60 protein-coding genes and 1 other RNA gene (1 of these 61 running past the window's edge) are annotated in these 56,795 nt (G+C 42.9%); 38 read left to right on the forward strand and 23 right to left on the reverse strand.

Annotated elements, in window-relative coordinates; genetic code table 11:
* On the forward strand, window positions 1-812 hold an 812-nt coding region (locus tag ABWP91_RS13180), incomplete at its 5' end, for a type VI secretion IcmF C-terminal domain-containing protein (RefSeq protein ID WP_353243625.1).
* A 149-nt stretch (window positions 813-961) separates the two neighbouring features.
* On the opposite strand, the gene ABWP91_RS13185 is transcribed toward ABWP91_RS13180, so the two are convergent.
* The gene (locus ABWP91_RS13185) at window positions 962-1,558 is read right to left on the reverse strand and encodes a GNAT family N-acetyltransferase (RefSeq protein WP_206083803.1); all 597 of its coding nucleotides are present in this window, start codon (window positions 1,556-1,558) and stop codon (window positions 962-964) included.
* Between the two features lie 224 nt (window positions 1,559-1,782).
* Between ABWP91_RS13185 and ABWP91_RS13190 the strand changes: the two genes are divergently transcribed.
* From ABWP91_RS13190 to ABWP91_RS13200, 3 genes are all read left to right on the forward strand, one after another.
* The gene (locus ABWP91_RS13190; protein ID WP_353243626.1) at window positions 1,783-3,804 is read left to right on the forward strand and encodes an FAD-dependent oxidoreductase; all 2,022 of its coding nucleotides are present in this window, start codon (window positions 1,783-1,785) and stop codon (window positions 3,802-3,804) included.
* Window positions 3,805-3,964: 160 nt separating this feature from the next.
* The gene (gene folE2, locus ABWP91_RS13195) at window positions 3,965-4,882 is read left to right on the forward strand and encodes a GTP cyclohydrolase FolE2 (RefSeq protein ID WP_353243627.1); all 918 of its coding nucleotides are present in this window, start codon (window positions 3,965-3,967) and stop codon (window positions 4,880-4,882) included.
* Complete coding sequence (locus tag ABWP91_RS13200) at window positions 4,872-5,432, forward strand: LbetaH domain-containing protein (protein ID WP_273803012.1); 561 nt, start codon at window positions 4,872-4,874, stop codon at window positions 5,430-5,432. Before folE2 ends, ABWP91_RS13200 begins: the two co-directional genes overlap by 11 nt.
* Window positions 5,433-5,655: 223 nt before the next feature.
* Here the strand turns inward: ABWP91_RS13200 and sstT are convergent, their stop codons facing one another.
* Together sstT and ABWP91_RS13210 are read right to left on the reverse strand one after the other, a co-directional pair.
* Window positions 5,656-6,909: a serine/threonine transporter SstT gene (sstT, locus tag ABWP91_RS13205; RefSeq protein WP_353243628.1), complete on the reverse strand. Its 1,254-nt coding sequence runs from the start codon at window positions 6,907-6,909 to the stop codon at window positions 5,656-5,658.
* A gap of 263 nt (window positions 6,910-7,172) precedes the next feature.
* A complete protein-coding gene (locus ABWP91_RS13210; protein WP_353243629.1) occupies window positions 7,173-8,135 on the reverse strand; it encodes a TerC family protein in 963 nt (320 codons plus the stop codon).
* 615 nt (window positions 8,136-8,750) lie between these two features.
* On the opposite strand from ABWP91_RS13210, the gene ABWP91_RS13215 reads away from it, so the two are divergent.
* From ABWP91_RS13215 to ABWP91_RS13235, 5 genes are all read left to right on the forward strand, one after another.
* Window positions 8,751-9,419, forward strand: a complete 669-nt coding sequence (locus tag ABWP91_RS13215; protein ID WP_353243630.1) for a DedA family protein — start codon at window positions 8,751-8,753, stop codon at window positions 9,417-9,419.
* Between the two features lie 239 nt (window positions 9,420-9,658).
* Complete coding sequence (locus ABWP91_RS13220; RefSeq protein WP_353243631.1) at window positions 9,659-9,964, forward strand: ElaB/YgaM/YqjD family protein; 306 nt, start codon at window positions 9,659-9,661, stop codon at window positions 9,962-9,964.
* 6 nt (window positions 9,965-9,970) lie between these two features.
* Window positions 9,971-10,378 (forward strand): phage holin family protein, encoded by a 408-nt coding sequence (locus tag ABWP91_RS13225; protein ID WP_353243632.1) that lies wholly within the window; start codon window positions 9,971-9,973, stop codon window positions 10,376-10,378.
* The gene (locus tag ABWP91_RS13230) at window positions 10,365-10,664 is read left to right on the forward strand and encodes a YqjK-like family protein (protein ID WP_353243633.1); all 300 of its coding nucleotides are present in this window, start codon (window positions 10,365-10,367) and stop codon (window positions 10,662-10,664) included. The genes ABWP91_RS13225 and ABWP91_RS13230 overlap by 14 nt, the downstream gene beginning before the upstream one ends.
* 260 nt (window positions 10,665-10,924) lie before the next feature.
* Entirely contained in the window at window positions 10,925-11,320 is a 396-nt protein-coding gene (locus ABWP91_RS13235; protein ID WP_225818498.1) for a DoxX family protein, read from the forward strand.
* Window positions 11,321-11,726: 406 nt separating this feature from the next.
* Here the strand turns inward: ABWP91_RS13235 and ABWP91_RS13240 are convergent, their stop codons facing one another.
* The gene (locus tag ABWP91_RS13240; RefSeq protein WP_353243634.1) at window positions 11,727-12,620 is read right to left on the reverse strand and encodes a LysR family transcriptional regulator; all 894 of its coding nucleotides are present in this window, start codon (window positions 12,618-12,620) and stop codon (window positions 11,727-11,729) included.
* Between the two features lie 121 nt (window positions 12,621-12,741).
* Here ABWP91_RS13240 and ABWP91_RS13245 point away from each other — a divergent pair, with 121 nt between their 5' ends.
* From ABWP91_RS13245 to dagF, 10 genes are all read left to right on the forward strand, one after another.
* Window positions 12,742-13,449, forward strand: a complete 708-nt coding sequence (locus ABWP91_RS13245; RefSeq protein WP_353243635.1) for a pirin family protein — start codon at window positions 12,742-12,744, stop codon at window positions 13,447-13,449.
* A 166-nt stretch (window positions 13,450-13,615) separates the two neighbouring features.
* Window positions 13,616-15,595 carry a BglG family transcription antiterminator gene (locus ABWP91_RS13250; protein WP_353243636.1) on the forward strand — a complete coding sequence of 660 codons (1,980 nt, stop codon included), beginning with the start codon at window positions 13,616-13,618 and terminating at the stop codon, window positions 15,593-15,595.
* A 483-nt stretch (window positions 15,596-16,078) separates the two neighbouring features.
* Window positions 16,079-16,417: a transcriptional antiterminator gene (locus ABWP91_RS13255; protein WP_353243637.1), complete on the forward strand. Its 339-nt coding sequence runs from the start codon at window positions 16,079-16,081 to the stop codon at window positions 16,415-16,417.
* A 31-nt stretch (window positions 16,418-16,448) separates the two neighbouring features.
* Window positions 16,449-16,814 (forward strand): SFCGS family glycine-rich protein, encoded by a 366-nt coding sequence (locus ABWP91_RS13260; RefSeq protein ID WP_353243638.1) that lies wholly within the window; start codon window positions 16,449-16,451, stop codon window positions 16,812-16,814.
* Window positions 16,814-17,110 carry a DUF4312 family protein gene (locus tag ABWP91_RS13265; protein ID WP_047756106.1) on the forward strand — a complete coding sequence of 99 codons (297 nt, stop codon included), beginning with the start codon at window positions 16,814-16,816 and terminating at the stop codon, window positions 17,108-17,110. The genes ABWP91_RS13260 and ABWP91_RS13265 overlap by 1 nt, the downstream gene beginning before the upstream one ends.
* 26 nt (window positions 17,111-17,136) lie before the next feature.
* Window positions 17,137-17,928 (forward strand): DUF4311 domain-containing protein, encoded by a 792-nt coding sequence (locus tag ABWP91_RS13270; protein ID WP_206083579.1) that lies wholly within the window; start codon window positions 17,137-17,139, stop codon window positions 17,926-17,928.
* Window positions 17,929-17,930: 2 nt separating this feature from the next.
* On the forward strand, window positions 17,931-18,581 hold the full coding sequence (locus ABWP91_RS13275; RefSeq protein ID WP_206083578.1) for a DUF4310 family protein: 651 nt from the start codon (window positions 17,931-17,933) through the stop codon (window positions 18,579-18,581).
* Window positions 18,582-19,203: 622 nt separating this feature from the next.
* On the forward strand, window positions 19,204-20,343 hold the full coding sequence (locus tag ABWP91_RS13280; RefSeq protein ID WP_353243639.1) for an amidohydrolase/deacetylase family metallohydrolase: 1,140 nt from the start codon (window positions 19,204-19,206) through the stop codon (window positions 20,341-20,343).
* Complete coding sequence (locus ABWP91_RS13285; protein WP_219244549.1) at window positions 20,327-21,439, forward strand: DgaE family pyridoxal phosphate-dependent ammonia lyase; 1,113 nt, start codon at window positions 20,327-20,329, stop codon at window positions 21,437-21,439. The genes ABWP91_RS13280 and ABWP91_RS13285 overlap by 17 nt, the downstream gene beginning before the upstream one ends.
* Window position 21,440: 1 nt before the next feature.
* Window positions 21,441-22,181, forward strand: a complete 741-nt coding sequence (gene dagF / locus ABWP91_RS13290) for a 2-dehydro-3-deoxy-phosphogluconate aldolase (RefSeq protein WP_353243640.1) — start codon at window positions 21,441-21,443, stop codon at window positions 22,179-22,181.
* Between the two features lie 145 nt (window positions 22,182-22,326).
* On the opposite strand, the gene ABWP91_RS13295 is transcribed toward dagF, so the two are convergent.
* The 3 genes from ABWP91_RS13295 to rsmI form a co-directional block, all read right to left on the reverse strand.
* On the reverse strand, window positions 22,327-23,397 hold the full coding sequence (locus ABWP91_RS13295) for a 4Fe-4S binding protein (protein WP_353243641.1): 1,071 nt from the start codon (window positions 23,395-23,397) through the stop codon (window positions 22,327-22,329).
* A 546-nt stretch (window positions 23,398-23,943) separates the two neighbouring features.
* An RNA gene (gene rnpB, locus ABWP91_RS13300) (RNase P RNA component class A) lies at window positions 23,944-24,317 on the reverse strand.
* Between the two features lie 93 nt (window positions 24,318-24,410).
* The gene (gene rsmI / locus ABWP91_RS13305) at window positions 24,411-25,283 is read right to left on the reverse strand and encodes a 16S rRNA (cytidine(1402)-2'-O)-methyltransferase (protein ID WP_353243642.1); all 873 of its coding nucleotides are present in this window, start codon (window positions 25,281-25,283) and stop codon (window positions 24,411-24,413) included.
* 61 nt (window positions 25,284-25,344) lie between these two features.
* Here rsmI and ABWP91_RS13310 point away from each other — a divergent pair, with 61 nt between their 5' ends.
* From ABWP91_RS13310 to dolP, 4 genes are all read left to right on the forward strand, one after another.
* Window positions 25,345-27,021, forward strand: coding sequence for a penicillin-binding protein activator (locus tag ABWP91_RS13310; protein ID WP_353243643.1), 1,677 nt, complete (start codon window positions 25,345-25,347; stop codon window positions 27,019-27,021).
* A 49-nt stretch (window positions 27,022-27,070) separates the two neighbouring features.
* Window positions 27,071-27,445, forward strand: a complete 375-nt coding sequence (locus tag ABWP91_RS13315) for a YraN family protein (RefSeq protein ID WP_353243644.1) — start codon at window positions 27,071-27,073, stop codon at window positions 27,443-27,445.
* Between the two features lie 464 nt (window positions 27,446-27,909).
* Window positions 27,910-28,500, forward strand: a complete 591-nt coding sequence (diaA, locus tag ABWP91_RS13320) for a DnaA initiator-associating protein DiaA (protein ID WP_353243645.1) — start codon at window positions 27,910-27,912, stop codon at window positions 28,498-28,500.
* A gap of 9 nt (window positions 28,501-28,509) precedes the next feature.
* Complete coding sequence (gene dolP, locus ABWP91_RS13325; protein WP_353243646.1) at window positions 28,510-29,085, forward strand: division/outer membrane stress-associated lipid-binding lipoprotein; 576 nt, start codon at window positions 28,510-28,512, stop codon at window positions 29,083-29,085.
* 63 nt (window positions 29,086-29,148) lie between these two features.
* Here the strand turns inward: dolP and mtgA are convergent, their stop codons facing one another.
* The 3 genes from mtgA to arcB all read right to left on the reverse strand — a co-directional run bounded on the left by mtgA (window position 29,149) and on the right by arcB (window position 33,111).
* Window positions 29,149-29,871: a monofunctional biosynthetic peptidoglycan transglycosylase gene (gene mtgA / locus ABWP91_RS13330; protein WP_353243647.1), complete on the reverse strand. Its 723-nt coding sequence runs from the start codon at window positions 29,869-29,871 to the stop codon at window positions 29,149-29,151.
* Window positions 29,872-29,879: 8 nt separating this feature from the next.
* The gene (elbB, locus tag ABWP91_RS13335) at window positions 29,880-30,530 is read right to left on the reverse strand and encodes an isoprenoid biosynthesis glyoxalase ElbB (protein WP_353243648.1); all 651 of its coding nucleotides are present in this window, start codon (window positions 30,528-30,530) and stop codon (window positions 29,880-29,882) included.
* Between the two features lie 232 nt (window positions 30,531-30,762).
* On the reverse strand, window positions 30,763-33,111 hold the full coding sequence (gene arcB / locus ABWP91_RS13340; RefSeq protein WP_353243649.1) for an aerobic respiration two-component sensor histidine kinase ArcB: 2,349 nt from the start codon (window positions 33,109-33,111) through the stop codon (window positions 30,763-30,765).
* A gap of 301 nt (window positions 33,112-33,412) precedes the next feature.
* Here arcB and ABWP91_RS13345 point away from each other — a divergent pair, with 301 nt between their 5' ends.
* Window positions 33,413-34,819, forward strand: coding sequence for a glutamate synthase small subunit GltD family protein (locus ABWP91_RS13345; protein ID WP_353243650.1), 1,407 nt, complete (start codon window positions 33,413-33,415; stop codon window positions 34,817-34,819).
* Between the two features lie 62 nt (window positions 34,820-34,881).
* On the opposite strand, the gene sspB is transcribed toward ABWP91_RS13345, so the two are convergent.
* The 5 genes from sspB to zapE all read right to left on the reverse strand — a co-directional run bounded on the left by sspB (window position 34,882) and on the right by zapE (window position 38,815).
* Entirely contained in the window at window positions 34,882-35,379 is a 498-nt protein-coding gene (gene sspB / locus ABWP91_RS13350; RefSeq protein WP_502935812.1) for a ClpXP protease specificity-enhancing factor, read from the reverse strand.
* Between the two features lie 4 nt (window positions 35,380-35,383).
* Entirely contained in the window at window positions 35,384-36,025 is a 642-nt protein-coding gene (sspA, locus tag ABWP91_RS13355; protein WP_206083565.1) for a stringent starvation protein SspA, read from the reverse strand.
* A 523-nt stretch (window positions 36,026-36,548) separates the two neighbouring features.
* Entirely contained in the window at window positions 36,549-36,941 is a 393-nt protein-coding gene (gene rpsI, locus ABWP91_RS13360; RefSeq protein WP_004258235.1) for a 30S ribosomal protein S9, read from the reverse strand.
* A gap of 14 nt (window positions 36,942-36,955) precedes the next feature.
* A complete protein-coding gene (rplM, locus tag ABWP91_RS13365) occupies window positions 36,956-37,384 on the reverse strand; it encodes a 50S ribosomal protein L13 (RefSeq protein ID WP_006814213.1) in 429 nt (142 codons plus the stop codon).
* Window positions 37,385-37,690: 306 nt separating this feature from the next.
* Window positions 37,691-38,815 (reverse strand): cell division protein ZapE, encoded by a 1,125-nt coding sequence (gene zapE / locus ABWP91_RS13370; RefSeq protein WP_353243651.1) that lies wholly within the window; start codon window positions 38,813-38,815, stop codon window positions 37,691-37,693.
* 330 nt (window positions 38,816-39,145) lie between these two features.
* Between zapE and zapG the strand changes: the two genes are divergently transcribed.
* From zapG to degS, 3 genes are all read left to right on the forward strand, one after another.
* Window positions 39,146-39,550: a Z-ring associated protein ZapG gene (zapG, locus tag ABWP91_RS13375; protein WP_004908297.1), complete on the forward strand. Its 405-nt coding sequence runs from the start codon at window positions 39,146-39,148 to the stop codon at window positions 39,548-39,550.
* A gap of 373 nt (window positions 39,551-39,923) precedes the next feature.
* Window positions 39,924-41,318, forward strand: coding sequence for a Do family serine endopeptidase (locus ABWP91_RS13380; RefSeq protein ID WP_353243652.1), 1,395 nt, complete (start codon window positions 39,924-39,926; stop codon window positions 41,316-41,318).
* A gap of 115 nt (window positions 41,319-41,433) precedes the next feature.
* On the forward strand, window positions 41,434-42,498 hold the full coding sequence (degS, locus tag ABWP91_RS13385) for an outer membrane-stress sensor serine endopeptidase DegS (RefSeq protein WP_353243653.1): 1,065 nt from the start codon (window positions 41,434-41,436) through the stop codon (window positions 42,496-42,498).
* 79 nt (window positions 42,499-42,577) lie between these two features.
* Here the strand turns inward: degS and murA are convergent, their stop codons facing one another.
* The 7 genes from murA to mlaF form a co-directional block, all read right to left on the reverse strand.
* Entirely contained in the window at window positions 42,578-43,840 is a 1,263-nt protein-coding gene (murA, locus tag ABWP91_RS13390) for a UDP-N-acetylglucosamine 1-carboxyvinyltransferase (protein WP_353243654.1), read from the reverse strand.
* Between the two features lie 52 nt (window positions 43,841-43,892).
* Window positions 43,893-44,147, reverse strand: a complete 255-nt coding sequence (ibaG, locus tag ABWP91_RS13395) for a BolA family protein (RefSeq protein ID WP_206083559.1) — start codon at window positions 44,145-44,147, stop codon at window positions 43,893-43,895.
* 216 nt (window positions 44,148-44,363) lie between these two features.
* On the reverse strand, window positions 44,364-44,654 hold the full coding sequence (mlaB, locus tag ABWP91_RS13400) for a lipid asymmetry maintenance protein MlaB (RefSeq protein WP_353243655.1): 291 nt from the start codon (window positions 44,652-44,654) through the stop codon (window positions 44,364-44,366).
* Window position 44,655: 1 nt separating this feature from the next.
* Window positions 44,656-45,285, reverse strand: a complete 630-nt coding sequence (gene mlaC, locus ABWP91_RS13405; protein ID WP_219244565.1) for a phospholipid-binding protein MlaC — start codon at window positions 45,283-45,285, stop codon at window positions 44,656-44,658.
* 36 nt (window positions 45,286-45,321) lie between these two features.
* Window positions 45,322-45,819 carry an outer membrane lipid asymmetry maintenance protein MlaD gene (mlaD, locus tag ABWP91_RS13410; RefSeq protein WP_047756207.1) on the reverse strand — a complete coding sequence of 166 codons (498 nt, stop codon included), beginning with the start codon at window positions 45,817-45,819 and terminating at the stop codon, window positions 45,322-45,324.
* A gap of 3 nt (window positions 45,820-45,822) precedes the next feature.
* Window positions 45,823-46,605 carry a lipid asymmetry maintenance ABC transporter permease subunit MlaE gene (gene mlaE, locus ABWP91_RS13415; protein ID WP_353243656.1) on the reverse strand — a complete coding sequence of 261 codons (783 nt, stop codon included), beginning with the start codon at window positions 46,603-46,605 and terminating at the stop codon, window positions 45,823-45,825.
* 6 nt (window positions 46,606-46,611) lie between these two features.
* On the reverse strand, window positions 46,612-47,415 hold the full coding sequence (mlaF, locus tag ABWP91_RS13420; protein ID WP_353243657.1) for a phospholipid ABC transporter ATP-binding protein MlaF: 804 nt from the start codon (window positions 47,413-47,415) through the stop codon (window positions 46,612-46,614).
* A 484-nt stretch (window positions 47,416-47,899) separates the two neighbouring features.
* Between mlaF and kdsD the strand changes: the two genes are divergently transcribed.
* From kdsD to rnk, 11 genes are all read left to right on the forward strand, one after another.
* On the forward strand, window positions 47,900-48,868 hold the full coding sequence (kdsD, locus tag ABWP91_RS13425) for an arabinose-5-phosphate isomerase KdsD (RefSeq protein ID WP_353243658.1): 969 nt from the start codon (window positions 47,900-47,902) through the stop codon (window positions 48,866-48,868).
* Window positions 48,869-48,882: 14 nt separating this feature from the next.
* On the forward strand, window positions 48,883-49,443 hold the full coding sequence (gene kdsC, locus ABWP91_RS13430) for a 3-deoxy-manno-octulosonate-8-phosphatase KdsC (protein ID WP_353243659.1): 561 nt from the start codon (window positions 48,883-48,885) through the stop codon (window positions 49,441-49,443).
* A gap of 16 nt (window positions 49,444-49,459) precedes the next feature.
* Window positions 49,460-50,053 carry an LPS export ABC transporter periplasmic protein LptC gene (gene lptC, locus ABWP91_RS13435; RefSeq protein WP_353243660.1) on the forward strand — a complete coding sequence of 198 codons (594 nt, stop codon included), beginning with the start codon at window positions 49,460-49,462 and terminating at the stop codon, window positions 50,051-50,053.
* Window positions 50,037-50,600, forward strand: a complete 564-nt coding sequence (gene lptA, locus ABWP91_RS13440) for a lipopolysaccharide ABC transporter substrate-binding protein LptA (protein WP_353243661.1) — start codon at window positions 50,037-50,039, stop codon at window positions 50,598-50,600. Before lptC ends, lptA begins: the two co-directional genes overlap by 17 nt.
* 5 nt (window positions 50,601-50,605) lie before the next feature.
* Window positions 50,606-51,331 carry an LPS export ABC transporter ATP-binding protein gene (gene lptB / locus ABWP91_RS13445; RefSeq protein WP_206083550.1) on the forward strand — a complete coding sequence of 242 codons (726 nt, stop codon included), beginning with the start codon at window positions 50,606-50,608 and terminating at the stop codon, window positions 51,329-51,331.
* Between the two features lie 36 nt (window positions 51,332-51,367).
* A complete protein-coding gene (gene rpoN / locus ABWP91_RS13450) occupies window positions 51,368-52,810 on the forward strand; it encodes an RNA polymerase factor sigma-54 (protein WP_353243662.1) in 1,443 nt (480 codons plus the stop codon).
* 22 nt (window positions 52,811-52,832) lie between these two features.
* The gene (hpf, locus tag ABWP91_RS13455; protein WP_219244574.1) at window positions 52,833-53,120 is read left to right on the forward strand and encodes a ribosome hibernation promoting factor; all 288 of its coding nucleotides are present in this window, start codon (window positions 52,833-52,835) and stop codon (window positions 53,118-53,120) included.
* A gap of 94 nt (window positions 53,121-53,214) precedes the next feature.
* A complete protein-coding gene (gene ptsN / locus ABWP91_RS13460; protein WP_353243663.1) occupies window positions 53,215-53,682 on the forward strand; it encodes a PTS IIA-like nitrogen regulatory protein PtsN in 468 nt (155 codons plus the stop codon).
* A gap of 114 nt (window positions 53,683-53,796) precedes the next feature.
* The gene (gene rapZ, locus ABWP91_RS13465) at window positions 53,797-54,648 is read left to right on the forward strand and encodes an RNase adapter RapZ (RefSeq protein ID WP_206083546.1); all 852 of its coding nucleotides are present in this window, start codon (window positions 53,797-53,799) and stop codon (window positions 54,646-54,648) included.
* 5 nt (window positions 54,649-54,653) lie between these two features.
* Entirely contained in the window at window positions 54,654-54,941 is a 288-nt protein-coding gene (gene npr / locus ABWP91_RS13470; RefSeq protein WP_353243664.1) for a PTS phosphocarrier protein NPr, read from the forward strand.
* A gap of 227 nt (window positions 54,942-55,168) precedes the next feature.
* A complete protein-coding gene (gene rnk / locus ABWP91_RS13475) occupies window positions 55,169-55,579 on the forward strand; it encodes a nucleoside diphosphate kinase regulator (RefSeq protein ID WP_219244577.1) in 411 nt (136 codons plus the stop codon).
* Between the two features lie 131 nt (window positions 55,580-55,710).
* Here rnk and pmbA read toward each other — a convergent pair whose 3' ends face one another.
* Window positions 55,711-56,795: the 3' portion of a metalloprotease PmbA gene (gene pmbA / locus ABWP91_RS13480; RefSeq protein WP_353243665.1), read on the reverse strand. The gene runs 256 nt beyond the window's last position; 1,085 of the gene's 1,341 nt are visible here — the last part of the coding sequence; its start codon lies off the right edge, out of view — the gene reads right to left on this strand; its stop codon occupies window positions 55,711-55,713.

Raw genomic sequence — 56,795 nt, forward strand, 5'->3', positions numbered from 1 at the left:
TCGCCGCCAGCCTTGGGCAAGAGTGGAGCGGCTTTGGCGAAACCCTGTTGGTGCAGCCGATGAACCAAGCGTGGGAGCAACTGCTTACCCCGACCGCCGAGGGTATCAATGCCGAATGGCAAAATGCCATCGTCAATGAGTGGAACACCGCGTTTGGCGGGCGCTACCCGCTAAAAAATACTCAGAGCGAGATATCATTGCCGTTGATGGCGCAATATTTACGCCCCGATAATGGCCGCATTCAGCGCTTTTTAGAAACCCGCCTTAACGGGGTGTTACGTAAAGAGGGCAACCGCTGGGTACCTAACAACACCACCGCCCAAGGGCTGCGCTTTAACCCTGAGTTCCTCAAGGCGTTAGATACCTTAAGCCATTTGGGGGATGTGGCGTTCGCCAACGGGGAAGCGCGCCTGTACTTTGAAATTCGCCCCTCCACCAGCCGTGATGTGATGCAAACCATTTTGGTGATTGATAAACAGACGCTGACCTACGACAACCAATTCCCCGAGTGGCAACGCTTTGTGTGGCCAGGGGATACCATCGCCTCCGGTGCGTCACTGCGCTGGATGAGCACCACCTCAGGCACCCGTTTACTGGCAGACCACCGCGGCGTGTGGGGGGTGATCCGTTTATTGGAAAGCGCCCAAGTCGCTCCGTATGCAGGCACCACCAGCAGTTATACCGTGTCGTGGCAAACTAAGAACGGCAATACCCTGCCCTTTATGCTGCGCACCGAAATGGGGGAAGGCCCCCTTGCGCTGTTAACTCTGCGTAATTTTGTGCTGCCTAGAAAAATCTTTTTGCCTCGTTAAGCACAGGTTGCCCCGTGTTATTACTATCATGCACCCCTGAAAAATAAAAAATCCGCCCCCTCAGTGTGTGGCGGATTTTCACAGAACAAAGAACATTTCATGGGTCGACATTCGCTCTTAAAGTAGGCTCTGAATATCACCCCCACATCTTAACGTGGTTTTACCATCTGCCATTCTAAATGGTGCTTAATCGCTGGCCATTCAGACGCAATAATGCTGTAAACGCAGCTATCACGTAGCTCGCCTGTTTTAGTTCTCATATGACTACGTAAAATACCATCCAGTTTTGCGCCTAGACGCTCAATGGCTTTACGGCTCTGATGGTTTAAAAAGTGCGTGCGAAACTCCACGGCCACGCACCCTAACTCTTCAAAGGCATGCTTTAACAATAAGTATTTAGCCTCTGTATTAATCGCGGTGCGCTGAACCTCAACACCGTACCACGTTGCGCCCAGTTCAACCCGTTGCACGGCATTATCCACTTTATTATATGACGTGATGCCAACAGGTTTCCCCGTGCGTTTGTCGATAACCACAAATGGCAAACACTCTTTTTGTGCAAAACGTACAAGGCGGCTTTCGACATCTTGGGGGAAATTATCAGGATCGGGCACTAAGGCATACCATAAATTATGCAACCCATCACGCCGGATAATCGCCGCAAGTTCTGCATCATATTGGTGAGATAAAGGCTCAAGGCGAACACATTCACCTTCTAAGGTAATAGCTTGGCAAATCTCTTTCATCATGGTTTCCCTATGTGGCTCTTTTTGCGATGTGTCTCTACTTTTTTAATCTTTTTATATGACATAAAAATAAAATGGCGTCACTTAACTGCGTTGACTTAGCAATTTAACCTAAAACATATGATAAAAATCACAAAATTTTAACATCTTTACCAATTTGCAGACTCATTACGCTACAGTTAACTCATCTGACCTGTTAAATAAATCCCGAATGGGAGCATCATATGAGCAATTTTCCACACCTTTTTACCCCCCTTGATTTGGGGCATACGGTACTTAAAAACCGGATACTAATGGGCTCAATGCATACCGGGCTCGAAGAACACCCTGAAGGGAGCGAACGGCTTGCCCATTTTTACCGTTTACGCGCTGAAAATGGCGTCAGTTTAATTATTACAGGGGGTATCGCGCCTAATCCTGAAGGTGCGTTAACCGCCCACGGAGCGGTATTGAATAACTTAAATCAGCTGCCATTTCACCGTACAATTACCGATGCTGTGCACCAAGCAGATGGCAAAATCGCCCTGCAAATATTACATGCAGGCCGATATGGATTACACCCATTATTAGTGGCTCCAAGTGCTATTCAGGCTGAAATTATTCCATTTGCACCTAAAGCACTATCCTCGGATGAAGTACAAAAAACCATTGATGATTTCGTGAATACCGCAAAATTAGCGCAACAAGCTGGTTATGATGGCGTCGAAGTCATGGGCTCTGAAGGGTATTTAATTAACCAATTTATTGCTAAGCGAACGAACCATAGAACTGACGAGTGGGGAGGCAGTTACACAAATCGTATTCGCTTCCCTATTGAAATTGTACGGCGTATTCGTGAAGCCGTTGGCGTTAACTTTATTATTGTGTATCGGCTTTCAATGCTGGATTTGGTCGAAAACGGTTCAACGTGGGAAGAAATCGAATACCTTGCTAACGAAATTGAAAAAGCAGGCGCGTGTATGATCAACACAGGTATTGGTTGGCATGAAGCCCGCATACCGACCATCGCAACCCAAGTCCCTCGCCACGCATTTAGTTGGGTCACCCAAAAATTAATGGGCAAGGTGAATATTCCATTAATTACCACAAACCGTATCAATGACCCTTTTGTTGCTGAGCAAATTCTTGCCAATGGGCAAGCGGATATGGTGTCGATGGCTCGTCCATTCCTTGCGGATGAAGCTTTTGTACGTAAAGCCGCCGAAAACCGTGCGGACGAAATCAACACCTGCATTGGCTGCAATCAAGCTTGCCTTGATTTAATTTTTAGCGGGAAGCTCGCCAGTTGCCTTGTTAACCCACAAGCGGTTAGGGAAATGGATTACCCCAATGAAAAAGCCGCTAAAAGTAAATCCGTCGCCATTGTGGGCGCGGGCCCTGCGGGGCTTTCATGCGCTATTTATGCAGCTAAGCGCGGCCATAAAGTCACGTTATTCGAAAAGTCGAACCAAATTGGCGGGCAATTTAATTTAGCGAAACAAATTCCCGGAAAAGAAGAATTCCATGAAACCATTCGCTACTTTTGCCGCCAATTACAGCTGTTGAACGTGGATGTTCGCCTTGAACAACAAGCAGATGCCCAAAGTCTTTCAGGGTTTGATGAAGTGATTATTGCCACTGGCGTCACCCCACGCAAAATTCAGCTGGAAGGTGCCGATCACCATAAAGTGGTTTCTTATATTGATGTGATCACCCACCAGCAAGCGGTTGGTAAAAATGTCGCCATTATTGGCGCAGGGGGCATTGGTTTTGACGTGGCAGAGTTGCTAACGCAAGAAGGCAAAAGTAGCAGTTTGGACACATCGCTGTTTAATCAAGAGTGGAATATTGACCCCACAATTCATTCAAAAGGGGGAATTTACCCAGAGCATAAAAATACCGTGGGGTCGGCTCGTCAGCTCTATTTATTGCAGCGAAAAAACAGCAAGGTCGGTGCAGGACTTGGGAAAACAACCGGTTGGGTTCACCGTTTATCATTAATGAAACGCGGCGTGAAGATGCTCAATGGCGTGGAATACATGCGTGTTGACGATGAAGGTTTGCATATTCGTTATCAAGATAAAATGCAGTGTTTGCCTGTCGATAATGTGGTGTTATGCGCAGGGCAAGAGCCTTATCGCCCATTAAAGATTCAGCTCGCTGAACATGGAATTGATGCCCATGTCATTGGTGGCGCCGACGTAGCCGCTGAATTGGATGCACGTAGGGCTATCGAGCAAGGCATGAAAATCGCTTATCAGCTTTAATTCCCCCCCTTTTTTTCCCTCTTGCTTGAATGTATTGAGCAAGAGGGAAAATTGAATACCTATCCCGATGATCCATTACTATTTATTTATTTGCCTCACTTTAACGACATTAATTGTTATGTTATAACATAACTTTTGCATTCTATATTACTGAGGCTCTATGTCATTGACTACCGAAATACTCACCACCCCACTCGCAGATGCACAACTACAAAGTGATACTCACAGCCAAATAGGGCTCGATTGGGTGGGCATGACAGGGATTGCTTTACCCATCGAATTAGCTGGTCGCCCTGTTAATGCAAATGTCGATATTGGGATTAATTTCCAAGGGCAAAAAGGCATTCATATGTCTCGCCTTTATCAGTCTCTAGATGCACTTACCCAAAGTGAATTAACCTGTGATTTGCTAAAGCAAACGTTAAAGCATGCGTTGTCTTCTCATATTCAAACATCCTCTAAAGCTCACCTTCGTATTTATGGTGATATCTTGCTATCCCGCCGCTCTTTAGTCTCTAATCAGTTTGGTTGGAAGTCTTACCCTATTGAAATAGATGTTAATTTTAAAAATTCATTCACTATTATGTTAAAGGTTGGCGTGCCTTATTCTTCAACCTGCCCCAGTTCGACCTCGCTTTGTGCCCAAGTGATGCAGCAGCAGTTTGCACTGGATTTTGATAACCAAGCGCCCCTATTACCGCAAGCTCAAGTTCTTGATTGGTTGGTAAAGCAAGGCTTACCTGCAACACCTCATAGCCAAAGAAGCTGGGCCTGGGTTACTGTAACCTTAAACGCCGAGGAGAAAGAACTGCCCGTTATTGAATTGATAAATCGCATCGAAAACATCCTTCTCACCCCTGTTCAAACCGTGGTGAAACGCAGTGATGAACAAGCATTTGCCATCACTAATGGGCAAAATTTAATGTTCTGTGAAGATGCGGCAAGAAGATTAATCAATGCGTTTAGTCACCAATGCCAATTTGACGAAGTTACCGTTGAAATAGACCACCAAGAAAGTTTGCATGCACACAATGCCGCTGCACGCACCAACTGGAAACGAGGTGACCATGCTGCGTAAAAACCCATCAGGCCATGTGCCTGTTGTTTCTGAAAAAGCGTACATAGACCCAACTGCGATTATTTGTGGCAAAGTCATTATTGAAGATTACGTGTATGTGGGGCCTTATGCGGTGATCCGCGCAGATGAACTAAATGAGGACGGAGATATGTCCCCCATAGTGATAGGTTCTCACTCAAATATTCAAGATGGTGTTGTGATCCACTCCAAAAGTGGTGCAGGTGTTCATATCGGGTCACACACGTCTATCGCTCATCGTGCCATTGTCCATGGGCCTTGTGAGATTGCCCAGCGAGTTTTCATTGGATTTAATAGCGTTTTATTTAATTGTGTAATTGGCGAAAATTGTGTGATCCGCTACAACGCCGTGGTTGATGGCCTAACGCTTCCTCCTGCACGCTATATCCCCTCTTGCGTGCATGTTAACGGGCACAGCGATTTATCGGATTTTAAACAAGTTGATCGCGCTTCATTGCAATTTTCGGAGGAAGTCGCAGCAACCAATATTCAGTTGGTTGAAGGCTATCGCCGCTTACGTAATGAATTTTAATTCAAAAACAAAAAAGGCAGAATATCTATTCTGCCTTGAGGTTGTTGACAAAGCAGGATAAAAGCGTGGTTTTTCCTGCTTTGTGTTATCAGCCGAAAATCAATAAATTGATTTTCCTTAGTCTTTTTCAAAACCAATCCAACCTGCAGTCAAACCTAATCGGTTTGTCAGCAGTCTGAAGGCAGAATATCTATTCTGCCTTCTCGTTTATCGTATAAAACTATTAATCATTATGGGAGAGTTGAGTCTCTGAATTTGCGAGCTTTTCATCTTCAGCCAAGCAAACTGCGGCAGTAAATAAGACGTCAGTAGAGGAGTTCACTGCGGTTTCCGCTGAATCTTGCAGTACACCAATCATCACGCCGACCGCAACCACTTGCATCGCCACATCATTCGGAATACCAAACATATTACAGGCTAATGGAATTAATAATAATGAACCACCGGCCACACCAGATGCACCGCACGCACACACTGAAGCCACCACGCTTAACAGTAATGCGGTCGGGATATCCACTGGGATCCCTTTAGTGTGAACAGCTGCTAACGTCAGAACAGTAATGGTGACTGCCGCCCCTGCCATGTTAATGGCTGCACCTAACGGGATAGAAACAGAGTAAGTGTCTTCATGCAAGTTCATACGGCGGCACATTGCCATGTTTACAGGGATATTCGCCGCAGAACTACGGGTAAAGAACGCCGTCACGCCACTTTCACGTAAACACGCAAACACTAATGGGTATGGGTTACGCTTTAATTTTGAATAAACGATTAATGGGTTAACAACCAATGCCACAATAACCATACAGCCTAATAAAACGGCTAATACATGGAAGTAGCCTTGTAGCGCTTCAAAGCCTGTTGTGGCAATCGTTGAGGCAACTAAACCAAAAATACCCAACGGCGCTAAACGAATAATGACTCTAACTAATTGAGTCACACCATTAGAAAAATCCAGTAACAATGTTTTTGTCGTGTCCGTTGCATGACGAAATGCAATACCTAACCCAATAGCCCACGCTAAAATACCGATATAGTTACCGTTAATTAGCGCATCAACGGGGTTAGTGAATACATTATTTAATAAGCCACTGAGAACTTCGGCGATATTGCCTGGAGGGTTCATTTCTGTCTCGCTACCTGCCAAAGCAAGTGTCGATGGAAACATAAATGACGCAATAACCGCCACTAATGCCGCGAAGAATGTGCCTAAGATATAGAGAACTAAAATTGGTTTAATACTGGTTTTTTGCCCTTGACGATGGTTAGCAATGGACGACATCACCAATACCCATACCAAGACTGGTGCAACTGCTTTTAACGCGCTCACGAATAAGTGACCTAACAGCCCCACGTTTTTTGCGGCCGATGGCCATAACCATGCCAATAAAATACCTGCAACTAAGCCAACCAGTATCTGCTTGACCAAGCTACCGTGAGTGATCACTCGCCATAACCCTGTTTTATTTGTATCCATAGTAGACCTATATTATTTATCTTTATTAGGAATTAAATGTGTTTGCAGAGCCAGTATAAGGAATAAATACCTTGTGGAAAGGCTATTATTCAAAATATACACAATGATTGATTTTACTTAACAATTATTTTACATAACTGTGATCGCAATAGAGTTTTGTTTCTTATAGTAGAATGGCATAAGGGAGAATGATTGTGATTTTTCAGAGAGTTAAAACAAAAACCCCCTACCTTATCGGTAAGGGATTTAAATTTTGAAGGACGTTATTTACTTTTTGCTTCGTTGCGTTTGTTAACAATTGTATTAATGATTAATGTCACCACTAATATTGCGGCAATCGTTCCCAACGAAATCGGCGTTGGAATGTGGTAGATATCAATAAGCAGCATTTTTATACCAATGAAGCTTAAAATGACCGCTAAGCCGTATTTTAACATTGAGAACTTTTCTGCGACGCCTGATAGCAAGAAATACATCGCACGTAACCCTAAAATAGCAAACAAGTTAGACGTTAAAACAATAAACGGGTCAGTCGTCACGGCGAAAATAGCAGGAATACTATCCACCGCAAATATCACATCACTGATTTCAACTAAGATCAGCACTAAAATAAGCGGCGTTGCAAACAGCACACCATTGCGTTTAATAAAGAATTTTTCACCGTGTAGCTCATCGGTCATGCGAAGATGTGAACGCACCCACTTCACTAACGGTTTATCATTAATTGGTGAATCATCTTCTTTGGCAAAAGCCATTTTAAGCCCCGTAAACAGTAAAAATAGGCCGAAGACATACAAAATCCAACTAAACTGCGTGACCAACCAGCTGCCCGCGAAAATCATGATAGTTCTTAATACGATAGCGCCTAGCACACCATAGACTAGAACACGACGCTGCAAACTTGCTGGGATCGCAAAATAGCTAAATAGCATTAACCATACGAAGACGTTATCCACTGCCAAGGCTTTTTCTAACAGGTAACCCGTTAAAAATGCCATTGTTTGGCTATCAGCAAACTCGCGACCGACGTTGTCGTTAAGGTACCACCAAAAACCTGCGGCAAAAATAAGCGAAAGCGTGACCCACACAATACTCCAAGCCGCGGCTTGCTTCATCGACATGGCTTGGCCTTTGTGTTTACCCTGCCAAAACAAATCGATAAGTAACATAATTAAAATAATAACTGCAAAACTGCCCCATAAAGCAGGGTTACCGACTGAGTGCATTTTCCTATCCCTTAAAAAACAAAAAACGGCTGATATCCAGAAGACATCAGCCGCTTAAAATTTTTTAACCTCAAGGAATTATCTATTGGTTGTAAATTATGAGCAAACCTCGCCTTCTGGCAAGGTCTCACTTACAACACAATTAACCCGAGGACAGGTAATGTGGTGCTCGGCTACCGGGTGTAATGTGTACACCGTAATGACGATAAACCGACAAGAAGAAGTTACTCCCCTTTGCTATGCGCAAAATATACGGTAAAAAATCTTAAAATGCAATAATTAGCTATATTAGATTTAACCCGCTTTTTTTGTGTGAAAAGATACATTAACGGCAAACTTTTGCAGTTTATAGTTAAAATCCTCTACTAAAGTGAGTTTTTAGCCATTTTGCTTTGTTACAATTAGGGTAATTAATTGTAACAATAGCGCTCAACTTAAATGAATTCTAAAAATATGCTTAAAATTTGCTGTTTAGTTATTTTCGGTTTTGTTAAAGTGAGCGTGATTTACACTAACAGTCTGAGGAAACAACGCTTTCACTCAGGCATTCACTTAATCCATTTCTCCCTGCCCAACAACAAGTTTGTTGCTGTTATTGCCGTTTAGGAAACATTAATGGAATTAGTTAAAGAACTTTTTTTTGCCCTTTGGCACCAAGATTATGCCACACTCTCTAACCCATCATTGATGTGGGCTATCTACCTTATGCTGTTTGCTATCCTGTTTCTTGAAAATGGGGTTTTACCCGCAGCGTTTCTACCAGGTGATAGCTTATTGATTCTAGTGGGCGTCCTGATTGCGAAAGGTACCTTGAGCTACCCTCTCACCATCGTGATTCTCACGGCTGGCGCAAGCTTAGGCTGCTGGGTAGGTTATATACAAGGCCGCTGGTTAGGTAACACAAAAATGGTCAAAGGCTGGCTAGCACACTTACCTGAACATTATCACCAACGGGCTCATGGTTTGTTCCACCGCCATGGTCTTGCTGCACTGTTAATTGGCCGTTTTCTCGCTTTTGTGAGAACCCTGCTACCAACTATTGCAGGTTTAGCAGGTTTAAAAAATGGCCGTTTTCAGGTCTTTAACTGGTTAAGTGGCTTTTTGTGGGTACTTATTCTAACCGCAATTGGTTACGGTTTTGGCAAAAGTCCTATTTTCCAGCAATATGAACATCATATAATGAATGTATTGATGTTAATCCCTGTTTGTCTGTTAGTTATCGGTTTAGTCGGCAGTATCGCTGTCGTTGTGAAGAAAAAACTATCAAGCAAAAAAGTAAACTAATTCAATTTGTGGGGACTTTCTTGTCCCCGCATTTTCGCTTTTACTCATTTTTACTTATCTATTTATTCCACGAAAAAAACGGCATTAATTCGCTGATTAAACGACGATTTTTTAGCACACTCTGTTTGTCATTTTTTGTTTACAAGTCATAATTACACTGAATATTTGATTGCACTTAGTGCAAAAATCGCTATTGTTAATACAACGAATGCGCTTTTTCTATTGATAGGAGGTTGTATATGTCATCGAATCATTCATCAGACGAACTACGTGCGGAACTACGCGCTTTAGCTGACTCTCTGGAAACGATGCTTAGTGATACCGGCGAAAAATCGAAAGAAGAGATTGAAAGCTTAAAATCAAAAGCACAAGAAGCATTGCGCTCATCTCGTGCAAAACTCGGCCAAACCACCGAAAGGATCACCGAGCAAACTAAGGAAATGGCGGGACGCGCAGATAACTACGTAAAAGAAAACCCATGGACAGGCGTCGGTATTGGCGCAGCAGTGGGCGTTGTTCTTGGCGTGTTACTCGCTAAACGTTAATTGCTTATGGAACCAAATCAGCAACGTCAGGGCCCCGGTAAAGGGGTCCTTGAAACCTTACGACGCATCGCTAACATTTCAGTTGGCATGGTGCAAACTCGCTTAGAGTTAATTGCCGTTGAGTTAGAAGAAGAAAAACTCAACCTTATCCAACTTCTTTTATTGGTTGGCTTAGCGTTACTGTTTACGGCATTTGGTTTGATGTGCTTAATTGGCCTGATCTTTTGGTCTGTTGATCCTATTTACCGCTACCAAGCACTGGCGATGACGACAGGTGCATTAACCCTGCTTGCCATTATTTTTGCTGTTTGGGCATTAAAAAAGGCAAAACAATCAACCTTACTGGGAGCAACACGAGAGCAACTGGCTCAAGATGCCAACGCGTTAGCGAGAAAGGATGATGAACAAAAATAAGCAGCAATTATTGGCAGCTAAAAAACAGCGCTTAGTCAGAAGGATTGAGCGTCAGCGACAAGAGCTGACGGAAACGTCCTCTGACTGGCTACAAACTACCGCACCTTATGACCGTGCTTGGCAAACGATCATGATATTTCGCCCTTTAGTGATTGCCGCCACAGGTTTGCTCTCGGTTTACTCCCTTCGCAAACCACAAAAAATTCTGCTGTTAGGCCGAAAAGCCATCACCATTTGGGGCTTAGTTCGTTCAATTCAAAGCGCAATTCAAACCAGCAAAAAATAACCGACACCCTCCAATTAAAAATAACTCTTTATTATTTAATAAGATAAACAATATATCTTTCTAATTCTTATTCTCCCAATAAGTTCATTCAATTTTTTTGTCCTTCTTTGTGAATAACCTTAGCTTTTTATTGAATGAGTAAATGACTATTATAAGCCCATCAAATGATTTCTAGCCAATTAGTGCTAAAAACAATATTATAAAGCGACATATATCGCAATTATTTAATATTTAATGACTTATTAATCTGGAGAATTTTAATGAAAAATTTAGAAAGTGGTGCGATATTATTGGCCCGAATTATGATGCCAATCCTATTTATTGTCGCTGGATATGGAAAACTCGGTGATGCCTACGCAGGCACACAACAATATATGCAAGCCATGGGTGTTCCCGGCTTCTTATTGCCTTTAACGATTTTATTAGAATTAGGCGGCGGATTAGCGGTTCTGTTTGGTTTCTTAACGCGTACCGTTGCCTTGTTCACTGCGGGTTTCACTGTATTAACCGCATTGCTGTTCCACATTGATTTTAGTGTGGCACCAAACAGCTTGATGTTTATGAAGAACTTTACTATCGCAGGCGGTTTCTTACTGTTAGCGGTTACGGGCCCGGGTAAATTCAGTATCGATCATTTACTCGGCAAAAAATGGTAATACGCGTTTCATATCACCCTTATTGATTTAATTACATTTGTTTGTCCAATTTACCTCCTTCGGGAGGTATTTTTTTGCCTAAAATAAAGGTTTTGAACCAGTTGAAGGGGAAATATAGGTAAAAATTATGTAGGAAAGCCTTATTTATTCTTTTAGTTTATGGGCCAAGTCTAAATATCAGGCTGAGATTGTTTTACTTTTTTGAATCATAGCTAGTTAACCGCACTCGTAAACTCTAAATAGTTTGAGTTGTAAGCAATAATGGCGCTCCAAAACTTATATTAACTTCTAAATAATTCGTGCTGTAGCAAGGCGGCAAGCTTGCTAATCCCTGGGAGCATACATAAGTATGTGACTAGGGTTAGGAAGCGATGCCAACAAAGCTACAGTGCGAAGTATGACGAAGTTATGAACGAAATAATTTGGGGATCTCACGCAAACACCACGACTTCGCCTCCCCCATACTATCCCTCCGCCACGCCATAATAATCGTCGTCTCATGGCTAAACTCAGCCCCAACGACTTTCAAGCGCCCTTCGCGAATATCCTGTTCCACCAGCGGATACGGCATTGTCGCCACGCCAAGCCCTGCCAATAATGCATTACGCTTATCTTCGATACTCGATACTGTTAAGCGCTGCTGTTTATCCAGCAACTGTACAGTGATAACAGGGCGCTCACGGGCTGTATCTGCTACCGCTATCCCACGGTACTTCACCCGTGTTGCATCAGAGAGTGGCTCTGGCTCTTGGTGAATCGGATGATCAGGGCTTGCTACATAAATATGGTTAATTGTGTATAACGGTTTCGAGTTAATTTCTGACGAGGAACGAAAGTGCATATCGGGCGCTATCACAATATCAGCCTTACCACTTTCGAGACGCTCCCATGCACCAGCTAGCACTTCGGTGATCAACGATAATTGCGTTTCTGATTTTTCAGCCAGACGTTCCACCAGCGGAAAAAACGACTGTGCAGGCACCAATGCCTCACAAACAATCGTTAAATGTGTTTCCCAACCTTTTGCAAGCGCTTCCGCGTCTGACGTCAGTTTATCTGCCGCTTCAAGTAAAATGCGGCCTCTATCTAGCAGCATTCTGCCGACATTGGTAAATTTGGTTCTATGTCCTGAACGGTCAAATAAAATTACATCGAGCTCTTCTTCTAGTTTTTGCATGGTATAGCTTAGCGCGGATGGCACTCGACCCAGTTCCTCTGCTGCCGCTGCAAAGCTGCCACGTCGGTCGATTGCATCCATCACCCTTAATGATTCAAGCGTTAATGCTCTCTCTTTACTCATGATGTATCTCTTTCAGGAAATTTGAATAAGGGAAACAGATTAACTGGCTAACAATTCAACGTCCAGCTATTTATTATAACAATAGATTATTAACTTATTATTTGGATGAGGGTTAACCATTATGATGACATTGAGGCCCGTTAACCATTGCGGAAAAGCAGACTATGGTTGGCTACAAGCTCGCTATGCTTTTTCTTTTGGCCACTATTTTGACCCTGACTTTATGGGGTTCAAAACATTAAGAGTGCTGAATCAAGAGGTTATAGCACCGCAAAACTCATTACAACCAAGAATGTATCCCCATGTCGATATCTTAAATATCGTCCTAAATGGGCATGCACAATACCGCGATAGTTTAGGGAATACGGTTGATGCAAATGCAGGTGACTGCGTACGTTTTTCGCCTCGCCCAGACTTAAGTTACAGCGAGCAAAATGTCTGCCCACAGACGCCATTAACACGATTACAGCTCTGGCTAAATGCATGCCCACAGCAAGAGTCATTACCGTTGCAAAAAGTGACAATTTCTGAAGATGAAAATTGCCTTGTGGCATCGCCAGATGGCGAAAAAAACAGCATTCAGTTACGTCAACAAATTTGGATAAACCAGATTCACCTAGCGCCAAAATCATCATCTATGATATCAATAAAAGGCCAAAATGCCTTTTTGCAGTCAATACATGGTGGTGCGACTTTACGTAATAAACACGGCGAAACGTTAACCATGAGCTGTAATGATGGGGTCTTTTTACAAGACGAAGATGAGTTTGAAATTACCGCTGATAAAGATTTTCGCGGTTTATTGATTGACCTCGGTGAACAAAACTAAGTTTACCGCCAATTTTCTATCATTTAAAAGCAAAATCCCTCGTATTTTATCGAGTACGAGGGAAAATTTGCGAACCGATTCGCAAATTTAATCATTTACATATCCTATATATTGACAACCCTGTGATAGAGTCCAGCCATTAGCGAGTGAGAAATTTAACCATTTTTTGCTCAATGGCTTTTTTCGTTTTGATTTTAAAGGTGTTTTCGTGGCGCTATTCACTCAACAACGACACAATCAAATTTTTGCTCAAATTCTCAATGAGGTCGTTCCTCAAGATGAACTTGCCAAGCGTTTTTCCGTTTCAACGCGGACAATTCGTTCCGATATCAATGAAATCAATGAGTTGATTGAAGAATATCACGCACATATCGTGTATGAGCGAGGGCGAGGTTATCGTTTAAAAATTGAAGATGAAACCCTGTTTGCCACTTTTACACAACGCAGTGAAGAAGATAGCGCCATCCCCCGCACCAGCAAAGAGCGTATTGATGCGTTACTACTAAAATTATTAATGTTATCCCTTCCCGTCAAACTTGATGATATCGCGGAAGAGTGGTTCGTAAGTCGCGGTACTTTGCAACAAGATATGGGCGCAGTCAGGGAACAACTGCAAAAATACCAAATCACACTGGAAAGTATTCCCCACCAAGGTATTCGCCTCAGCGGCAGTGAATGGGCTATTCGCGCTTGTATGACGGAAACCTTATGGCGTCGTTATTCAGAGCAAATCACCCCTGATTTAACCACCTTCCGCCCAGATAGCTTGGATAATTTGGATTTGACCTATATTGATAAAGTGCTTCATAACAGCATGAATCGCTTTGATATTCGTATTAGTAATGAGGGGCATCTCTACCTCGTTTTTAACTGTGCTGTGACCATTTTACGCATCACCCGAGGCCATGAACTCACCACTTCCGTCAAAAATGATGAAGCGGAAGAGGTGATCCGTAAAGCCTGTGATGAAATCTCAAAAGGGCTAATTTACTTTTTAGGTAATGACCTATCCAACGCAGAGCTCAGCTACTTACATGATCAAATTATTGCCCAGCGCATTAGCCACCAAGACTCTTCCACACAAAAAAGTGGCAGCCACAATGAGCTTTCTGAATATATATTGAATTATATTAATGAGTTATATAACTATGACTTACGAAATGATGAAAAGCTCAAAAAAGATCTTAATACGCATCTTGCTGCGTTGATCACCCGTTTGCAGTACCATATTTCCACACCAAACCCGCTATTATCGGATATAAAACAATATTATCCGTTCGCCTATGATGTCACGCTCAGTGCATTAACCAGTGCGAGTAAGCAATTACTTCCTCACCCCATCAGTGAGGATGAACTGGGCTACCTTGCCGTTCACATCGGTGTGAGCCTTGAGCGCAACTATGGAGCTGGATCTATACGCCAAACCGAGGTGCTGGTTGTTACAGATGCGGGTAACTCAACGTTCCGTGTGGTTGAATCCAAAATTATGCGCGAATTTCCACAATTGAAATTTAGCCGCGGGCTCACCTTGCAAGAATATGAATCGCTGAGTGAGGTGAGTGAGGATTTTGTGATCACGACGGTGAGAATTTCTGAGAAAAATAAACCTGTTATCAAAATTGCGCCCTTCCCAACGCCTTACCAACTAGAGCAGGTTGGGCGACTCGCGATGGTGGACCAAACACGCCCTTACATTATCGAGCGCTTTTTTGACGAGCGATTTTTTATGGTGATCAACGAAAAAATCAGCCAAGAAGAGTTATTCCAAGCCGTTTGCCATAAATTACAGCAAGAGGGCTACGTCACACCTGAATTTTACCCATCTTTGCAAGAGCGCGAATCCATTGTTTCCACCCTTTTGGGTGAGGGTATTGCCCTCCCCCACTCGTTAGGTTTGTTAGCAAACAAAACCGTTGTTGCCACGGTTGTTGCCCCCAAAGGCATTGAATGGAATAAAGAAACCAAAGAAAATGCCTATGTTATTTTCTTGCTCGCCATCAGTAAAACTGACTATGAAGAAGCGATGGCAATTTACGATTTATTCGTCACCTTTGTGAAAGAAAAAACCACCCGCCGCCTGATTAGCGTAAAAAACTTTAATGAATTCCAAGTGATCGCCAAAGACAGCTTGGCAAGGGTGCTATAGTCCTTATGCAACTTCCACTTCAAGGTGGAAAAGTGGGAGTTGCTGTCTTTTACGTGATCCTAACCACAACTCTACGAAATCCTTTTCCCTTTATACTCGCTTGTTTTACGCGCTAAATGGCTAAGTGGAAGCCATAGCTAACAGAAATGACCTGCCCTAATTTTCCATTTCCACTTGCCCTTCCAATTATATTTTTCATTTCCAGTTATAGCTAAAAGAATGTATTCGATTGAATTTATTAATATTAATACTCTTCGACTCCCTAACCAATCATTTTCTGATGATTGATACACGTCAATTTTTCCACTTAACTTCCAAATAGGTTAAATAACGAACCAAATTTACCTGATTTCATTTCCAAGTTATTTCCACTTCTAAGTGGAAATTCACTGCCTGCAAAAAGTGCCAATAAGCGTCTAATGTATAAGACATGAAGGAACAGAGTAGTCTAACTAGCAATATTACTTTGGATTTTAAATAGTTATGAGTAAATCAGTTGTCGTTTTTCAAATGTTAGAGCACGACCTTGATGTCGATGAGGTCACACAAAAACTGCTGGCAGTGATTACTGACTGGCTCAAGCAAGAGGACTGCTACACCACCGATGTACAACAACAAATGTTGGAGTCTCATCTGCGTGCCATGGTAGCGAGAGCAAAAACTGGCGAAGCATTACCAGAGGTTGATATCAGTCTATTTGATGAAATTTCTCAACACTCGATCGCATTAGCTCAGCGGGTTGTCGATACGCTCCCTGGCTTAGCACCAGAAGAGACATATTTGCTTTCTGTTCACTTTGAAGTCGTTCGTTCAAATGATTAATTTTTAAGTTGTAGGATTGGAGAATATTTATATGAAACAGATCGTTATTGTGATCGGAGACCGTTTAGGTAAAGGGCAAAAAGTTGCCGCAGGCGTTGAAGTAGCAGGCGGTAAAGCGATTGTCGTACCCGGTGTGGCTGCTGATATGAAACTTGGCGATGTAATGAACGCAGAGCAAGCCGACCTTGGAATTTCATTTTGTGGCAGTGGCGGCGCAGGCGCTATCACCGCTCAAACCAAATATGGCTATAAAGCTCGTTATGGGATGCGCTCTATCGAAGAGGGAGAAACCGCTATTGCAGAGGGTTGCAATGTATTAGGTTTCGGTTTTATGGACAAGGAAGAGTTAGGCGAGCGCTTAGTTAAAGCATTTAATAAAAAATACGGCAACGCTTAATGAAAAAATCGATCGAAACGACAGTACGGGTGACAGGGCAAGGCGACACCAAGCAAAAAGCCATTGCGGACGCCTTAAATTCGATTCAAAAAACCGTACTGAAAAACAGCACAGACATCATCCTGCGGATAGAACCGAAGGATGTTGAGGTTGTTAGTGCTCACTCGCACTCGCGGACAGAAAAATTTCTATTCATCTTTTTGCCACGCAAACGTGAACATTTCCGTGTTGTACTCGACGTTTCGCTGGATGTTACCTTACTTTCTGTCAACGAAATACCATTTACAGAACAATAATAGCAATCAGGTCTGGAGTTAATTCCATGAGTGAAACTGCATCTTTTTTAGAAATATTGGGCATGTCCCTCATTATCGGTGGGCTCTGCGGCTTCGGTTTAGGCGCAGGCGCGGCACGTATGTTCCACGCACCGACCGTACAAGGGATGGGGGCATTTCGTACATTGGGCGAACTTAACGCCTGTGAAGGCGACCCAGCATCTCACTTCTCTTTCGGCTTAGGATTCTTCTTTAACGCATGGGCATCGTCCGTTGCGGCAGGTGCGTTCACGCAAGACGTTGACCACCGTATCATTCCAAACTGGGGTGCAGCGGCACTGCTAACCAAAAACCGTAATGTGGCAGAAACCCTGCATAACCCGAAAAAAATGGCCATTGCCTGTGCCATCATCGGGGCATTTGTGGTGGCGTTCTTAAATACCACGGCATCTGCGGTTCCTGCGGCACTGCAAACCACGGCAATTAACGTTCTTGTTCCCGCGGCAAACCTGCTGGTAAATACTGTGATGCCAGTTATTTTCTGGTTAGCGGCTATGGATGCAGGTCGTCGTTCTGGTTTCTGGGCAACGCTGTTCGGTGGTTGCGCTCAGTTAATCATGGGTAACGCTATCCCAGGTTTAGTATTAGGTATCTTGATTGGTAAAGGCGTTGATGACAACGGCTGGAACCGCATCACACGCACCATGATGATCACTGTCGTTCTGTTGTTCGTTCTGAGTGGCTTCTTCCGTGAATTTGACCTGAAGATGATCACCTCTTTCAACCTAGACAAACCATTGTGGCTTGAATACGTCCACGGACTGCTGAGCGGGAAATAATCATGACAACTGAAATTAATAAAGACGATTTTTGGTACGCAGAATGGTCATTCCCCATCTTTGTTGGGCTGCTATCAGCAGGGATCTTTGCGGGTACCCATATGTACGTGGTTTACGGGTTCGGCGCATTTAACGAAGTGGCGTTTGTCGCCATGTTACGTGCAGGGCTCGACACTGGGGTTTATGGTGCCGTCGCGGCATTCGGTGCGAGTTTCTTATTCGCTCGAATTATCGAAGGCTCACTGGTGGGGATTTTGGATATCGGTGGCGCACTACAAACTGGTATTGGCCTAGGTGTCCCTGCGCTATTCCTCGCAGCAGGTTGGGATATCTTAGTCACTAACTTCTGGATTTCATTACTGACAGGGTTATTCCTTGGCGTGCTAATCGGCTTACTGATTGTGTTTGCGCGTAAGTTCACCATTGCTCAAGCCAACTCAACCTTTGGTGCTGACGTCATGATGGGTGCGGGTAATACTTCAGGTCGATTCTTAGGCCCGTTAATTATCTTAGCCGCAATGGCCGCTTCCATTCCAATCGGGATAGGTTCACTGATTGGCGCCCTGATCTTTTACGTCTGGCAAAAACCTGTTGCCGGTGGGGCAATTTTAGGCGCGATGTTATTCGGTTATTTCTTCCCTATCGTTGCTTAACACTTATTTTCCCGGGGCATATGCCCCGGGTCACGAAATAGCATGAAGTAAAAACGGGTTCAGATACAGCAGCACTGCGGTTTGCATCATTTAGAACACACTTTTAAGCATGGTCTAAATAATTCAAATTGCGGCTAGGTAGCAAATGAACACATACATCAGTATGTGATTAGGGCTCTTATTTAGAACAAGCATTTAAGCATACTCTAAATAATTCAAATTGCGGCTAGGCGGCAAACGACGATATCCCTAGGAGCATACAAAAGTATGTGACTCGGGTAGCGGAAGAGCAGCCAACAACGCTACGGTTTGCATCATTTAGAACTAGAACACGTATTTAAGCATACTCTAAATAATTCAAATTGCGGCTAGGCGGCAAACGACGATATCCCTAGGAGCATACAAAAGTATGTGACTAGGGTAGCGAAAGCGCTGACATTGACATTATTTAGAACACGCATTTGAGCATACTCTAAATAATTCAAATTGCAGCTAGGCGGCAAACGACGATATCCCTAGGAGCATACAAAAGTATGTGACTAGGGTAGCGGAAGAGCAGCCAACAACGCTGCGGTTTGAAGTATGACGAGTATGACGAGCATGAAGAAGGTAACTATCTATTATGTACACACTCATCATCAAACACGGTAAACGTATCGACGGCACGATTATCGATATTCTGATTAAAGACGGGAAAATCGAGGCGGCAGGCCCTGAGTTAGCCCGTAATCAACAAGCTGACAAAATCATTGACCTGAAAGGGAAAACATATGTCAGTGCGGGATGGATTGATTCTCATGCACACTGTTTTGCCGAGTCACCCATCTACTTTGATGACCCCGATTTAGCAGGCGCTGCGGGCGGCGTGACCTCACTAGTTGATGCAGGGAGTGTAGGTGCTGACGATATTGATAAATTTTATCAATTAACCAAAAAGTCCAAAACCAACGTCTTTTCTTTGTTAAATATTTCACGCATTGGCATCATTGCACAAAATGAATTGTCCGATATGAACAACATCAACAAAGCGTGTTTCCAAGAAGCTATCGAACGCCACCAAGGCTTTGTGGTAGGAATGAAAGCACGTATGAGTAAAAGCGTTGTGGGTGAAAATGGCATCACACCACTAATTAAAGCCAAAGAGATGCAGAAAAAACACCATCTTCCATTGATGGTGCATATCGGCAATAACCCGCCAGATATTGATGAAGTGGCTAATTTACTAACGCGTGGCGACATTATCACACACTGCTTTAATGGCAAACCGAACAAAATTTTAGGCGATGATGGCTACCTTAAACCCTCAATTGCTCGAGCACTGGCACGTGGCGTCATCTTAGATGTCGGTCATGGCGGTGAAAGCTTTAGCTTTAAAGTGGCTGAGCAGGCCATGCGTATCGGTACATACCCTGACATTATCAGCTCCGATATTTACCATCGTAACCGCGTGAATGGCCCCGTTTACAGCCTTGCATTTGTGATGACCAAATTCCTGTGCATGGGCTTTAGCGCCGAGCAAATTTTACGTTGTGTGACTGAAAAAGCCGCCAATTTTTTATCGCTTCCAGCCAAAGGGTATTTAAGACCCGGTTTCGATGCAGACATTACGTTGTTTGATCTGAAAGAAGAACAAACTGAACTCACTGATGCAGAAGGCGAGCAGCGCATAGGCACACACCGCTTTGTGCCTCTTGCCGCTATCGTTGGTGGTAAACATATTATTCATGCACAAGGCGAATCTGAACATGCAATCGATTTATGAGAAGTATCAGTTAAAACACGTTATCAACGCATCTGGCCGCATGACCATACTCGGCGTATCCACACCGACGCCTGAAGTTGTTGAACGTGTTGCTTACGGACTTAACAATTACTTTGAAATTAAAGATTTAGTTAATAAAACAGGTGAATACATAGCCAATTTGCTGAACGTCGAAGCTGCTGTCGTGGTGTCTTGCGCCTCAGCAGGTATTGCCCAAGCTGTTGCGGGTGTGATTGTTCAGGACGATGATGATTTATTGCTGAACCTGCATTCATCGGAAAAAGTTGTTCCGCGTGAAATTATTTTACCAAAAGGGCATAACGTCAACTTTGGTGCACCTGTAGACACCATGGTGTCTTTAGGGGGCGGAAAAGTGATTGAAGCTGGCTTTGCAAACGAATGCAGCGCGGCGCAATTAGCCGCGAAAATCACCCCAAATACGGCAGCAATTTTATACATCAAGTCACACCATACTGTGCAAAAAAGTATGTTAACCGTCGAACAAGCGGCCAAAGTGGCACATGACCACCAGCTGCCATTGATTGTTGATGCAGCCGCAGAAGAAGAGTTAACCGCGTATTACCAAGCGGGTGGCGATATTGTGATTTACAGTGGTGCAAAGGCTATTGAAGGGCCGACCAGTGGCTTAGTTGTTGGTAAAAAACAGTATGTTGAGTGGGTAAAACGCCAAAGCCAAGGCATTGGTCGTGCGATGAAAGTTGGTAAAGAAGGCATTTTGGGCTTAACCCTTGCTATCGAACAATACCTAACTGCACAAAAAGAAACAGGTGCAGAAATGGTCACGCGAATGACGAAGTTTATCAGTGATCTCAATGCCATTAAGGGTATTTCAGCCCAAGTCGTCTGGGATGCCGCAGGGCGCGACATCGCCCGTACCGAAATCAGCTTTGATGAAAAAGTGATTGGCAAAACAACCTATCAAATTATGGCTGACTTAAAACAAGGCGATACCGCCATTTACTTCCGTGAATATAAAGCCAACGAAGGGAAAGTTGAAGCGGATATCCGCAGTGTCAGTACTGAACAACTTGATGTTATTTCAAAGAATATTCGTTTGTTAGTAGAAGGAATTTAAGATGAAATTGTCACCGAATTTTTACCGTGACCGCGTTTGTTTAAATGTGTTGGCAGGTAGCCACCAAAATGCCAAAGATATCTATACCGCCGCAGAAACCTTTGTTGTTGTTGGTGTGTTATCGAAAAACTACCCTGACTTAGATAGCGCTATCGCCGATATGCGCATTTATGCCAAAGAAACCGACAATGCATTATCTGTGGGTTTGGGGGCGGGTGACCCAAATCAATCCACAATGGTTTCTTTGATTTCAAAAGAAATTCAGCCACAGCATGTCAACCAAGTGTTTACTGGAGCACCAGTCAGCCGTGCTTTACTCGGTCAAAATGAAACGTTTGTGAATGCGCTGATTTCCCCAACAGGCACAATTGGTATGGTAAAAATATCTACGGGCCCGCTAAGCTCCCAAGCACCTGACGGTATCGTTCCTATCGAAACCGCAATTATGATGCTAAAAGACATGGGGGCTGACTCAGTTAAATTCTTCAATATGAAAGGGTTAACCTATATTGAAGAATATAAAGCTATCGCTGAAGCTTGTGCAAAATTTGATTTTTCTTTAGAGCCGACTGGCGGTATTGATTTAGACAATTTTGCCGAAATTTTGCAAATCGGCCTCGATGCTGGCGTGAAGAAAATCATTCCTCATATTTATAGTTCAATTATTGATAAAGATACGGGCAATACACGCCCAGAAGATGTGCGTCAATTATTGCAGATGGTTAAGCAAGCGGTTAATTGATGCGTTAAAAGTAGTAAAAAGCAGTAAATAGAAGTTAGAAAATAAATATAAGCGAGACATTACAAACCGAGTCATTGAGACAAAATGACCAAAACAACAAATGCCCCACTCATTTAGTCTGTGTGGGGCTTTTTTTCATTCTCGATTAATGACCTATGCTTCGTGCATTCGGTATAATATGAAACCAATAATTATCAGGCACAGGGCTATCCCATACCCCGAAGAAAGCAGCAATGCCAATCATGATAAATAAGATTGCCAAGGTCAAAATCGCCATGGCAATCCCCGACAACGGAAATTGACGTTTTTGCGTGGGCATTTGCAGTGAAAAATCCAGCGTTGACGCAACTGGGCAGGACTCCACACAGGTCATACAACCCGTGCACTCTACCGTCCTTACCTTGATAAGCTTATCCACTGGAATGCGCGATGGGCAGTTTTTCGCACATTTTCCACAATCAATGCAGCTTTCTACATTACGGCGAATTTTAACGGGTGAAAGTAGTGAAAATAGCCCCAACAGCGCGCCATAAGGACAGAGATAACGGCACCAAACATTGCGAATAAACACACTCAGCACCACCAAAACTACCACGCTAATTAATGCAAAGTCGCTAATATGGCGGAAGAAATCCAACATTTTGACGTCAATAATGATCCCATAAGGTGACATCATAAAGTATTGGATCATCTGCGCTGACATAGAAAATGCAATATAAAGAAAGAAGCTTAACAGCACATACTTTAAGCCTCGCAGTGGAATATCTAGCCATTTAGGGAGATTGATTTGATAACGAAACAATTTTTCCCCTAGTTTCCCTGTATATTCCGATATTGTGCCTATCGGGCACATCCATGAACAAAAGGATTTTTTCAACAGTAAACTAATAAGAATAAACGCCACTAAAAGAAACATCGACGCCCCATGAATCGGCGGAAAGTTTCCTGTTTCTAATGTGTATTTTACATTCATTAACCCTGCAATAGGCAGCCAGCCTTCAATCCCACCCGGACGCGGTAGGTATAGCGTTTCCCCTGCAGTTTCGAAGTAACGTACCCAGTAATAGAAGGTAATACCGATATAAAGGTTTATCGCCAGCAGTATAATTTGGACGACTTTTCGCCATGTTGAGGCATTTCGTCTGTCATTCCAAGGAAGCCTACCACCCACCGTACCGGGACGTCGCATGTAGCGAATATGGGGTTTCTTTGCCATTTAGCCTATCTCTTTAACATGCATTTTAAATACCATTATTGTATTTACATATTCAAAGAGCGTATTGATTTGCATCAGAGCGTGGTGATGTTGATGCTTTGATACAACAAAATGATGAAGGCAGACCAAAAAAGAAAAAGAAAAAGAAAAAGAAAAAGAAAAATATTACAGTTTTTTCTAAATAATTCGAGTTGTGCCAAGGCGGCAAAATGAGGAAATCCCTAGGAGCATACAAAGGTATGTGACTAGGGTTGACGAATGATGCCAACACAGGCACAGCTTGAAGTATGACGAAAAAAGGAGCATACAAAAGTATGTGACTAGTGTTGCTGAACGAAGCTAACGCCGTAACAGCACTAAATATGACGAAAAATTAAAAACGCACTTTTCTTTTAAGCTCGGATTTTTTCTAAATAGTTAGTGCTGTAACAAGGCAGCAAAATGAAGACATCACGGGGAGCATACAAAAGTATGTGACCCGTGTGGCTGAATGAAGCTAACGCTGTGACAGCGCTAAATATGACGAAAAAAGAAGTATGACGAAAAAATGGGAGTTGGCCGATAAGCCGGGTTCTGTCGTGGACAACCATTCATCTAGGCCAGCACTTGCGCACTGGCTCCAGCAACCTACCCGAGTTCAATGCGGGCCGCACCATATGAACCCCTATTTGGTCTTGCTCCGGGTGGAGTTTACCGTGCCACGAACTGTTGCCAGTCGCGCGGTGCGCTCTTACCGCACCCTTTCACCCTTACCTGATCCTGTAAACAGGCCATCGGCGGTTTGCTCTCTGTTGCACTAGTCGTAGGCTTGCACCTCCCAGACGTTATCTGGCACCCTGCCCTATGGAGCCCGGACTTTCCTCCCCTCTACCCGTCTCCCGAAGGGACTACGATAAAGCAGCGGTTGTCTGGCCAACTCCGCGGCGAATTATAGGCACTTTGCTACGGCTTGTACAGACTTTCGGGCAGGCAATTGACGACTTAAGCCTTTGATAGCGCTATTTGCTTAAAAATTATTCATCACCTTGATTATCTAACATCAATTTATACAGCATATTTTTCTTTAAGCCGTAAATTTCTGCGGTGATCGCCGCTGCTTTTTTCGGTGGTAGCTCTTTTTGCAATAAATTAAGCGTGCGGATAACATCTGGTGAAATGGCAGAATCATCTTCAGGCTTCTTATAGCCTTCAACAATTAATACCATTTCCCCACGATGACGGTTTTCATCTTCTTTCACCCAAGCCAATAACTCCCCCACAGGGCGCCCTTCAATAGACTCCCATGTTTTGGTGATTTCGCGGGCTAAAACAACATGACGATCCGGCCCCCAGACTTCCACCATATCTGCTAAACTGTCTAGTAGGCGATGGGTTGATTCATAAAAAATCAGCGTGCGTGTTTCTTGTTCGAGTGATTGCAAGACATCTTTCCGGCCTTTTGTTTTTGCAGGTAAAAAACCTTCATAGCAAAAGCGGTCTGAAGGCAAGCCTGCAGCTGACAGCGCAGTAATCGCCGCGCAAGCACCCGGTAAAGGCACCACTCGAATACCCGCTGCACGGCAGCGATTGACTAAATGATAACCCGGATCATTAATTAAAGGTGTACCTGCATCTGAGACTAATGCGATACTATCACCTTGATGAAGTCTGCTAATTAATTGATCTGCCTTTTGCTGTTCATTATGATCATGCAGAGCAAACAGTCGTGCATTTATCGCGAAATTTTGTAATAAAATGCCTGAATGCCGAGTGTCCTCTGCCGCAATAAGGTCAACATGTTTAAGAACATCCAGCGCGCGTTGCGTGATGTCGCCCATATTCCCAATCGGTGTTGGGACGATATACAGCGTGGATGCCATAACCACAGCTTGATTAGGTTGGTTCATTGTTTCATCCGAATAGCCGGTTTAAAATTAAGCAATTGAAAAATACACCATTGGATACAGTATGCGTCCTTCAATTTTTTTGCATTTGAAAAAAGGGTTAATCTGCACAGCAATGCTGTCTACATTTGCACTCTCAGGGTGCCAAATTGTCTCAGATTATTTTCCTTCCACCCAAAAAACACCTGAGCAAAGTGCGTCCGATGCCAGCAGCTACCAAGCTGTCATTGATGCGGCTCAAGGCAAACCTTCGCTGGAAGCGCTTCGTGCCTACATTAGCCAAGAGCCTTTATTAAAGACAGCGGCTGAACGCCAAGCTAACATCGATGGATTATGGAAGATGTTAACACAGTTGACGCCAGATCAGATTCACGGAATTGGCACAGAGGAAAATATTCTCCAAGGCTGGGTTGATCTACTCGATATTTATCAAAATAACCAAGATGACCCTGACGCCCTCCGCACTGGCTTTAACGACTGGAAAATGCGCTATTCTAACAACCCTGGCGCTGCATTAGCCCCAACTCAGCTTATCCAAGCGATGTTGCCTCGTGTCGGCAGCAGCCCAAAAATTGCCTTATTCCTCCCGATGAGTGGCCAAGGCAAAGTGTTTGGTCAGGCCATTATGCAAGGGTTTATGGATGCGCAAAAAGGTATTCCACAAGGTGCTGTAGCTCCTGTAAGAACGACACCGCCGCCAAGTAGTGGCAACGATGTGCTAGACCAGATTTATGCAGAAGTTGCGAATACGACAGGTGATGCACCAGCAGATACCGATATCCTCACCTCTAGCCTACGTATTGATGCCACACCAGTTAACACACAAACTATCAAAGTGTTTGATACAACAGGCAAGCCAATGCCCCAGTTATTGGAGCAAGCGAAGAACGAAGGTTTCAACCTTGTTGTTGGCCCATTATTAAAAAATGACGTGCAAGCTATCGCACAAATGGGTGCACCCGTTAGCGTATTAGCATTGAACGAATTGGATACCGATCAATTACAGCCACGCCCAAATCTTTGCTACTTTTCGCTTTCTCCTGAGGATGAAGCACAAAATGCCGCTGCGTATATGCGAGCACAAGGTAAGCAAATGCCATTAGTTTTAGTGCCTGCGAATGCGTTTGGGGATAGGATAGCCAAAGCCTTCGCACAAGGGTGGCAGTCAAAAGGTGGCGGAGCGGTATTAATGCAAACCTTCGGTTCAGTACCTTCATTAAAAGAATCTATTAACCGTGGTGCAGGAATTCGAATGACAGGAACACCAGTTAACACTGGCAACCAGTTAGGCGATGCAAGTGGCGTAATCGACTCTGTTTATATCGTTGCGACGCGCGATGAACTCACACTGATTAAACCGATGATTGAAATGGCAATCAGCTCTCGCTCTCGCCCTGCACTTTATACCAGCTCTCGCAGCAACCAAGCAGGTTCAGGCGCAGACTACCGTTTTGAAATGGATGGCGTAAAATTTAGCGAGATCCCACTGCTTGCAGGTGCAAATAATAACCTACGCAAGCAAGCGCAACAAAAACTCAGCAATGATTATTCATTATTCCGTTTATATGCGATGGGGATTGATGCATGGTCATTAGCGAATAATTACGACAAACTGCAACAAGCAGGCCAAGTGAGAATCAATGGTGCCTCTGGAACATTGAGTACACAGGCTAACTGCGTGGTATTTCGTGAATTGCCATGGCTACAGTTTAAACAAGGGCAGGTTGTCCCTGCTCAGTAAAATAAAAGATAAGCCATCAGGATGATGGCTTTTTTCAGACAAGGACGTCATGAAAGCAATTCAAAAATCCTTAAGATGGTTAACTGGCCGATATTACGAAAATCAAGCTCTCACTTTCCTGAAAAAACAGGGGCTAGCTTTTATTGAACGCAATGCCAGAAATCGAGGTGGGGAAATTGACCTCATTATGCGTGATAAAACAGGTTGGGTGTTTGTTGAAGTGCGATTTCGCAAAAATTGTGATTACGGTGACGCACTTTTATCAGTAAACTGGCATAAACGTAGAAAGTTATTAGCCGCAGCCAAGATTTGGCTCGCACAACGGCAAGAGAGTTTCGAAACCAGTGCCTGTCGATTTGATATTTGCGCGATTACGGGCAACCAATTCGAATGGATACAAAACGCCTTTAATGAAGAAGGTTAATATTCGTCAGCAAGCTATTATGTCCTTTACTAATAGCAATTGCAGTCAACACAGCGACGGTCGAACATGACGGATTTACCCTAAATAATTCGTACTGTCGCAAGGCGACAAATGAGCTAATCCCTATGAGCATACAAAAGTATGTGATTAGGGTTAGCGATTGCAGTCAACACAGCGACAGTGTGAACATGACGGGTTTACCCTAAATAATTCGTACTGTCGCAAGGCGACAAATGAGCTAATCCCTATGAGCATACAAAAGTATGTGATTAGGGTTAGCGATTGCAGTCAACACAGCGACAGTGTGAACATGACGGGTTTACCCTAAATAATTCGTACTGTCGCAAGGCGACAAATGAGCTAATCCCTATGAGCATACAAAAGTATGTGATTAGGGTTAGCGATTGCAGTCAACACAGCGACAGTGCGAAGAATAACGGGTAAATTTTTACAGGAAAAAACCAGTGCTAGATAGAATAAAAGTTTGTTTCACCGAAAGCATTCAAACTCAAATTGCAGCTGCCGAAGCGCTGCCCGATGCGATTTCTAGAGCCGCTATGATGATGGTTCAGTCTTTGCTTAATGGCAACAAAATTTTATGTTGTGGCAATGGTGCATCCGCCGCTACTGCACAACGTTTTGCTGCTAGCATGATCCACCAGTTTGAAACTGAACGCCCGAGTCTTCCTGCTCTTGCGCTGAATACCGACAATGCAGTACTTACTGCGATTTCTGGAAGTAAACAGCCCACCGAAATTTATGCGAAACAAGTGAGAGCTTTAGGGCAGCATGGTGATGTTTTAATGGCTATCTCCACCCATGGAAATAGTAGCGATATTATTAAAGCTGTTGAAGCCGCTGTGACACGAGATATGACCATTGTTGCCCTTACAGGCTACGATGGTGGAGAACTAGCGGGGTTACTTGGCCCACAAGATGTTGAAATCCGAATTCCTTCTCAGCGCAGCGTTCGAATTCAAGAAGTTCATCTTCTGACTGTAAATTGTCTATGCGATCTTATAGATAATACCCTTTTCCCCCATCAGGATGATTAAGGAGACAAAATGCGATTAATACCCATTTTTGCCGTAGTAATCAGTACGATTCTTTTACAGGGCTGTATTGGTGCCGCTGTTGTTGGCTCTGCAGCTGTTGCCACAAAAAGTGCTTCTGACCCACGAACCGTCGGCCAGCAGGTGGATGATGGTACGCTAGAAGCTCGTGTAAGTGGGCAATTAAATAAAGATAAAGAAATTACAGGTAAGGCACGTATTATTGCCACTGCCTATAAAGGTAATGTGCTATTAACTGGGCAAACACCTGATATGTCATGGGCTGAACGCGCTAAGCAAATCGCCTCTAATGTTGATGGCACAGTATCAGTTTATAATGAAGTACGTAGCGGTGAGCCTGTCGATTTAGGCACTGCCTCCAAAGATACATGGTTGACAACTAAAGTTAAATCGAAAATCTTAGCGAGTGATAGTGTTAAATCAGGCAGCGTAAAAGTGATTACTGAAAATGGTGAAGTTTTTTTACTTGGCGTATTAACAAGGCAAGAAGGTGATGCTGCGGCTAAAATCGCCAGTGAAACTGACGGAGTCCGTCGAGTTACGACCGCTTTCACTTATCTCAATTAATCATAAACAATAATATATCCGAATAAGAATAAGAGCCATTAGTGAAAAACTATGGCTTTTTTCTTATTCAGACAAAATATCGTTTACTTTCAGAAAATTCTTACCGCCCAAAAGGTGCATTTGGTTCAGTATCCACGCCTGTCTCTTCAAGACATAAGAAGATGGTGATTTCACACTATAGCGATGTGGATTAGGAAGAACCGCCGCTAAAAGTGCAGCCTCACTCATAGAAAGCTTACTAGCAGGCTTGTTAAAGAATTTTTTTGAAGCCTCTTCGACACCAAAAACCCCCTCTCCAAACTCAGCAATGTTAAGATAAACAGTCAGTACTCTCTGTTTTGACCACATAAGCTCCATTACTGGCGTCATTAATGTTTCCAGACCCTTTCTAATCCAGCTTCTGCCATCCCACAACCATAGATTTTTAACGGTCTGCTGGGAGATTGTTGAAGCACCTCTAATTGATTGTTTATTGATCGCATTATGTTTATAAGCACGTTCAATTGCATTAAGATCAAAACCCCAGTGATGTGGAAAATTTTGATCTTCAGATGCGATAACCGCTAAATAAATATACGGAGAGATCTGTTTTTCACTTGCCCAAGCAGAGTTTGAAACATAAGAAAAATTTAAGTTTAACCATGCGCCTATTTGGCGTTCAACCATAACCGCGGAGAATGGCACAGGGACATATTTAAAGATGATAACAGTACAAAACCACACCACAAGTAATGAAAATGTGATCTTCTTTAACCAGTGCCATAATCTAGAAACAATAGTTAGCATTCAAATAATCACGCCATTTCCAATACTTTCTGAACGAGTTTATTAATCCCTATATTTGCTTCAGAAATTGATTGTGCCAGCATATAAGCAGGGGTTGTGACAACTCGGTTAACTTCATCAACAACAATGTCATCAACAGAACATTTGATATGTTTACCGCCCATATTTTCTATTTGTACAATCGTTTCGCTATCATCACCAATAGTTAATTCTACTGATGTATTTAACATTTTCGGTAGCATAACAGGCGCAATACACATCAGCCCTAGCGGCTTTTTCTGCTGGTGCATTTGGCGAACTAAACTTAATAGTTCTTTATTAATTTCGCAGTCACTCCCTTTGACTGCAAAATTACATAAATTTTTTGCCGCGCCAAACCCACCAGGAATGATGAGCGCATCTAGCTTAGAGGCATCAGCAGAGGATAAAGGGGATATTTTACCACGAGTAATACGTGCAGATTCCTCTAATTGATTCCGCTTATCTGTTTTTTCCATTCCATTTAGATGATTTATAACAGCAGGTTGTAAATCATCAGGCGCAAAAAAATGAACTTCAGCATTATTTTCACTCAAAGCCAATATAGTTAATACTGACTCATGAACCTCGCTTCCATCAAATACACCACAGCCACTTAAAATAACCGCAATTGATTTCATATCTTGCTCCATTTGTAGTAAATTATCTCTCAAGCGATAAGATAGACAAACATCAATCTTCATCACAGATTTTAATGAATCTTGTAACAGATTCGCTAAATTTTGGTATCTTGATGTTATTGCTTACCGCGATTAGCCTAATTTAATGATTTGCCTAGAATGAAAACCACATGCAAATCAATGATTTCCCTGGTGTTGGCGCAGTATTCGCGCACCCCAACTTCGGTTGGGGTTATTTTTTTGTACGCTCATCAACCCAGTTTCTTAAAGTTTCTATATCGCCTTTCCAATCCTGTTTTAATTCATCAACCCATTCTTGAACATTATCCCACCAAGCGGGTAAATCAGGAGATTGAATTTGCTGAGCAATTTTCTGTAAATTCCTTAAGCCAACAGAACCCGCTGCACCTTTAATCTTATGAGCTTCTTCTACAATGCCCTTTTGATCCTTTGCAACCATATTCGAATCGAGAATTGCTAAGTAACCCGGAAGCATTTTTTCAAATACCTCTAAACCGTCATAAATTAATTTAGGGCCGACCAATTCGATATATTGCTCCAGCATTTCACAATCTAACCTTGACTCATCAACTGATGATTTTGATATTTCACTAGGTGCTTCATCTTCAGCGTGAGAAGCCTGTTCTCCCCAAAATTGCTCAATAATCTGGGTTAGTGCCGGAACGGATAATGGTTTACTTAAAACGCCGTCCATACCCGCAGAAAAGTACTCTTTTTTATCTTTAAGTACATTTGCTGTCAGCGCAATGAGGGGGGGTAAATCCTCTTTGTCATACTGTTGTTTCAACTGTCTTGAAATATCCAACCCTGTCATATCGGGTAGCTGAATATCTAATAGCACTAAATCGTATTCGCCAGGTGCAAACATGGATAGTGCATCTTTACCCGTCATTGCGACATCAACTGTATTCCCTAGATTTTCTAACACAGAGCATGCCACAACCACGTTTAGTTCAATATCTTCCACTAATAAAATATGTAAAGCGGGTAATGGGTAGTCGTCATCACTTTCTTCAAACTCCACAACCTCATCTTCAACAACGGGGGCAGAAATAAATAACGTAAATGTAGAACCTTCACCTATTTGGCTTTCAACTTGGATATCCCCCCCCATATTTTGTGCTAGTCGTCGGGATACAGAAAGCCCAATCCCCGTTCCTGTTGCAGGTTTCCCCCCTGCAGAATCTGTTACTTGGTAGTACATTGCAAAAATTTTATCTAGCTCATCTTGAGGGATACCAATTCCGCTGTCTTGCACCCTAAAAAACAATTTATTTTCAGACTCTTGCCAGATACTTAGTTTCACTTCACCTTTTTGTGTGAATTTGACCGCATTACCAATCAAATTCCACAATATTTGGCGCAGACGCGTCCCATCCGTGAGTACTTTTTTCGGTAACGCTGGGGCAACATCCAGAACAAATTTAAGCCCTTTAGGCTGGACTAATAGACCACTTAAATTTTCAAGATCATTCACAAACTCAGATAATGTGATTGGTTGGTTATCTAACTGAACCTTACGACGTTCAATTTTGTCCATCTCAATGACATCGTTGAAGATATTTCCTAATGTCACTGCGCTAACATGAATAGTTTTTAAATAGCTAGATTGTTCCGAAGTGAGATCGGTGTCTAACAGAATTCGGCTCAAACCCACAATGCCATTAAGAGGGGTACGAAGCTCGTGGCTGATTGTTGAAATAAATGTGGTCTTCTCCCTACTCGCGTTCTCTAACGCCTCCTGATAGCGTTTACGCTCTGTTATATCGCGACCAAAGCCCATGAGGCCGTGACGTTTACCAACGCGGTCATAAAATGGCACTTTTCGTAGCTCAAAACAGGCTTTTCTACCATCGGGATAAACCAACCATTGTTCATAGGTCAGGGAAACATTATGGCGGAACACTTTTTCATCGGTTTCCATCACTTTGGAGGCAATTTCCACATCATAAATATCTAGTGGGGTCAGCCCAACTAAGTGCTTTTCACTTTTCCCCGTCAGGAGTTCCATTGCCCTATTGCAACCCGAAAATTCGTTATTTTCATTGCGGTAATAAACTAAATCAGGGGAAGCATCAAGAAATGAACGCAGTAATACAGATTGCTGCTCAAGTTCAATTTGGGTTAGCTCACGGTATTTCATTTCTTGCTTAAGTTGCTCAAGCAATTCTAAATGTGCGCGCTCCGCTTTTTCGCGCTCAAGTATTTCAAGATTGAGCTGCTCAATATTCCCTTGTAATTGCGTGTTTAATTCAGCATCACGCTTACGCATGACTTCGAGTTTGTCCACCATACGCGATAGCCGTTGGCGTGACTCCTCCAGTTGTTCGACCACAACAGAAAGAAAATAAACGGCAAGCGGGGTGATGATAAGTCCAAAGAAAATAGACCCGACCATATCCAAACTATCTACGTGCCCACGCAAAAAAATAGTGACAGCCATTTGCATAATCATGGCCAGCACAACAAGTGCGGATGCCAGTAACAGTGAAAACCGTACCAACCCGAGTTTCATCATCAAATCGACATAGTATTGCGCAAGGCCGCGAAGTACTTTCATAACCACCCCTTAGTAAAATTCTCTCTGAATCATATATCAAACAGGGCAGATTCGGATGTTTATTAATACAAAATGTCGATCCTGCTCATTCAATAGCCATTTTTTATCATTAATGGTAAATAACAATCAGATATTTTCTTTGTTTTAGCTTGGGTAAAAATGTTTCTTGAGTGAGTTTTTATCATAATCGATTGAAAAATAAATCAATCATGTGGCTTATACTTACTTTAGCCATGCTAAACTTCCTGTTTGAAAGCCTACTGTATAATGTAAATTCAGACTAAGTTCAGCAAGGAACACCATGAGCTCAAAAATTATCGGTCTCCCACGAAATGAACCACTAAAAAAAAAGGTCGATATTCGAAAAATAAATTTCATCGAAATTTATGAGCCTGATGATGTCGAGAAGATGCAGCAGCAAGCAAGCCGTTGCCTTTCATGTGGCAGTCCGTTTTGTGAATGGAAATGCCCCTTGCATAATGCCATTCCAAAATGGTTAAAGTTAGCGGAAGAAGGCCGTATTATTGAAGCCGCTGAATTATCTCATCATACCAATAGCTTACCCGAGGTCTGTGGCCGTATTTGCCCACAGGATAAACTGTGCGAAGTGGCCTGTGTCCTGAACGACACCTTTGGCGCCGTTACCATTGGTCATATAGAACGTTACATCAATGACACTGCGTTTTCCCTCGGTTGGCGGCCAGACCTTTCCCATGTCTCACCAGTAAATTACCGTGTTGCCATCATAGGTGCAGGCCCAGCAGGCCTTGCTTGTGCTGATGTTTTAGCTCGCAACGGCGTGCAGGTAACTGTATTTGATAAACACCCAGAAATCGGCGGTTTATTAACCTTTGGAATACCTGCATTTAAATTAGAAAAGCAGGTCATGGTGCAACGGCGCGAAATTTTCACCGAAATGGGAATTCAATTTCGACTTAACATCGATATCGGTCAGGATATACACCTAAATACGCTTGAGACGGATTATGACGTGATTTTCATCGCGACAGGTGCTTACAGTGCAATTAAAGGTGAACTGCGCAGAAATGGCGCTCATGGTTGTTATGATGCCCTGCCTTATTTAATCGCGAATACCCGCCATTTAATGCAGCTTTCCCCATCACCACTTGAACCTTATATCGATTTACAAGGAAAAAATGTGGTCGTGCTAGGCGGTGGAGATACAGCAATGGACTGTGTACGAACAGCTATTCGCCAAGGCGCTTCGAAGGTAACGTGTCTATATCGGCGTGACAAACGAAGTATGCCAGCCTCACAAAAAGAGGTAAATCATGCACTTGAAGAAGGCGTTGAATTTCATTTTAATTTACAAGCCACTGAGATTCTTTTGAATGAGGCTAAACAGGTTAGCGGGGTTTCTGTCATTCACACACAAAATGGTGAGTTCAAAGAAGGGCGAACGTCCATAGAGCCTATCATAAATTCAGACTTTACAATTCAAGCTGATGCCATCATTGTGGCTTTTGGTTTTCATCCACACAAACAACCTTGGATTGAAGAGAACTTTGTGCAGCTTGACTCACGGGGGCATATTTGCGCAAATCGCAACAGCCAGTTTCCTTTCCAAACCTCCAACGAAAAAATATTTGCTGGGGGTGATGTGGTTCGAGGTTCAGACCTTGTTGTCAATGCGATTGCGGATGGACGCAATGCCGCTGAGGGTATTTTGCTTTTTTTAGGCGTATAAAAAGGCATAAAAAAACAGAGGGAAATTTCCCCCTGTTTATCTATCAATATGAAGTAAACTCGCTACTTAACCACTCTTAGTGCGGGTCGACCTTTCGGTGGTCTTGGTGGTTCATCGTCCGAAGGCCCTTCAGTGTTATGTTCAACCGACGAGCTATCTTGAACTAATGTAATTCCATCTTCTTGCGGACCATCCATATCTTCAAAATCAGACGATATTTGTGCGTCATATTCGGCTTCAGGTTCAAACATCATTCCTGCACCATTTTCCCGTGCATACACCGCCATAATTGCGGCCATAGGGACATACACTTGACGTGGAACACCACCAAAACGCGCATTAAAACGAACTTCGTCGTTGGTAATTTCAAAGTTACCCACAGCGCGTGGCGCAACATTCAATACAATTTGCCCATCCCGAGCAAATTCCATCGGCACGTTAACAGCAGGAACAGTGACATCAACCACCAAATGCGGGGTCATATCGTTATCGAGTAACCACTCATAGTGGGCACGTAACAGATAGGGGCGACGTGGTGACATTGCTGTCATTTCCATCATACTTTTAGCCTCTTGCTGAGAGACGCATTTCGCGTTCTAATTCAGTCAGAGATGCTAAAAATGCATCACGTTCGAACACACGCTGCATATACATTTGCAAATGTTTGCTATTCGCTGGTTTCAATTCGATGCCCAGTACAGGTAAACGCCATAATAGCGGCGCTAAATAGCAATCAACTAAACTAAATTCATCACTCATAAAGAATGGCATTTCGGCAAAAACAGGCGAAACGGCGATTAATTCTTCCGTTAATTGACGACGAGCACTATCCGCTTCTTGAGCGCTGCCTTTTTCTACTTTGTGCATCAGAGAATACCAGTCTTTTTCAATGCGATGCATTAATTGACGGCTAGTTCCGCGTGCAACTGGATAAACAGGCATTAATGGCGGATGAGGGAAACGCTCATCAAGATATTCCATGATAATCAGCGGATCATATAAAGTCAGTTCACGGTCAACAAGTGTCGGAACGCTTTGGTACGGGTTGAGATCAATGAGATCTTGAGGCGGATGACCGGGTTCAACATGTTCAATTTCGACGCTAACCCCTTTTTCTGCCAGGACGATACGTACCTGATGGCTAAAAATGTCAGTTGGGCCTGAGAACAATGTCATTACCGAACGTTTGTTAGGAGCGACAGCCATTAAAACCTCCAAATTACAAAAATGGACGAAATGTAATTAATTTTTAATTACCCGTTACCCATTTTAAAATCCCCTGTGTTCTACTTTCATTTATCCATACTGAAAGTCAACACAACCCTCCCGCACAAAAAGGCGAGAAATGATGAAATAAAAAAACAGGGGCATATTCTAACAGATTTTGTACAGTTTAGGGGGGCGCAATAGGAAAAATCATAGATTTATTTCATTGAAAGAGAGTTATAGTGCAAAAATCAAAATTAAAAGCTGAATTGATTAATATTTAAAGACAATAAACCTTAAAGTTAGCTCTATGGTTATCTAAATAATATGATGGGGAAACACCATATTTATTATCAAAGAGTGATTATTTTAAATTTTAGACTAATTCGTTATTTTTTTCTGCTAATAATATTTAATTCTTTTTTAAATTATCTTTAAACGTCAGTTTGCTGATTTTTAGGCAATAAAAAACCCGCCATAAAGACGGGTTTTTTCATCAACTTTATGCCCAAAGGGCAATAAATTAACGTTTGGAGAACTGTGGACGACGACGTGCTTTACGCAGACCCACTTTCTTACGTTCAACAGAACGCGCATCACGGGTAACGAAACCAGCTTTACGCAGATCAGAACGAAGAGTCTCATCATAAGCCATCAGTGCACGAGTAATACCGTGACGGATTGCGCCTGCTTGACCTGAAATACCACCACCTTTAACAGTGATGTACAGATCCAGTTTTTCCAACATTTCAACCAATTCTAACGGCTGACGAACGACCATGCGCGCAGTTTCGCGACCAAAGTACTGTTCCAGCGTACGCTGATTGATTGTGATGTTACCGCTACCCGGCTTAATAAAGACACGAGCAGATGAGCTTTTGCGGCGACCAGTGCCGTAGTATTGATTTTCAGCCATTGCTATAATCCCGATTAAATGTCAAGAACTTGCGGTTGTTGAGCCGCGTGGTTGTGCTCATTACCTGCGTAAACTTTCAGTTTACGGTACATTGCACGACCCAGAGGTCCTTTTGGCAACATGCCTTTAACCGCGATTTCAAGCACACGCTCAGGACTGCGAGCAATCATTTCTTCGAAAGTTGCTTGCTTGATTCCACCTACATGGCCAGTATGGCGATAGTAGATTTTGTCTTCGCGTTTTTTGCCGGTAACAGCAATTTTTTCTGCATTCAGAACGATGATGTAATCACCAGTATCCACGTGCGGAGTGTATTCCGCTTTATGCTTACCGCGCAGACGGCTAGCAATTTCTGTTGCAAGACGGCCTAAAGTTTTGCCATCTGCATCAACAACGTACCAGTCGCGTTTTACGGTCTCTGGTTTAGCTGTAAAAGTTTTCATTAAAACTTACCCAATATTGAAGTTACACGTTGGTGAACACTCATGTTCATAAGCTTTCTGAGGTTCACACGACTCTTTGTCCAGTAAACCTACCCCTTCGAGCAGCCTAACTGGCATTATGCGTTATTTTTTGGGAAATAAAAAATAGCGCTGTAACGTGGGGTCGCAAGATTATAGAGAAGTCAGAAACAAAAATCGACCCCAAATGCATTTTTTTTACGTTTGTGTGAATATCCAACGCCATTTGTACTTAATTTGAACGTTTTGGCTTATTTCAGCGCTAAAATTCCCGAGGACGTGTAAAACTTAAGTCAAATGTGGAATTTTTAAATATTCTTCGCTTTGCATTTCTTGTAAACGTGATAAACAGCGTTGGTATTCAAAGGCCAAAAGCTGCCCTTGATAAAGGGATTCCATCGGGACTTCTGCATTAATCACTAATTTTACTTTACGCTCATAAAATTCATCCACCAGCGCAAGAAAACGCCGTGCAGGGTTTTCATCTTTCGTCCCCATCACAGGCACATCGTACAATAAAACTGTGTGGTAACAGTTTGATAAATAAATATAGTCATTTTGGCTACGGGGCTCTTCACACAGCACTTTAAACTCAACAGCTAAAACGCCTTCAGCCGAGCGAAGTACCTGCATTTTTCGGTGATTGACCTCTAAAACTGGGTTTATCTCTCCCTGCTTACCCGCTAGCTTGACAAAAACCTCATCCAAGTGCTGACGATTTTGTGCATTTATCGGAGATAAAAAGAGGTGCGCTTGCGTCAACGTGCGTAAGCGGTAGTCAATCCCTGCATCAACATTCATAACATCACAATATTTTTTGATTTGTTCGATGGCAGGTAAAAACCGCGCCCGTTGTAACCCATTGCGGTATAGGTTATCGGGTATGATATTTGACGTGGCTACCAACGTGATTCCTCGAGCAAATAGCCCTTCTAACAATGTTCCAAGAATCATTGCATCGGTAATATCAGAGACAAAAAACTCATCAAAACACAGCACATCAGTTTGTTTTTTAAATTCATCAGCAATGATATCAAGCGGGTTTTCCTGCCCCTGTAAGGCCATCAAATCCTCCTGCACTTTTTTCATAAAACGATGAAAATGCAACCGAAGCTTACGATCACTGGGCAAGCTTTCATAAAACATGTCCATTAGCCATGTTTTACCGCGCCCCACGCCGCCCCACATATATAAACCTTGAACTGGCTCTATTGATTTATTGGGTGGCGTTTTTCCTAATAAACGGCTAAAAAAACCGTTTGGCCTTTCATTAGGTGCGACTAATGTGCCATTAATAAGCTGCTGATAAATTTTATCTAAACGTTCTACGGCAAGCTTCTGTACGTCATCAGGCTGATAATTGCCATCCGCGAGCGCTTGTTGATAACGCATTGTCGGGGTCATCGGTGACATTAACTGAATAATCCTTAAAAAATTTTCGGTTTTTTTACCGTTATTTGATATACACTGCCTTTATTATAACCAGATTCAGTTATCATTTAACTTTCGGTTAACGCATCATCATAGAGTAAGGAAATTCACCTTAAGATTCCACTCTTAAAGTTGTTAACTGTTTTACAATTACTCGATTCAAGCGTTGTGGTTTTTATCATCACTTAACCACTAAATTACAATATGTTGAGATGCTTTACTTGACGTCTACATGCAACTTGAATTATTTAAGGTATAGTAACGGTAACGACGCTTAATTTCTGCGAACATTGAAGTAATGAAGGAGTCAGCATGACCTGGGAGTATGCATTAATCGGATTGATTGTCGGTTTTATCATCGGTGCATTAGTTGTCCGCTATGGTAATCCAAAACTTCGCCAACAAAAAACAGCGCAAGCTGAGCTCGACAAAAAAAGTACTGAACTGGAAGAGTACCGTAAAGAATTAGTCAGCCACTTTGCTCGTAGCGCAGAATTATTGGATAAAATGGCGCGTGATTACCGTCAGCTTTACCAACATATGGCACAAAGTTCATCTGAATTAATGCCAGATATGCCAGCGCAAGATAACCCGTTTAACTACCGCTTAACGGAATCTGAAGCCGATAACGATCAAGCGCCAGTAAAAATGCCACCAAGAGATTATTCGGATGGCGCATCGGGCTTATTTCGCCCAATCGAAGAGAAAGAAAAATAGTTTTTAATTGTATATCACCAGTGAGCATCCCTTACTGGTGATTTCTTGTTGTATTGACTCAAATCCCCCCTTCAATTCGTATCATCTGCTGTTAAATATTCATTTAATAATCCTGAACAATATTTCCATCTAAATTAAATTTAACGATTTATTTAGCTACCGTATAGAAGTTAAAGTATTACTTAAGTTGCATGTAAATAGATGTAAAAGAGTGGTTAATTGCTATCTGTAAGTGGAACTTTTGCGCATAATCTGTGGTCATAGTCATCAGTAAAATTGAATCTTATACCAACCAAATAGGAACTCATTGTGTTTGCCAAACAAAAGGCTCACAGTGAATTTAACCTTTATTCTTGAGAGAATTGACTGAATTATGAAAAGAAAAAACTTTTTTCTTACCGCAGTAGCAATGAGTTTAGGCTTATCTTTAGCCACTATCCCAACGATAAGTAGCGCAGCACTCCCTGCAACATTGCCAGCAACGGCGCAAAGCCAAAATATGCCGAGCCTTGCACCCATGCTGGAAAAAGTTCTGCCTGCCGTAGTGAATATTCACGTATCGGGAACCCGTGTACAAAACCAACAAATTCCAGAAGAGTTGAAATTCTTCTTTGGTCCAAATGCACCTTCCCAGCAACAAAGCGTACGCCCATTTGAAGGTCTTGGTTCAGGCGTTATTATTGACGCGCAGCAAGGTTATATTTTAACCAATAACCACGTCATTGATGGTGCGGATAAAATTCAAATTCAATTAAATGATGGTCGTGAAATTGCAGTCAAACTGATTGGTAAAGACCAACAAACCGATATCGCCTTACTAAAAATTTCGAGCGATAAAGATATCAAAAACTTAACAGCGGTGAGCATTGCTGACTCCGATAAATTACGTGTTGGTGATTTTGCCGTTGCCGTTGGTAACCCATTCGGATTAGGCCAAACAGCGACTTCAGGGATTATTTCTGCATTAGGTCGTAGTGGCTTGAACCTTGAAGGCTTAGAAAACTTTATTCAAACTGATGCGTCTATCAACCGCGGTAACTCAGGCGGTGCCTTAGTGAACTTAAATGGTGAGCTGATTGGTATCAACACGGCTATTTTAGCACCGGGTGGTGGCAATATCGGTATCGGTTTTGCTATCCCAAGTAATATGGCAAAAAATCTGAGCGAGCAGCTGATTAAACACGGCGAAGTTAAGCGCGGTATTTTAGGTATTAAAGGAACTGAGATGAACTCTGACATCGCAAAAGCCTTTAATATTGATGCTCAGCGCGGTGCGTTCGTCAGTGAAGTTCTGCCGAAATCATCTGCTGCAAAAGCGGGTATTAAGTCAGGTGACGTTTTAGTCTCTGTCGATGGTAAACGCATTAATAGCTTTGCGGAATTAAGAGCCAAAATCGGTACTAGCCAAATCGGTAAAGAAATTACTATTGGTCTTATCCGTTCAGGTAAACCGATGGATGTGAAAGTGGTGCTTGAAAATGATGAAGGCTCAGCAACACGCGCAGAGAAATTAAGTGAATCATTATTAGGCGCAACGATTTCGAATGCGACTATTAGCAATACACGTGGTGTTCAAGTGGACAGCGTCGCACCTAAATCCCCTGCCGCAGCTATTGGCTTAGTCAAAGGTGACTTAATCTTTGGCGTGAACGATCAACGCGTTGAAACTATTGAGCAATTCCGAAAAATCATTGATGGTAAGCCCCCAGTACTGGCAATGAAAGTCTTACGTGATGGCGAAACCTTATATTTATTAATGCGCAATTAATTAATAAAAGTAGGTCTTAAAATCAATAAAACAGGTACAGTATCACTCTGCTGTATCTGTTTTTTTATGTTATGCTCAGTACATGTTTAAAAAATAACTGAATCTCCAATATCTTATGGTAAAGAAGCTTACTGTTTCTGTCATGCTAGGCCTATTGATCGCATTGATTATCATCATCGCGGTGCCTTCCTTGCGCCCGCAAGGTTTAGCGGATTTTCTGTATGGCAGAACGGATAGTGAGCCTGTTAGTTATAATAAAGCCGTACGCCGTGCAGCCCCTGCCGTAGTTTATGTCTACAGTAGCTCTAAAGGCAGTTTTTCCCAATCTGGTCGTGAGCTTAAATCGTTAGGCTCTGGCGTAATTATGAGCCAAAATGGCTACATCATTACCAATAAACATGTGGTTGATAATCCAGATCAAATCTTAGTTGCCCTACAAGACGGCGCTATTTTTGATGCCTTACTGGTAGGTTCTGATTCATTGACTGACCTTGCCATATTGAAGATTGATGCGGATAACCTCCCTGTTATCCCAATCAATACTCAACGTGTCACCCATGTGGGGGATGTCGTCTTAGCTATTGGCAATCCCTACAATATTGGTCAAACCGTCACTCAAGGCATTATCAGTGCGACAGGCCGTGTGGGTTTAAGCTCTACACGTAGGCAAAATTTCTTACAAACCGATGCTTCAATTAATTCAGGCAACTCAGGTGGAGCTCTGATTAATACTGAAGGCGAGTTAGTTGGGATTAACACCCTTTCCTTCACTGCTGGCCAAGGTGTGACTTCAGAAGGCCTAAGTTTCGCCATCCCGACAGCGCTAGCGACTAAAATCATGGATAAGTTGATCCGCGATGGCCGTGTGATCCGTGGTTATATAGGTATTACCGCACGCGAGCTACCGCAAATTAGATCAAACAACAATAATATTAACCAGATACAAGGGCTACGAGTTTTCCAAGTTGCACCAAATGGTCCAGCCGCTAAATCTGGTATTGTTCAAGGGGATATTATTTTATCTGTTGATGGAAAACCTGCAATCTCTGCCGCTGAAACCATGGATTTCGTCGCTGAAATTCGCCCAGGTAGTAAAGCCTCTGTGCAAATCCTACGAGACGGCGAAATGAAAACTATCGATGTGGTGATTGAAGAAAATCCAGAAGGGCAAGCAAGTTAATTACAGACAAATAAATTTGACGATAAAAAATGCCGTTCAAGTGAACGGCATTTTTGTTTTAATTCAACAAACGAGAAAGTTAGTCGTCTGAATGAACACGCTGAATATCTGCTCCTAAACCACGCAGTTTATCTTCAATATGTTCATAACCACGGTCAATGTGATAAATACGGTCAACTGTTGTGGTGCCTTCTGCAATACAACCGGCAATAACAAGGCTTGCAGAGGCACGTAAATCCGTTGCCATCACTTGTGCGCTAGTTAACTTCTCAACGCCATGGCACAACACTGTATTACTTTCAATTTCGGCATGCGCACCCATACGGATAAGCTCAGGAATGTGCATAAAACGGTTTTCGAAAATCGTTTCAGTGATAAGCCCTGCACCTTCAGCCACTAAGTTCAGTAAGCTAAACTGCGCTTGCATGTCTGTTGGGAACCCTGGGTGTGGCGCAGTACGAATGGTGACCGCTTTAGGGCGTTTACCTTCCATATCTAAGCTAATCCAGTCATCACCAGTTTCAATCGTTGCACCTGCTTCACGCAATTTAGCTAATACTGCATCCAGTGTATCTGGGCGTGCATTACGGCAAATCACTTTACCGCGAGAAACTGCCGCCGCGATTAAGAATGTGCCTGTTTCAATACGGTCAGGCAGAACTTGGTATGTACCACCACCTAAACGTTCAACCCCTTCAATCACAATACGGTCAGTACCTGCACCCGTGATTTTTGCGCCTAGGGTATTTAAAAAATTGGCCGTATCTTCAATCTCTGGCTCACGCGCCGCATTTTCGATGACAGTGGTGCCTTCAGCTAATGTTGCCGCAGTCATAATTGAGACAGTTGCCCCAACACTGACTTTATCCATCACAATGCACGCCCCTTTCAGGCGACCATCGACGGTGGCTTTCACATAACCATCTTCCAGAACAATATTTGCACCTAATTGTTCTAAACCAGAAATATGTAAATCAACAGGGCGGGCACCGATAGCACAACCGCCCGGCAGAGAAACTTCGCCATGACCAAAACGTGCCACTAAAGGTGCCAGCGCCCAGATAGAAGCACGCATGGTTTTCACGAGGTCATAAGGGGCGCAGTAAGTGCTTACTGTGCTCGCATCAACAAATACCGAACCATTGCGTTTCACTTTCGTGCCAAGTTGGTTCAATAATTTAATGGTGGTGTCGATATCCCTCAAATGAGGAACATTCTGTATTTCTACTGGCTCTTCAGCCAATAGAGCAGCGAACAGGATTGGCAGCGCAGCATTTTTCGCGCCAGAAATAGTAACCTCGCCCGATAAACGGGTTGGTCCTTTAACTAAAAACTTATCCATTCAAGTATTCTCGTATGTCGAATTGTACAGGCTGTTCGCTTAGGCTTTGAAATCAAAGGCCACTAAGTTTACGATCGCGCTCCCATTGCGCAGGGGTGTACGCTTTAATTGATAGAGCATGAATGCGGTTATCCGCAATATATTCCATCAATGGCGCATAAATTGCTTGCTGTTGCTTAACACGGCTCATCCCGTCAAACATGTCACCGACAGCGATAACCTGAAAGTGGCTACCATCACCTGTAACAATAGCCTCATCCAGAGACAACTTTTCCATCAATACTTGTTTTATTTCGTTGGTTTCCATAGTGACTCTATTATGATTATTTGTGGTTTTTCAATTTTACTCTGACTAATTCTAGTTGAATGTGCCCAATTAGTCACAACTCGAATTGAAAGAGCATAAACGCCTATCCTAAAGGATTAAGCCTAACACTTAAACCAAAGAAAACGCCTCTAACGCACAAATGCACGTAGAGGCGCTTATTTTTACATAACTTGACTGAATTTAGGACTCATCACCTTAATCCAGAATGATGGTTTTCACCCCATATAACTCAATAAGTGTATTCAAGTTATCACTGGCACCTATAATATTCAGCGGCAGTTTTTTGGCTTGGAATTCACCTTTTAAGCGAACTAACATGGCAAGCCCTGTTGAATCTACATGGGTTAAGCCAGAAACATCTATTTTTTCAATCTGTTCCAGCAATGGGGATTTTTTATCCCAAAACGACATCAACGAATCACGGTCTAATGAGCCCGTCAAATGCAGTGTTGATTGCGTTTTTTCCCATGCCAATGCGTGGCTCATATTAGTTTTTCTCTTCTAGCGTAATTGGCGCTTTTGCACTGATTTCTAACTGTTTTGTTAAACCATCAATACCTTGTTTGCGTAAAATATCGCCCCACTCATTTTGCTTGGTGGTGATCATACTGACACCTTCGGCGATCATGTCATATGCTTGCCAATAACCTGTTTTACTATTTTTACGCCATTGGAAATCTAAGCGCACCGGTGGACGGCCATTGGTGTCAGTAATTGTGACACGAATAGCAACGATATTTTTATCACCGACAGGCTGTTCTGGTGCAATTTGGTAGGTTTGACCATGGTACATCGCCAGTGCTTGGCCATAAACCTGCTCAAGATAATCTTCGAATGCAGCGAAGTAAGCATCACGCTGTGCAGGCGTTGCACCTTTATAGTAAGTACCTAAAACCAACGCGCCTGCATATTTAATTTGCACATAAGGCAATAATTCTTCACGAACAATCGTTCTTAGATATTCAGGATCTTGTTTGATTTTTGGTTGTTCAGATTTCAACCGATTAAAAGTTTTTGCTGCCGCCTCATCCATTAATTTATATGGATTAGTTTGGTCTACTGCCATCGCAAATGGCGCAATAGCCAACATGGCAACCATCATTAAACGTTTAAACATAATTCATTCCTTTAACTATATTGAGGGAGCTTCACATTACTTAGATGCGGGCTCTGCACCTTGGCTATCGCCACTCTTATACAAGAACTGCCCGATTAAATCTTCTAACACCATTGCGGGTTTAGTGTCTTCAAGGCGTCCACCATTTTTCAAAATCGCAATCCCTAACTCTTCATCATCAGGGCCAATATTCATGGCAATATACTGTTCACCAAGTAAACCTGATGTACGAATGGATAACGAACTTGAATCTGGAATATTGTCATATTCACTTAGTAAATCGATTTTCACTTCAGGCACATAGTTCTTTTTATCGAGGGTGATACTGGCAACACGGCCAACAACCACACCACCGACTTTGATCGGAGAACCTTCTTTCAAGCCACCAATATTTTCAAAGGACGCTGATATTTGATAGGTGGATTGGCTACCAATCGATTTCAAATCGGCGACTTTTAAACACAAAAAGATAATGGCAGCGATAGCCAACAACATAAAACAGCCAACCCATATTTCACTTTTTTTACTTTGCATGACTTAGTTCCCAAACATCAGTGCGGTAAGTACGAAATCCAGTCCTAAAACAGACAATGACGCATGAACAACGGTTCTCGTTGTTGCTTGGCTGATCCCTTCCGAGGTTGGAATTGCATCATAGCCATTAAACAGTGCGATCCAGGTTACAGTGAATGCAAACACTAAGCTTTTGATAACACAGTTAACCAGATCTAACCGCCAGTCGATAGAAGATTGCATTGATGCCCAGAAAAAGCCTTCATCAATCCCCTTCCAATCCACACCAACCAATGCACCACCTAAAATACCAACAGCCACAAAAATCAGTGATAACAATGGCATACTAATAAAACCAGCCCAGAAGCGTGGTGCAATAACCCGTCTTAATGGGTCAACCGCCATCATTTCTAAGCTCGAAATTTGTTCTGTGGCTTTCATTAAGCCAATTTCAGCCGTCAATGCCGAGCCTGCACGCCCTGCAAATAACAAGGCCGTCACAACAGGGCCAAGCTCCCTTAATAAAGAAAGCGCCACCATCATGCCCAGACTAGCTTCTGCACTGAATGTGGTGAGGACAAGATACCCTTGCAGCCCTAACACCATACCAATAAATAAACCCGATACTGCAACAATCAATAATGATTGCACGCCCACCGCGTACAGTTGCTTCATCAGAAGCGGCCACTGCTTGCCAAACTCAGGTTTACCCAATAAGGCACGAAACAGCATGTAGCCAGCTCGACCAAAGGCAGAGAAAGTCTCAATCCATCGACGTCCGAAGGCTGCTATCGCCTTTATTATCATTTTATTTTACCCTAATAAATCAGCCAGATAATCATTGGCGGGAAAACGGAACGGCACGGGTCCATCAGCAATACCATCAAGGAATTGACGCACACGTGGGTCTTGGTTATCACGCAGCTCTTCACCCGTTCCCTGCGCAATCACATGCTGCTGGGCAACAATATACGCATTATCTGCAATGCTCAAGACCTCTGGCACATCGTGAGAAACCACCACACAGGTTACGCCAAGCGCTTGATTCAGTTCATCAATCAATTTAACCAAGACCCCCATTGTAATCGGGTCTTGCCCCACAAAAGGCTCATCAAACATGATCAAATCTGGGTCAAGGGCAATGGCGCGAGCTAATGCGGCACGGCGCGCCATCCCACCGGAAAGTTCAGATGGCATCAATGTAGCCGCCCCACGTAACCCAACTGCCTCTAATTTCATCATCACGGTCGTGCGAATTAAAGACTCTGGTAAATTTGTATGTTCACGCAGTGGAAACGCTACGTTATTAAACACGTCCATATCAGTGAACAACGCCCCTGATTGGAACAACATGCTCATTTTCTTACGTGATTGGTACAGCTTTGAACGTGATAATGACGGAATATTGTCGCCATCAAACCAAATTTCACCTTCACTTGGGCACAATTGCCCACCAATCAAGCGTAGCAATGTGGTTTTACCAATCCCAGATGGCCCCATTATTGCTGTAATTTTACCACGAGGAACCGTCAGGTTAATATTTTCGAATATTTTCCGATTGCCTCGAGTAAAGGACATGTTCCGTACTTCGATTAAGTTGTCTGTCTGTGCTTGCATTGTTAAATAACTCGTTATACATCATGCCTGAATATCATGTTTATCTATTCAGATATTACCGAAAGATAAACAGAAAATCGTCTAATATCACAACGAAATAGAATTTATAGTATTATAGCGCCGAAAATGTGACTTTTAATGTTACAACTGTGTTTTTGTATAAACGCCACGGATAAAAACTGGGCAAATTAATTTATAGTCAGTAAAAATTGCCTGCAATAACAGCAGATAGCTCTTAGAATATGACAATTAATTAAAGGTGAGGATACGCGAATTTACCTGCCTATTTTTGGTTCAAGATGCTAAAAAAAGCAGATTTTACCTTTCCAATTGTACTTTGGGTCACAGTAAAATAACAATTCGGCACGAAACTATCATTAAAGATAGCTTAACAGACAAAATACTTACCGATACTAAGTATTCGTTATACAATTCATTTTTGCTTATCCGATTCACTTATTAAAAGCTACGCATGGAACGAGAAATGTCAAACTTCGATTTTCAGAAAGTAGGTAAAGAAGTTCTCCATATCGAACACGAAGGCTTAAAAAACCTAGAACAATATATTAATGCTGACTTCAACCATGCTTGCCAATTAATTTTCGGCTGCGAAGGTAAAGTTGTCGTGATGGGAATGGGAAAATCTGGGCACATCGGTCGTAAAATTGCTGCAACCTTAGCCAGTACAGGCACTCCCTCCTTTTTTGTTCACCCGGGCGAAGCTAGCCATGGTGATTTAGGGATGATAACAAATAAAGATGTGGTACTGGCAATCTCAAACTCAGGTGAGTCTGGTGAAATTTTAGCGTTACTGCCTGTTTTAAAGCGTATTAAGGTTCCCTTAATCTGCATGACGAACAACCCTGATAGTAATATGGGAAAATATGCAGATGTACATTTATGCATTAAAGTGCCACAGGAAGCCTGTCCATTAGGACTCGCACCAACCACCAGTACTACTGCAACCCTAGTAATGGGCGATGCCTTAGCTATCGCATTGTTGACTGCCCGTGGGTTTACCGCCGATGATTTCGCACTTTCTCACCCTGGTGGCGCACTTGGGCGCAAACTTTTACTCTTAGTTCGTGATTTAATGAATACGGGTGAAGATATCCCCCATATTCCTAAAAGTGCGTCTTTGCGTGAAGCTTTAGTCGAAATTACCCGTAAAAAATTGGGCATGACAGTCGTCTGTGATGACGAGATGAATATTGAAGGTATTTTTACAGATGGTGACTTACGCCGTATTTTTGATATGGGAATTGACCTGAACAACGCAAAAATTGCGGATCTCATGACCCCAGGTGGCATTCGAGTTTCGCCAAGTATGTTAGCGGTTGAAGCGCTCAATTTAATGCAATCAAAACACGTGACCTCGCTGTTAGTCGCACAAGACAACAAATTAGTGGGTGTTTTACACATGCACGACCTGCTTCAAGCAGGTGTTGTATAATATAAGGAAATACCATGGGTTCTCAAAACTTGGATACCTGCTACGGCTCAGTGGCAACATCCGTTATTGAAAAGGCAGCCAAAATTAAGCTGTTAATTTGTGATGTTGACGGCGTGATGTCCGATGGCTTGGTGTATATGGGGAATAGTGGTGAAGAGCTTAAAGCCTTTAATGTGCGTGATGGCTACGGTATTCGTTGCCTGTTAACGTCCGATATTGACGTCGCCATTATTACAGGTAGAAAAGCGAAACTCCTTGAAGATAGAGCAAAAACGTTAGGCATTACACATCTTTACCAAGGCCAGAGCGATAAGCTTTTGGCGTATCGCGAACTGTTAGATACACTACAGTTAGCAGAAGACGAAGTGGCTTATATTGGCGACGACCTCATCGACTGGCCAGTTATGGCACGAGTCGGGTTATCTGTTGCTGTTGCGGATGCGCATCCGCTGCTCCTACCGAAGGCGAACTACGTAACACGCATCGGTGGTGGTAAGGGCGCAGTGCGTGAACTTTGTGACCTGATCCTTCTTTCCCAAGGTAAATTGGAAGAAGCGAAAGGCTTATCGATATAACGAATAGATTGAATTCATGAGCAATACGAAGAAGTGGTTAATCATTATTTTGTCCTTGGTTGCGCTGGGGCTTATCGGCTGGAATTTAGCGGGTAATGACGCATCAGACTCACAGGAAAAAGTAATCAATGATGGGCAACCTAATTATCAAACCGATGATTCAGTGACTTACGTCTATAACCCAGCGGGAAATCTAGCGTATAAACTCGTTTCAGATAAAATTGATAATTATACTGAAGGGAAAATCACGTGGTTTTCGAAACCCGTTTTAACCACTTATAACGAAGCTGGTGTGCCAACATGGACAGTCACAGCCTTCAAAGCAAGGTTAACAAACGACAGAGTGCTTTATCTGTACAGTGATGTTCAAGTCGATAGCCTAACAAAAGAATCACAGATCCAACGAATTACAACTGAAAGTGCAGTTGTCAATTTGACAACACAAGACGTTTCATCTGACGATAAAGTGACCATTACGGGTCATGGTCTTAATTCTACTGGTTTGAAAATGAAGGGGAATCTTCGTACCAGAACTGCAGAATTAATCGAAGATGTGAAAACTCATTATGTGTTACAACCAGAAGAGCATCAAAATGAATCAAGTAACTAAGAAGCGTTTTATTCAAGGAGCAGTTGCCAGTGCAATTTTGGCTCTTAGCCTCCCTGCAATGGCATTAAAAAGTGACACCCAGCAACCGATGAAGATTAACTCGGTTAAGCAATCCCTTGATTTAGAAAAGAACGTCACCACATTTACCGATGATGTCATCATTAAACAAGGCTCAATTGATATTCGTGCTAACAAAGTGGTTGTAACACGTTCAAGCAGTGATTCCGATAAAATCGTCATCGAAGCATTCGGTAATCCTGTGACATTTTATCAGTTACAAGATGATGGTAAACCAATCAAGGGCCATGCAAACAAAGCGCGCTATGAAGTTGATAAACAACTCGTCACTTTAACGGGCGGTGCGTATTTAGAGCAGCTAGACAGCAATATTCAAGGCGATAGAATCACCTACGTTGTGCCAACACAACAAATGGAAGCCTTTAGCGATAAAGGCAAACGCGTAACAACCGTGATTTTGCCTGCGCAATTGCAAGAAAAAGGCCCAGCAACAAACAATTCATCAGCAACTACGGGTAAGAGTAAATAATCGTTATGGCGACACTAACCGCAGAGAATCTGGCTAAATCCTATAAAAAACGCAAGGTTGTTGAAGATGTCAGCCTTGAAGTTAAATCAGGCGAAATTGTTGGCCTGTTAGGGCCAAATGGTGCCGGTAAAACCACCACCTTTTATATGGTTGTGGGCATTGTTCAGCGGGATGCGGGCAAAATTCTCATTGATGGTGAAGATATCAGCTTACTGCCACTGCATGAGCGTGCACGCCGCGGCATTGGCTATCTTCCTCAAGAAGCCTCTATTTTCCGTCGCCTTAGCGTTTATGATAACCTGATGGCGGTATTAGAAATCCGCGAAGACTTAACATCTTCCCAACGTAAAGAACGCGCTGAAGAACTGATGGAAGAGTTTAGCATCACACATCTTCGCGACAGCATGGGGCAATCCCTTTCCGGTGGTGAACGCCGCCGTGTTGAAATTGCAAGGGCACTGGCCGCTAATCCAAAATTCATCTTATTAGATGAACCTTTTGCCGGTGTTGACCCAATTTCTGTCTTGGATATTAAAAAAATTATCCAACATTTACGTGACTATGGCCTCGGTGTTTTGATTACCGACCATAATGTCCGTGAGACATTAGATGTGTGTGAAAGAGCCTATATTGTCAGCCAAGGCCACCTGATTGCCCATGGTACACCAACGATGATCTTGGAAAATGAGCAAGTGAAACGTGTATACTTAGGTGAAGGTTTCCGGTTATAGGCCGTATTTCGTTTTTAGGGAGAAGAAAACAGTTTCATGAAGCAAAGTTTGCAGCTCAGAGTCAGTCAACAACTTGCGATGACCCCTCAATTGCAGCAGGCAATCCGTCTGTTGCAACTTTCTACACTTGAGCTTCAACAAGAAATCCAACTCGCGTTAGAAACTAATCCCCTTCTTGAACAGGAAGAGTTAGGTTCTGAAACTGACTCGGTTGACTCCCTCGACACCACAGATAGCAGCGAACTCGACACGAAAGACGCATTAGAAAACAATGATATGCCTGATGAACTTCCTCTCGATGCTGATTGGGATGAAATCTACACAGCAGGCACACCATCAGGTACTAGCAACGATTACAGCTTCGATGAATTGCCTGTTTACCAAGGTGAAACAACGCAAACATTGCAAGATTACCTAACATGGCAATCGGAGCTCACACCGTTTACGGATACAGATCGTGCGATTGCTACCGCAATTATTGATTCCATAGATGATTCTGGCTATCTCACCACAACAATCTCTGATATACATGAAGGGATTGATAACCCTGAAATTAGTTTAGAAGAAGTTATTGCAGTACTAAAACGCATTCAGCACTTTGACCCTTTGGGTGTTGCTGCTCAAGACTTGAAAGAGTGTTTATTGATTCAGCTTTCGCTTTACCCAAAAGAAACGAATGGGCTACAAGAAGCAAGGTTAATCATTAGTAATCATATCGATTTGCTGGCTAACCGTGATTTTAGGCAGCTCAGTAAATTAACCCGTTTAAAAGAAGATGCACTTAAAACGGCTATCGATTTGATTTTAACGTTAAATCCCAAACCAGGGCAGTCTATCAATACAGGTGAATCGGAATACGTCATTCCTGATGTTTTAGTGAAAAAGATAGCTGGACACTGGCAAGTTGAGCTAAATACAGATAGCATTCCTAAACTAAGTATTAACAATCATTATGCTTCGATGGCAAATAGTTCAGCTAGCGATGATGATACACAATATATTCGTAGCCACCTGCAAGATGCAAAATGGTTGATTAAAAGCTTAGAAAGCCGCCATGAAACCCTGTTAAAAGTGGCGACCTGTATTGTCGAACAGCAACAAGAATTCTTTGAGCTGGGAGAGGAACACATGAAACCCATGATACTGGCAGATATTGCCTATCAAGTGGACATGCATGAATCCACCATCTCACGAGTGACAACTCAAAAGTTTCTCCACAGCCCACGAGGCATTTTTGAGTTGAAGTATTTTTTCTCCAGCCATGTGAGTACGGATACAGGCGGCGAAGCCTCCTCTACCGCAATTCGGGCCTTGGTAAAAAAACTGGTTGCTGCGGAAAATCCCGCAAAACCATTGAGTGACAGTAAATTGACGAGTATGCTGGCAGAACAAGGCATCCAAGTGGCTCGTCGTACTGTTGCTAAGTATCGTGAATCGTTATCTATTCCGCCCTCAAACCAGCGTAAACAACTGGTTTAATTGATAAAATAAGGAAGGTTGTATGGAATTTCAGATTACTGGACACAATATTGAAGTTACTCCAGCACTGCGTGAAACTGTTGAGAAAAAGCTCAGTAAATTAGGGCAATTGTTCGACCGTATTAACAGTATCCAAGTCGTCCTGAAAGTTGAAAAAGTTCAGCAAATTGCTGAAGCAACCGTGCAAGTTAATGGAGCGGAGCTCCATGCATCAGCGGAAGAAAATGACATGTATGCCGCTATCGATTTACTGGTAGACAAACTGTCACGCCAATTAACCAAACATAAAGAAAAACTGAGACAACATTAATACATTGATGAGGCTTGTTCGTTAAGCCAATGAATGTTTCAAACCAGATGGTGGCATACACCATCTGGTTTTGTAGTCCTAAGTGAACAATAAAATGAATAGTGATATAGAAATCCAGTTAAACGACGTTTTATCATCAGCCTGTACACGTAATAATATTGTGTGCACCAGTAAAAAAAGAGCCCTAGAAATTATTAGTGAGCTGGCTGCCGTTGAATTGGAATTACCTGAAAATACGGTATTTGAAGCGTTATTAACCAGAGAAAAAGTGGGTACGACTGGTATTGGTGGCGGGATTGCAATCCCTCACGGCAAGCTGGATGAAAGCGAAAGTTCTCGCGCAGTCGGCGTGTTTTTGCATTTGGAAGAACCTATTGCCTTTGATGCGATTGATAATCAGCCTGTTGACCTGCTTTTTGCATTGCTCGTACCATCAGACCAATGTAAAACGCACTTGCACACGCTGTCGCTTATCGCCAAAAAACTGGCCGATAAAACATTCTGTAAGCGCCTACGCTGCGCGCAAAGCGATGATGAGCTCTATCGTATTATTACAGAGTGATAATTTATGTGTCTTGCTATAGCCTAATGATATTGTTATGGTTTCTATCGTTAGAAATAACAAAACACAGCTTATTAAGACATACATCATTAGGAAACGAAAGGGAGTAAGCTCATGGTGCTGATGATTGTCAGCGGCCGTTCCGGTTCGGGGAAATCCGTTGCCTTACGTGCGCTGGAAGATATGGGTTTCTATTGCGTGGATAACCTGCCAGTCGTATTACTGCCAGAGTTAGCTAATTCACTGGCTGATCGTAACATATCAGCCGCAGTGAGCATTGATGTGCGTAATATGCCCGACAATCCAGAAGTGTTTGAAGAAGCAATTGATAAATTACCCGCAAGCTTCTCTCCACAGCTTTTATTTCTGGATGCCGATCGCAACACTCTGATCCGCCGTTACAGTGATACTCGTAGGTTGCACCCGCTTTCAAGTAAGAACCTTTCTCTTGAAAGTGCAATTGATGAAGAAAATGAGCTTCTTGAGCCGCTACGCTCACGGGCAGACTTAGTCATCGATACCTCTGAGATGTCTGTGCATGAATTAGCGGAAATGCTCAGAACACGTTTAATGGGCAAACGTGAGCGTGAACTGACCATGGTGTTTGAGTCTTTCGGTTTCAAACACGGTATCCCGATTGATGCAGATTATGTTTTTGATGTGCGCTTTTTACCAAACCCACACTGGGACCCGAAACTACGTCCAATGACAGGTCTCGATCGCCCTGTCGCTGCGTTCTTGGATAGGCACACTGAAGTTCATAATTTTATCTACCAAACGCGTAGCTATTTAGAGTTATGGCTACCGATGTTAGAAACGAACAATCGCAGCTACTTAACCGTTGCGATTGGTTGTACGGGGGGTAAACACCGTTCCGTCTATGTTGCAGAACAACTTGCTGACTATTTCCGTTCCCGTGGTAAAAATGTGCAATCACGCCACCGGACGCTCGAGAAACGCAAGTAACTGAAATGACGGTAAAAGCCACAATAACACTGAAAAACCGCCTTGGAATGCATGCAAGACCGGCTATGTTACTTTATGATTTAGTTCAACAATTTAACTCTAAGGTTATTTTGCGCAATAATAGCCAAATTGAGGCCGAGGCGGATAGCGTTATTGCAATGTTGATGTTAGACTCGGAACAAGGCAGTAAAATTGATATTGAGGTAAATGGCACCGATGAAAATCAGGCATTAGCCGCCATTGTTAACCTGTTCGAAAGTGGGTTTGATGAACTCGATGAGTTTAATACCTGATGGGTTTAATACCTGATGGATTAAATAAAGGGTAAGCTCATTTTCAGTCTAACAATAAAAATATCAATATGCGTATTTTTACAAAGGCAGGCTTGGAGATCGTGATCCTGATCTCTTCCCTTTAAAGCGCATTGCGCCTAATATTTTAATCAAAATTTATTTATAGCGACACCCCCTACCTTCTGGGTGGGGGGTGTTTGCTTTGTACGTCTCTATTGGAGTGTGGTATGACAAAGCCAACAATTATTATCAATGATTTAGATGCTGAACGCTTAGATGCACTGATGGAACAGCCAGCTTACGCAGGCACCCCCGTTGCCGAAGCGCTCAATGATGAACTTGACCGTGCAGATATTCTTAGCCCACAAGAAATCCCTGCAGACGTGGTCACAATGAACAGTACTGTCCGCTTTTTAGACCTTATTAGCAACGAAGAGCGCACGCGTACATTAGTTTACCCTGCCTCGCTAAAAGACAGCGCAGAACAGTTATCTGTTATGGCACCTATCGGTGCGGCGCTATTAGGCATGCATACTGGTGATGAAATCAGTTGGGAACTGCCAAACGGTGTGCAAACACGCGTGCGTGTTCTTGAAATCGTCTATCAGCCTGAAGCGGCTGGTGAGTTTCACCGTTAATTTCGACTTGCTGAATTAAGGATGGCTTATCGAAAAAAGTTTTCTTGAAAAACTCAGGCAAGTCTTCTGGCATATTCAGGCACTCATTGAGTGCCTTTTTTGTATCTACTACTTTAATAAATTAGACGTTATTACTCCCCCGCAATACTCATTTCAGGAAGCAGCACAGACCCACACTGAATATTGCTACGCGTTTCGATATCATCAGCGATAGTGACCATATTTGCCCACATATCTTTTAAATTACCCGCGATAGTAATTTCGCTAACAGGGTATTGAATTTCACCATTTTCGACCCAAAAGCCTGATGCACCACGTGAGTAATCCCCCGTAATACCGCTTACACCTTGGCCCATTAACTCAGTTACCACTAAGCCAGTTCCCATTTGTTTGAGCAATGCATCAAAAGAAAGCCCTTGCCCAGCAATGCGCCAGTTATGAATTCCCCCAGCATGGCCTGTGCTCTGTAAACCCAGCTTGCGAGCAGAATAACTGGTCATTAGCCACGTTTGCAGAACGCCATCTTCCACGATATTACGCTCAGTTGTGCGTACACCTTCGCTATCGAATGGGGAAGAAGCTAAGCCGCCGATTAAATGCGGCTGCTCGTTAATGATTAACCAGCTTGGTAAAATTTGTTTGCCGAGGCTGTCTAATAAAAATGAAGACTTGCGATAAATGCTGCTACCGCTGATCGCCCCAACAAGGTGACCAAACAGCCCTGTCGCGACTTCTGACGCAAAAATCACAGGGGCTTTCATGGTTGGCAGTTTTCTTGGGGATAAACGTGCTAGCGTACGGCGTGCACATTCTTGGCCAACCCACTCGGGGGATTTCAATGCATCCACACTGCGGCCAATCGTATAGGCGTAGTCACGCTCCATATCGCCATTGTGTTCTGCAATCACGCAGCTCGACATAGAATAACGGCTTGAGCAATAGCTTTGCAGCATGCCATGGGAGTTACCAAACACACGTACGCCGTAGTGGCCATTAAAACTACCACCTTCAGTATTCACAATACGCGAGTCCGCATTTAACGCTGACATTTCTGCAATAGATGCTAAGCGAATGGCTTCTTCTGGGGAAAGCGCTGTCGCCTGGAATAATTTAAGATCAGGTGCTTCAAACGCCAGCAATGATTTTTCTGCTGGGCCCGCACAGGGGTCTTCAGAGGTGTAATTCGCAATATCGATAGCGGCTTGAACAGTACGCT

Origin of the sequence: Providencia sp., assembly GCF_040396775.1 — a bacterium.
In the GTDB taxonomy this organism is placed as follows: Bacteria; Pseudomonadota; Gammaproteobacteria; order Enterobacterales; family Enterobacteriaceae; genus Providencia.

What these genes read in the sequence shown, in the direction of transcription:
- rapZ (WP_206083546.1), top strand. Translation starts at nt 53,797, where the DNA reads ATGGTGCTGATGATTGTCAGCGGCCGTTCCGGTTCGGGGAAATCCGTT.
- ABWP91_RS13275 (WP_206083578.1), top strand. Translation starts at nt 17,931, where the DNA reads ATGACAACTGAAATTAATAAAGACGATTTTTGGTACGCAGAATGGTCA.
- sspB (WP_502935812.1), bottom strand. Translation starts at nt 35,379, where the DNA reads ATGATGGAAATGACAGCAATGTCACCACGTCGCCCCTATCTGTTACGT.
- ABWP91_RS13260 (WP_353243638.1), top strand. Translation starts at nt 16,449, where the DNA reads ATGAAACAGATCGTTATTGTGATCGGAGACCGTTTAGGTAAAGGGCAA.
- ABWP91_RS13380 (WP_353243652.1), top strand. Translation starts at nt 39,924, where the DNA reads ATGAAAAGAAAAAACTTTTTTCTTACCGCAGTAGCAATGAGTTTAGGC.
- ABWP91_RS13210 (WP_353243629.1), bottom strand. Translation starts at nt 8,135, where the DNA reads ATGCACTCAGTCGGTAACCCTGCTTTATGGGGCAGTTTTGCAGTTATT.
- ABWP91_RS13315 (WP_353243644.1), top strand. Translation starts at nt 27,071, where the DNA reads ATGAAAGCAATTCAAAAATCCTTAAGATGGTTAACTGGCCGATATTAC.
- mtgA (WP_353243647.1), bottom strand. Translation starts at nt 29,871, where the DNA reads ATGCTAACTATTGTTTCTAGATTATGGCACTGGTTAAAGAAGATCACA.
- rpoN (WP_353243662.1), top strand. Translation starts at nt 51,368, where the DNA reads ATGAAGCAAAGTTTGCAGCTCAGAGTCAGTCAACAACTTGCGATGACC.
- ABWP91_RS13285 (WP_219244549.1), top strand. Translation starts at nt 20,327, where the DNA reads ATGCAATCGATTTATGAGAAGTATCAGTTAAAACACGTTATCAACGCA.
- mlaD (WP_047756207.1), bottom strand. Translation starts at nt 45,819, where the DNA reads ATGCAAAGTAAAAAAAGTGAAATATGGGTTGGCTGTTTTATGTTGTTG.
- ibaG (WP_206083559.1), bottom strand. Translation starts at nt 44,147, where the DNA reads ATGGAAACCAACGAAATAAAACAAGTATTGATGGAAAAGTTGTCTCTG.
- rpsI (WP_004258235.1), bottom strand. Translation starts at nt 36,941, where the DNA reads ATGGCTGAAAATCAATACTACGGCACTGGTCGCCGCAAAAGCTCATCT.
- lptB (WP_206083550.1), top strand. Translation starts at nt 50,606, where the DNA reads ATGGCGACACTAACCGCAGAGAATCTGGCTAAATCCTATAAAAAACGC.
- lptA (WP_353243661.1), top strand. Translation starts at nt 50,037, where the DNA reads ATGAATCAAGTAACTAAGAAGCGTTTTATTCAAGGAGCAGTTGCCAGT.
- ABWP91_RS13240 (WP_353243634.1), bottom strand. Translation starts at nt 12,620, where the DNA reads ATGAGTAAAGAGAGAGCATTAACGCTTGAATCATTAAGGGTGATGGAT.
- arcB (WP_353243649.1), bottom strand. Translation starts at nt 33,111, where the DNA reads ATGAAAGTACTTCGCGGCCTTGCGCAATACTATGTCGATTTGATGATG.
- rplM (WP_006814213.1), bottom strand. Translation starts at nt 37,384, where the DNA reads ATGAAAACTTTTACAGCTAAACCAGAGACCGTAAAACGCGACTGGTAC.
- ABWP91_RS13270 (WP_206083579.1), top strand. Translation starts at nt 17,137, where the DNA reads ATGAGTGAAACTGCATCTTTTTTAGAAATATTGGGCATGTCCCTCATT.
- ABWP91_RS13185 (WP_206083803.1), bottom strand. Translation starts at nt 1,558, where the DNA reads ATGAAAGAGATTTGCCAAGCTATTACCTTAGAAGGTGAATGTGTTCGC.
- ABWP91_RS13190 (WP_353243626.1), top strand. Translation starts at nt 1,783, where the DNA reads ATGAGCAATTTTCCACACCTTTTTACCCCCCTTGATTTGGGGCATACG.
- zapE (WP_353243651.1), bottom strand. Translation starts at nt 38,815, where the DNA reads ATGTCACCGATGACCCCGACAATGCGTTATCAACAAGCGCTCGCGGAT.
- mlaE (WP_353243656.1), bottom strand. Translation starts at nt 46,605, where the DNA reads ATGATAATAAAGGCGATAGCAGCCTTCGGACGTCGATGGATTGAGACT.
- kdsC (WP_353243659.1), top strand. Translation starts at nt 48,883, where the DNA reads ATGGGTTCTCAAAACTTGGATACCTGCTACGGCTCAGTGGCAACATCC.
- lptC (WP_353243660.1), top strand. Translation starts at nt 49,460, where the DNA reads ATGAGCAATACGAAGAAGTGGTTAATCATTATTTTGTCCTTGGTTGCG.
- ABWP91_RS13265 (WP_047756106.1), top strand. Translation starts at nt 16,814, where the DNA reads ATGAAAAAATCGATCGAAACGACAGTACGGGTGACAGGGCAAGGCGAC.
- dagF (WP_353243640.1), top strand. Translation starts at nt 21,441, where the DNA reads ATGAAATTGTCACCGAATTTTTACCGTGACCGCGTTTGTTTAAATGTG.
- ABWP91_RS13235 (WP_225818498.1), top strand. Translation starts at nt 10,925, where the DNA reads ATGAAAAATTTAGAAAGTGGTGCGATATTATTGGCCCGAATTATGATG.
- zapG (WP_004908297.1), top strand. Translation starts at nt 39,146, where the DNA reads ATGACCTGGGAGTATGCATTAATCGGATTGATTGTCGGTTTTATCATC.
- ABWP91_RS13310 (WP_353243643.1), top strand. Translation starts at nt 25,345, where the DNA reads ATGCGTCCTTCAATTTTTTTGCATTTGAAAAAAGGGTTAATCTGCACA.
- rsmI (WP_353243642.1), bottom strand. Translation starts at nt 25,283, where the DNA reads ATGAACCAACCTAATCAAGCTGTGGTTATGGCATCCACGCTGTATATC.
- ABWP91_RS13220 (WP_353243631.1), top strand. Translation starts at nt 9,659, where the DNA reads ATGTCATCGAATCATTCATCAGACGAACTACGTGCGGAACTACGCGCT.
- ABWP91_RS13245 (WP_353243635.1), top strand. Translation starts at nt 12,742, where the DNA reads ATGATGACATTGAGGCCCGTTAACCATTGCGGAAAAGCAGACTATGGT.
- ABWP91_RS13200 (WP_273803012.1), top strand. Translation starts at nt 4,872, where the DNA reads ATGCTGCGTAAAAACCCATCAGGCCATGTGCCTGTTGTTTCTGAAAAA.
- ABWP91_RS13295 (WP_353243641.1), bottom strand. Translation starts at nt 23,397, where the DNA reads ATGGCAAAGAAACCCCATATTCGCTACATGCGACGTCCCGGTACGGTG.
- mlaF (WP_353243657.1), bottom strand. Translation starts at nt 47,415, where the DNA reads ATGCAAGCACAGACAGACAACTTAATCGAAGTACGGAACATGTCCTTT.
- ABWP91_RS13215 (WP_353243630.1), top strand. Translation starts at nt 8,751, where the DNA reads ATGGAATTAGTTAAAGAACTTTTTTTTGCCCTTTGGCACCAAGATTAT.
- degS (WP_353243653.1), top strand. Translation starts at nt 41,434, where the DNA reads ATGGTAAAGAAGCTTACTGTTTCTGTCATGCTAGGCCTATTGATCGCA.
- ABWP91_RS13255 (WP_353243637.1), top strand. Translation starts at nt 16,079, where the DNA reads ATGAGTAAATCAGTTGTCGTTTTTCAAATGTTAGAGCACGACCTTGAT.
- elbB (WP_353243648.1), bottom strand. Translation starts at nt 30,530, where the DNA reads ATGAAATCAATTGCGGTTATTTTAAGTGGCTGTGGTGTATTTGATGGA.
- dolP (WP_353243646.1), top strand. Translation starts at nt 28,510, where the DNA reads ATGCGATTAATACCCATTTTTGCCGTAGTAATCAGTACGATTCTTTTA.
- folE2 (WP_353243627.1), top strand. Translation starts at nt 3,965, where the DNA reads ATGTCATTGACTACCGAAATACTCACCACCCCACTCGCAGATGCACAA.
- ABWP91_RS13230 (WP_353243633.1), top strand. Translation starts at nt 10,365, where the DNA reads ATGAACAAAAATAAGCAGCAATTATTGGCAGCTAAAAAACAGCGCTTA.
- ptsN (WP_353243663.1), top strand. Translation starts at nt 53,215, where the DNA reads ATGAATAGTGATATAGAAATCCAGTTAAACGACGTTTTATCATCAGCC.
- mlaB (WP_353243655.1), bottom strand. Translation starts at nt 44,654, where the DNA reads ATGAGCCACGCATTGGCATGGGAAAAAACGCAATCAACACTGCATTTG.
- hpf (WP_219244574.1), top strand. Translation starts at nt 52,833, where the DNA reads ATGGAATTTCAGATTACTGGACACAATATTGAAGTTACTCCAGCACTG.
- ABWP91_RS13280 (WP_353243639.1), top strand. Translation starts at nt 19,204, where the DNA reads ATGTACACACTCATCATCAAACACGGTAAACGTATCGACGGCACGATT.
- npr (WP_353243664.1), top strand. Translation starts at nt 54,654, where the DNA reads ATGACGGTAAAAGCCACAATAACACTGAAAAACCGCCTTGGAATGCAT.
- kdsD (WP_353243658.1), top strand. Translation starts at nt 47,900, where the DNA reads ATGTCAAACTTCGATTTTCAGAAAGTAGGTAAAGAAGTTCTCCATATC.
- murA (WP_353243654.1), bottom strand. Translation starts at nt 43,840, where the DNA reads ATGGATAAGTTTTTAGTTAAAGGACCAACCCGTTTATCGGGCGAGGTT.
- sstT (WP_353243628.1), bottom strand. Translation starts at nt 6,909, where the DNA reads ATGGATACAAATAAAACAGGGTTATGGCGAGTGATCACTCACGGTAGC.
- sspA (WP_206083565.1), bottom strand. Translation starts at nt 36,025, where the DNA reads ATGGCTGTCGCTCCTAACAAACGTTCGGTAATGACATTGTTCTCAGGC.
- rnk (WP_219244577.1), top strand. Translation starts at nt 55,169, where the DNA reads ATGACAAAGCCAACAATTATTATCAATGATTTAGATGCTGAACGCTTA.
- ABWP91_RS13225 (WP_353243632.1), top strand. Translation starts at nt 9,971, where the DNA reads ATGGAACCAAATCAGCAACGTCAGGGCCCCGGTAAAGGGGTCCTTGAA.
- mlaC (WP_219244565.1), bottom strand. Translation starts at nt 45,285, where the DNA reads ATGTTTAAACGTTTAATGATGGTTGCCATGTTGGCTATTGCGCCATTT.
- ABWP91_RS13345 (WP_353243650.1), top strand. Translation starts at nt 33,413, where the DNA reads ATGAGCTCAAAAATTATCGGTCTCCCACGAAATGAACCACTAAAAAAA.